At 69.1% G+C, this 57,070-nt stretch carries 45 protein-coding genes (2 of these 45 running past the window's edge); 29 read left to right on the top strand and 16 right to left on the bottom strand.

What is annotated here, in order from left to right; all coding sequences use genetic code 11:
• Positions 1-684, bottom strand: partial view of an ABC transporter ATP-binding protein gene (locus tag ABTV91_RS02360; protein ID WP_433853043.1) — the 5' portion only. It extends 141 nt beyond the left edge of the window; only the first 684 of its 825 coding nucleotides appear in the window; it begins with the start codon at positions 682-684; its stop codon lies beyond the left edge, outside the window.
• 140 nt (positions 685-824) lie between these two features.
• Here ABTV91_RS02360 and ABTV91_RS02355 point away from each other — a divergent pair, with 140 nt between their 5' ends.
• The 6 genes from ABTV91_RS02355 (at position 825) to ABTV91_RS02330 (ending at position 9,727) form a co-directional block, all read left to right on the top strand.
• A complete protein-coding gene (locus tag ABTV91_RS02355; protein WP_433853042.1) occupies positions 825-2,027 on the top strand; it encodes a DesA family fatty acid desaturase in 1,203 nt (400 codons plus the stop codon).
• A gap of 20 nt (positions 2,028-2,047) precedes the next feature.
• A complete protein-coding gene (locus tag ABTV91_RS02350; protein WP_433853041.1) occupies positions 2,048-2,395 on the top strand; it encodes an EF-hand domain-containing protein in 348 nt (115 codons plus the stop codon).
• 258 nt (positions 2,396-2,653) lie between these two features.
• The gene (mutM, locus tag ABTV91_RS02345) at positions 2,654-3,466 is read left to right on the top strand and encodes a bifunctional DNA-formamidopyrimidine glycosylase/DNA-(apurinic or apyrimidinic site) lyase (protein WP_433853040.1); all 813 of its coding nucleotides are present in this window, start codon (positions 2,654-2,656) and stop codon (positions 3,464-3,466) included.
• 182 nt (positions 3,467-3,648) lie between these two features.
• The gene (locus ABTV91_RS02340; protein WP_433853039.1) at positions 3,649-5,244 is read left to right on the top strand and encodes a glucan biosynthesis protein; all 1,596 of its coding nucleotides are present in this window, start codon (positions 3,649-3,651) and stop codon (positions 5,242-5,244) included.
• Positions 5,245-5,498: 254 nt separating this feature from the next.
• Positions 5,499-8,156, top strand: coding sequence for a TonB-dependent receptor (locus ABTV91_RS02335; protein WP_433853038.1), 2,658 nt, complete (start codon positions 5,499-5,501; stop codon positions 8,154-8,156).
• A 110-nt stretch (positions 8,157-8,266) separates the two neighbouring features.
• On the top strand, positions 8,267-9,727 hold the full coding sequence (locus tag ABTV91_RS02330; RefSeq protein ID WP_433853037.1) for an MFS transporter: 1,461 nt from the start codon (positions 8,267-8,269) through the stop codon (positions 9,725-9,727).
• A 63-nt stretch (positions 9,728-9,790) separates the two neighbouring features.
• On the opposite strand, the gene ABTV91_RS02325 is transcribed toward ABTV91_RS02330, so the two are convergent.
• The 4 genes from ABTV91_RS02325 to ABTV91_RS02310 all read right to left on the bottom strand — a co-directional run bounded on the left by ABTV91_RS02325 (position 9,791) and on the right by ABTV91_RS02310 (position 16,009).
• Positions 9,791-10,801 carry a cupin-like domain-containing protein gene (locus ABTV91_RS02325; protein WP_433853036.1) on the bottom strand — a complete coding sequence of 337 codons (1,011 nt, stop codon included), beginning with the start codon at positions 10,799-10,801 and terminating at the stop codon, positions 9,791-9,793.
• Complete coding sequence (locus tag ABTV91_RS02320) at positions 10,794-11,495, bottom strand: SapC family protein (RefSeq protein WP_433853035.1); 702 nt, start codon at positions 11,493-11,495, stop codon at positions 10,794-10,796. Before ABTV91_RS02320 ends, ABTV91_RS02325 begins: the two co-directional genes overlap by 8 nt.
• 121 nt (positions 11,496-11,616) lie before the next feature.
• Positions 11,617-14,634, bottom strand: a complete 3,018-nt coding sequence (locus ABTV91_RS02315; protein ID WP_433853034.1) for a TonB-dependent receptor — start codon at positions 14,632-14,634, stop codon at positions 11,617-11,619.
• A 310-nt stretch (positions 14,635-14,944) separates the two neighbouring features.
• Positions 14,945-16,009: a LacI family DNA-binding transcriptional regulator gene (locus ABTV91_RS02310; protein WP_433853033.1), complete on the bottom strand. Its 1,065-nt coding sequence runs from the start codon at positions 16,007-16,009 to the stop codon at positions 14,945-14,947.
• 195 nt (positions 16,010-16,204) lie between these two features.
• Here ABTV91_RS02310 and ABTV91_RS02305 point away from each other — a divergent pair, with 195 nt between their 5' ends.
• Together ABTV91_RS02305 and ABTV91_RS02300 are read left to right on the top strand one after the other, a co-directional pair.
• A complete protein-coding gene (locus ABTV91_RS02305; RefSeq protein WP_433853032.1) occupies positions 16,205-18,784 on the top strand; it encodes a glycoside hydrolase family 3 N-terminal domain-containing protein in 2,580 nt (859 codons plus the stop codon).
• The gene (locus ABTV91_RS02300) at positions 18,769-19,788 is read left to right on the top strand and encodes a glycoside hydrolase family 16 protein (protein ID WP_433853031.1); all 1,020 of its coding nucleotides are present in this window, start codon (positions 18,769-18,771) and stop codon (positions 19,786-19,788) included. The genes ABTV91_RS02305 and ABTV91_RS02300 overlap by 16 nt, the downstream gene beginning before the upstream one ends.
• A 79-nt stretch (positions 19,789-19,867) precedes the next feature.
• On the opposite strand, the gene ABTV91_RS02295 is transcribed toward ABTV91_RS02300, so the two are convergent.
• Positions 19,868-20,488 (bottom strand): thymidine kinase, encoded by a 621-nt coding sequence (locus tag ABTV91_RS02295; RefSeq protein WP_433853030.1) that lies wholly within the window; start codon positions 20,486-20,488, stop codon positions 19,868-19,870.
• 74 nt (positions 20,489-20,562) lie between these two features.
• On the opposite strand from ABTV91_RS02295, the gene ABTV91_RS02290 reads away from it, so the two are divergent.
• A complete protein-coding gene (locus ABTV91_RS02290; RefSeq protein ID WP_433854100.1) occupies positions 20,563-22,545 on the top strand; it encodes a UvrD-helicase domain-containing protein in 1,983 nt (660 codons plus the stop codon).
• A gap of 10 nt (positions 22,546-22,555) precedes the next feature.
• Positions 22,556-23,131, top strand: a complete 576-nt coding sequence (locus tag ABTV91_RS02285; RefSeq protein WP_433853029.1) for a GNAT family N-acetyltransferase — start codon at positions 22,556-22,558, stop codon at positions 23,129-23,131.
• Positions 23,132-23,352: 221 nt separating this feature from the next.
• On the opposite strand, the gene ABTV91_RS02280 is transcribed toward ABTV91_RS02285, so the two are convergent.
• A complete protein-coding gene (locus ABTV91_RS02280; protein WP_433853028.1) occupies positions 23,353-24,012 on the bottom strand; it encodes a YceH family protein in 660 nt (219 codons plus the stop codon).
• A 159-nt stretch (positions 24,013-24,171) separates the two neighbouring features.
• Between ABTV91_RS02280 and ABTV91_RS02275 the strand changes: the two genes are divergently transcribed.
• The 4 genes from ABTV91_RS02275 to plsB all read left to right on the top strand — a co-directional run bounded on the left by ABTV91_RS02275 (position 24,172) and on the right by plsB (position 29,711).
• Positions 24,172-25,086: a 5'-nucleotidase, lipoprotein e(P4) family gene (locus ABTV91_RS02275; RefSeq protein WP_433853027.1), complete on the top strand. Its 915-nt coding sequence runs from the start codon at positions 24,172-24,174 to the stop codon at positions 25,084-25,086.
• Entirely contained in the window at positions 25,083-25,802 is a 720-nt protein-coding gene (pyrF, locus tag ABTV91_RS02270; protein ID WP_433853026.1) for an orotidine-5'-phosphate decarboxylase, read from the top strand. The genes ABTV91_RS02275 and pyrF overlap by 4 nt, the downstream gene beginning before the upstream one ends.
• A gap of 325 nt (positions 25,803-26,127) precedes the next feature.
• A complete protein-coding gene (locus tag ABTV91_RS02265) occupies positions 26,128-27,093 on the top strand; it encodes a hypothetical protein (RefSeq protein ID WP_433853025.1) in 966 nt (321 codons plus the stop codon).
• Complete coding sequence (plsB, locus tag ABTV91_RS02260; RefSeq protein ID WP_433853024.1) at positions 27,093-29,711, top strand: glycerol-3-phosphate 1-O-acyltransferase PlsB; 2,619 nt, start codon at positions 27,093-27,095, stop codon at positions 29,709-29,711. The genes ABTV91_RS02265 and plsB overlap by 1 nt, the downstream gene beginning before the upstream one ends.
• A gap of 646 nt (positions 29,712-30,357) precedes the next feature.
• Here plsB and ABTV91_RS02255 read toward each other — a convergent pair.
• On the bottom strand, positions 30,358-30,648 hold the full coding sequence (locus ABTV91_RS02255) for a hypothetical protein (RefSeq protein ID WP_433853023.1): 291 nt from the start codon (positions 30,646-30,648) through the stop codon (positions 30,358-30,360).
• Positions 30,649-30,936: 288 nt separating this feature from the next.
• A complete protein-coding gene (locus ABTV91_RS02250; protein WP_433853022.1) occupies positions 30,937-31,479 on the bottom strand; it encodes a hypothetical protein in 543 nt (180 codons plus the stop codon).
• Between the two features lie 322 nt (positions 31,480-31,801).
• On the opposite strand from ABTV91_RS02250, the gene ABTV91_RS02245 reads away from it, so the two are divergent.
• Positions 31,802-32,926, top strand: a complete 1,125-nt coding sequence (locus ABTV91_RS02245) for a helix-turn-helix transcriptional regulator (protein ID WP_433853021.1) — start codon at positions 31,802-31,804, stop codon at positions 32,924-32,926.
• 62 nt (positions 32,927-32,988) lie between these two features.
• Here the strand turns inward: ABTV91_RS02245 and ABTV91_RS02240 are convergent, their stop codons facing one another.
• Positions 32,989-33,192, bottom strand: a complete 204-nt coding sequence (locus ABTV91_RS02240; protein WP_433854099.1) for a YdcH family protein — start codon at positions 33,190-33,192, stop codon at positions 32,989-32,991.
• Between the two features lie 68 nt (positions 33,193-33,260).
• On the opposite strand from ABTV91_RS02240, the gene ttcA reads away from it, so the two are divergent.
• The 3 genes from ttcA (at position 33,261) to ABTV91_RS02225 (ending at position 36,066) form a co-directional block, all read left to right on the top strand.
• On the top strand, positions 33,261-34,190 hold the full coding sequence (gene ttcA / locus ABTV91_RS02235; RefSeq protein WP_433853020.1) for a tRNA 2-thiocytidine(32) synthetase TtcA: 930 nt from the start codon (positions 33,261-33,263) through the stop codon (positions 34,188-34,190).
• A 126-nt stretch (positions 34,191-34,316) separates the two neighbouring features.
• Positions 34,317-35,225 (top strand): recombination-associated protein RdgC, encoded by a 909-nt coding sequence (locus ABTV91_RS02230; RefSeq protein WP_433853019.1) that lies wholly within the window; start codon positions 34,317-34,319, stop codon positions 35,223-35,225.
• Between the two features lie 52 nt (positions 35,226-35,277).
• Positions 35,278-36,066 (top strand): M48 family metallopeptidase, encoded by a 789-nt coding sequence (locus ABTV91_RS02225; protein WP_433853018.1) that lies wholly within the window; start codon positions 35,278-35,280, stop codon positions 36,064-36,066.
• Positions 36,067-36,408: 342 nt separating this feature from the next.
• Here the strand turns inward: ABTV91_RS02225 and ABTV91_RS02220 are convergent, their stop codons facing one another.
• Together ABTV91_RS02220 and hemH are read right to left on the bottom strand one after the other, a co-directional pair.
• On the bottom strand, positions 36,409-37,257 hold the full coding sequence (locus tag ABTV91_RS02220) for an alpha/beta fold hydrolase (RefSeq protein ID WP_433853017.1): 849 nt from the start codon (positions 37,255-37,257) through the stop codon (positions 36,409-36,411).
• A complete protein-coding gene (hemH, locus tag ABTV91_RS02215; RefSeq protein ID WP_433853016.1) occupies positions 37,254-38,216 on the bottom strand; it encodes a ferrochelatase in 963 nt (320 codons plus the stop codon). The genes ABTV91_RS02220 and hemH overlap by 4 nt, the downstream gene beginning before the upstream one ends.
• Before the next feature lie 401 nt (positions 38,217-38,617).
• Here hemH and ABTV91_RS02210 point away from each other — a divergent pair, with 401 nt between their 5' ends.
• The 8 genes from ABTV91_RS02210 (at position 38,618) to ABTV91_RS02175 (ending at position 47,104) form a co-directional block, all read left to right on the top strand.
• A complete protein-coding gene (locus ABTV91_RS02210; protein ID WP_433853015.1) occupies positions 38,618-39,517 on the top strand; it encodes a lipid-binding SYLF domain-containing protein in 900 nt (299 codons plus the stop codon).
• A 75-nt stretch (positions 39,518-39,592) separates the two neighbouring features.
• A complete protein-coding gene (gene tatA / locus ABTV91_RS02205; RefSeq protein WP_433853014.1) occupies positions 39,593-39,820 on the top strand; it encodes a Sec-independent protein translocase subunit TatA in 228 nt (75 codons plus the stop codon).
• Between the two features lie 16 nt (positions 39,821-39,836).
• Positions 39,837-40,277 (top strand): Sec-independent protein translocase protein TatB, encoded by a 441-nt coding sequence (gene tatB / locus ABTV91_RS02200; RefSeq protein WP_433853013.1) that lies wholly within the window; start codon positions 39,837-39,839, stop codon positions 40,275-40,277.
• Positions 40,274-41,020, top strand: coding sequence for a twin-arginine translocase subunit TatC (gene tatC / locus ABTV91_RS02195; RefSeq protein WP_433853012.1), 747 nt, complete (start codon positions 40,274-40,276; stop codon positions 41,018-41,020). Before tatB ends, tatC begins: the two co-directional genes overlap by 4 nt.
• Positions 41,021-41,107: 87 nt before the next feature.
• Positions 41,108-44,710: a response regulator gene (locus tag ABTV91_RS02190; protein ID WP_433853011.1), complete on the top strand. Its 3,603-nt coding sequence runs from the start codon at positions 41,108-41,110 to the stop codon at positions 44,708-44,710.
• A complete protein-coding gene (locus ABTV91_RS02185; RefSeq protein ID WP_433853010.1) occupies positions 44,695-45,552 on the top strand; it encodes a CheR family methyltransferase in 858 nt (285 codons plus the stop codon). Before ABTV91_RS02190 ends, ABTV91_RS02185 begins: the two co-directional genes overlap by 16 nt.
• A complete protein-coding gene (locus ABTV91_RS02180; protein WP_433853009.1) occupies positions 45,549-46,118 on the top strand; it encodes a chemotaxis protein CheB in 570 nt (189 codons plus the stop codon). Before ABTV91_RS02185 ends, ABTV91_RS02180 begins: the two co-directional genes overlap by 4 nt.
• The gene (locus ABTV91_RS02175) at positions 46,115-47,104 is read left to right on the top strand and encodes a diguanylate cyclase domain-containing protein (RefSeq protein ID WP_433853008.1); all 990 of its coding nucleotides are present in this window, start codon (positions 46,115-46,117) and stop codon (positions 47,102-47,104) included. Before ABTV91_RS02180 ends, ABTV91_RS02175 begins: the two co-directional genes overlap by 4 nt.
• 21 nt (positions 47,105-47,125) lie before the next feature.
• Here the strand turns inward: ABTV91_RS02175 and ABTV91_RS02170 are convergent, their stop codons facing one another.
• From ABTV91_RS02170 to ABTV91_RS02160, 3 genes are all read right to left on the bottom strand, one after another.
• Entirely contained in the window at positions 47,126-48,019 is an 894-nt protein-coding gene (locus ABTV91_RS02170; protein ID WP_433853007.1) for a BPSS1780 family membrane protein, read from the bottom strand.
• Between the two features lie 664 nt (positions 48,020-48,683).
• Positions 48,684-49,409 (bottom strand): glutamine amidotransferase, encoded by a 726-nt coding sequence (locus ABTV91_RS02165; RefSeq protein ID WP_433853006.1) that lies wholly within the window; start codon positions 49,407-49,409, stop codon positions 48,684-48,686.
• Entirely contained in the window at positions 49,406-51,175 is a 1,770-nt protein-coding gene (locus ABTV91_RS02160) for a GspE/PulE family protein (protein WP_433854098.1), read from the bottom strand. The genes ABTV91_RS02165 and ABTV91_RS02160 overlap by 4 nt, the downstream gene beginning before the upstream one ends.
• A 121-nt stretch (positions 51,176-51,296) precedes the next feature.
• Between ABTV91_RS02160 and glyQ the strand changes: the two genes are divergently transcribed.
• From glyQ to ABTV91_RS02145, 3 genes are read left to right on the top strand one after another with little or no spacing between them, the layout of a single operon-like run.
• On the top strand, positions 51,297-52,208 hold the full coding sequence (glyQ, locus tag ABTV91_RS02155) for a glycine--tRNA ligase subunit alpha (RefSeq protein WP_433853005.1): 912 nt from the start codon (positions 51,297-51,299) through the stop codon (positions 52,206-52,208).
• Positions 52,205-54,277 carry a glycine--tRNA ligase subunit beta gene (gene glyS, locus ABTV91_RS02150; RefSeq protein ID WP_433853004.1) on the top strand — a complete coding sequence of 691 codons (2,073 nt, stop codon included), beginning with the start codon at positions 52,205-52,207 and terminating at the stop codon, positions 54,275-54,277. Before glyQ ends, glyS begins: the two co-directional genes overlap by 4 nt.
• Positions 54,278-54,280: 3 nt before the next feature.
• Positions 54,281-55,843, top strand: coding sequence for a tetratricopeptide repeat-containing sulfotransferase family protein (locus tag ABTV91_RS02145; RefSeq protein WP_433853003.1), 1,563 nt, complete (start codon positions 54,281-54,283; stop codon positions 55,841-55,843).
• Between the two features lie 48 nt (positions 55,844-55,891).
• Here ABTV91_RS02145 and ABTV91_RS02140 read toward each other — a convergent pair whose 3' ends face one another.
• Positions 55,892-57,070, bottom strand: partial view of a TonB-dependent receptor gene (locus ABTV91_RS02140; protein ID WP_433853002.1) — the end only. Its footprint extends 1,596 nt past the window's final position; the window shows 1,179 of its 2,775 coding nt (coding positions 1,597-2,775); the start codon falls outside the window, past its right edge; the stop codon is at positions 55,892-55,894.

Here is a 57,070-nt window from a genome sequence, read left to right as displayed (position 1 = left end):
CACCACGCGCTGGATCTCCGGGATCACTTCCTCGATGTGGTGGGTGACCAGCACCAGGGTGATGCCCTGGGCGGCGAGGTGGCGCATGGTGTCGATCAGGTGCTGGCGAGAGACCAGGTCCAGCCCGGTGGAGGGTTCGTCCAGCAGCAGCGCGCGCGGCTGGTTGACCAGCGCGCGGGCGATCAGCACGCGGCGGGTCTCGCCGGCGGACAGTTCGGCATAGCTGCGGCCCAGCAGCGACGAGGCGCGGGCCAGTTCAAGCGCGTGGCGTGCCCGCTCGCGCATGCTGTCGGTGACGTCGCGGTGCGCCGGCACCACGTAGCTGGCGAAGAAACCGGAGATCACCGCCTCCTCCACGCCCAGCCCGGGCATGTCGCACAGGTTGCTGGACAGGTCGCCGGTGACGATGCCCAGCTGCGAGCGCAGCCGGTCCACCTGCCAGCGGGTCTGCCCCATCACCCGCACCGGCACGTGGCCGTCGGCGCGCGCCAGCGGGTACAGCTCGCGCGTGATCAGTTTTATGAACGAGGACTTGCCGCAGCCGTTGGGCCCCAGGATCGCGGTGTGCTGGCCCTGTTCGATGCGCAGGTTCAGTTCGTGCAGGACCCGCACCTGGCCGCGGATGACGCAGGCATGGTCCAGTTCGATCAGGGGGGCCGCGATGGCGGCGGGTGCGGTGGACATCATTCAGGCGGGGTCGGCGGTGGCGGGCAGCTGAAGGATTGGACCAAAGTCGGGGCCCGGGTGGATGAAGTTTGCCGCGGCAGGCCCCATCATGTGTATCCACGGTTTCATCCGTCACCGAAACAGCCTGGAGTTCCGCGATGTCCGACACCCTCCTCGACTTCCTCACCGGCGGCGTCGCCGGCCTGGGCTGGTGGGGCATGCTGGCGGTGCTGCTGGTGTTCACCCAGCTCACCATCTTCGCGGTGACCCTGTACCTGCACCGCAGCCAGGCCCATCGCGGCGTGGACTTCCACCCGCTGGTCTCGCACTTCTTCCGTTTCTGGACGTGGCTGACCACCTCGATGATCACCCGCGAGTGGGTGGCCATCCACCGCAAGCACCACGCCAAGGTGGAAACCGACGAAGACCCGCACAGCCCGGTGACCAAGGGCATCGGCCGCGTGTTCTGGCGCGGCGTGGAGCTGTACCGCGAGGCGCGCACGATGCGCGCGGACATCGAGCAGTACGGCCGCGGTGCGCCGGAGGACTGGATCGAGCGCCACCTCTACACCCCGCACGCCAACCTCGGCCCGGTGTTGCTGTTCGCGCTGAACTTCGCGCTGTTCGGCCTGCCGGGCATCGCCCTGTGGGCGATCCAGATGGCGTGGATTCCGTTCTGGGCCGCCGGCGTGGTCAACGGCCTGGGCCACTGGTGGGGCTACCGCAACTTCGAATCGGCCGACACCTCGACCAACCTGACGCCGTGGGCGTTCTGGATCGGCGGCGAGGAGCTGCACAACAACCACCATGCCTTCCCAAGCTCGGCGCGGTTCTCGATGCGCCGCTGGGAGTTCGACATCGGCTGGCAGGCGATCCGCCTGCTGCAGGCGCTGGGCCTGGCCAAGGTGCTGCGCGTGGCGCCGACCATGGACATACGCCCGAACATCGCCGTGCCCGACGCCGACACGCTCAAGGCGCTGCTCTCGCACCGTTTCCAGGCGATGACCGACTACCAGCGCAACGTGTTCGCCCCGGCCCTGCGCGAGGAAGCCGCCGCTGCCGGCGCCAAGCTGCGCAAGCTGCTGCCGCGGCGCATGCGCAAGGGCTTGGTCAACGACGGCCGCTGGCTCAAGCCGGCCTGCCGCGAACAGCTGCAGCAGTGGGTGAGCCAGCGCCCGAACATCCAGGTGCTGGTCGAACACCGCGCGCGCCTGGCCGCGCTGCTGGAGGCGCGTACCCATGACGCCGCCGAGCGGCTCCGGCACCTGCAGCAGTGGTGCCACGAAGCCGAAGCCAGCGGCGTGGCCGCCCTGCAGGCCTACGCGGCGCGGCTGAAGGGTTACTCGCTCAGCGCGGCGTGACCGGCCGCGCATCCGGTTCCATGCATGGACGCCGCCTCGCGCGGCGTCTGTCGTTCCTGCTGGCGGCGATGCTGCCGTGGGCCGCGGCGGCGCAGGTGCAGGACACCGCCGACTACCTGCGCCGCATGGACCTGGACGGCGATGGCCGGGTAAGCCCGGACGAATACCTGCAGTGGATGCTGTATGCCTTCGATCGCATGGACCGCAACGGCAACGGCGTGCTGGAGCCGGAAGAACAGCCCGGCAATCGCGCCAGGCCGATCGCCCGCGAGCAGCACAGGCAGGTGATCCTCGAGCGCTTCCACAGGCAGGACGCCGATGGCGACGGCTACCTCAGCGCGCGCGAGCTGATGGCGCCGCCGCGCTGAACCCCTGCGGGGAAACGTCCAGGAAACTGTTCACGATCTTCTCCCGCCGTGGATGCGGCGTTTGCCCGGCATGGGGCCGTTGCGGGAAAGCCCATGAGCGGGGCAAGCCCCGCACCTGCGATGCCTGGAGCGGCTTCCGCCGTAAATGCGGGGCTCGCCCCGCCTGAAGCCTTCCCGGTGAAACCCAAGCCAGGTGGGTCCCTGTCGGGGTGGAGCGCAGCCCGTGTGCGGGGCAGGCCCCGCACCTACAATCGCCGCATGCCCGAACTTCCCGAAGTAGAAACCACCCGCCGCGGTCTGGAACCCCACCTGCAGGGGCGCCGCATCCACGGCGTGATCCTGCGCCGGCCGGACCTGCGCTGGCCGATCCCGCCGGAGATCGAGCGCGCGCTGCCCGGCGAGCGCATCGCCGCGATCCGCCGCCGCGCCAAATACCTGCTGCTGGATACCGATGCCGGCAGCGCGCTGCTGCACCTGGGCATGTCCGGCAGCCTGCGCGTGCTGCCCGGCGATACGCCCGTGCGCGCGCACGACCACGTCGACATCAGCCTGGAGGACGGGCGCCTGCTGCGCTTCAACGACCCGCGCCGCTTCGGCTGCCTGCTGTGGCAGGCGCCGGGCGAGACCCACGAACTGCTGCGCGGGCTCGGCCCCGAGCCGCTGGACGCGGCGTTCGACGGCGGCTACCTGTTCGCGCGCAGCCGCGGCCGCAGCGCGCCGGTCAAGACCTTCCTGATGGACCAGCGCATCGTCGTCGGCGTCGGCAACATCTACGCCGCCGAAAGCCTGTTCATGGCCGGCATCAATCCGCTGCGCGAGGCCGGCAAGGTGTCGCGCGAGCGCTACCAGCGCCTGGTCACGGCGGTGAAGGACATCCTCGGCCACGCCATCACCCGTGGCGGCACCACCCTGCGCGACTTCATCAGCCCCGACGGCGCGCCCGGCTATTTCGAGCAGGAACTGTCGGTGTACGGCCGCGAAGGCGAGGCCTGCGTGCGCTGCGGGCGCGCGCTGCGCCACGCCAGCATCGGCCAGCGCGCCACGGTGTGGTGCGGGCACTGCCAGCGGTGATGGGGCGAGGAACGAGTGGAGAGGAACGAGGAACGAGGAACGAGAGAAGGCAACAGCTGGAGCAGCGGCGGAGGCAGGGGCCGTCATTCCCGCGCAGGCGGGAATCGCGCCGGCTTCACTCGTTCCTCGCTCCATTCACCCGCGCCTGCCTATCATCCGCCCACCCCTTACCGGACGACCGCATGGATCGACGCGACTTCCTCCGCCGCGCCTCGCTGGCCCTGGCCGCCTTCGGACTGCCCGCGCTGCCGGCCTGCGCCGCCGCCGACCGGCAGATGGGCCTGCGCCGTACCGGCCAGCCGCAGCCGTTCGACTTCGCCACGCTGAAGGGCCAGGCGCGCGCGCTGGCGCAGGCGCCGTACCGCAGCCACAAGCGCAGCCTGCCGCCGGAAGTGGAAGCGCTGGACTGGGACCAGTACCAGTCCATCCGCTACCGCCAGGACCATGCGCTGTGGGCTGACCAGCCCGGGAAATTCCAGGCCAAATTCTTCCACCTGGGCCTGTATTTCCATTCGCCGGTACGCATGTTCGACGTGGTCGACGGCAAGGCGCAGGAACTGGCCTACGACGGCGCCGCGTTCGACTACGGCAGGAGCGGCATCCAGGGCGGGCGACTGCCGGCGGACCTGGGCTTCGCCGGCTTCCGCCTCAATTCCCGCACCGATACCGAGCGCGACTTCGCCGCCTTCCTGGGCGCCAGCTACTTCCGCGCGGTGGGCCGGGAAGGCCAGTACGGCCAGTCCGCGCGTGGACTGGCGATCGACACCGGCATGGGCAGGCCGGAGGAGTTTCCGGACTTCATCGCCTATTACCTGGAGCAGCCGGCGCGCGACTCGGACACCGTCGTGGTCTACGGCCTGCTCGATTCGCCGAGCGTGGCCGGCGCCTACCGCTTCGCCATCACCAACGGCGATGTGCTGCTGATGGACATCGACAGCGCGCTGTACCCGCGCAGGGAAATCGAGCGGCTGGGCATCGCCCCGTGCACCAGCATGTACCAGGTCGGCGAGAACGACCGCCGCATGGCCTGGGACTGGCGCCCGGAAATCCACGACACCGACGGCCTGTCGATGTGGAACGGCGCCGGCGAGTGGATCTGGCGCCCGCTGTGCAACCCGGCGCAGCTGCGCTTCAACATGTTCGTGGACAACAACCCGCGCGGCTTCGGCCTGCTGCAGCGCGACCGCGATTTCGACCATTACCAGGACGACGGCGTGTTCTACGAGAAGCGCCCGTGCCTGTGGGTGGAGCCGAAGGGGCAGTGGGGCGAAGGCTCGGTGCAGCTGGTGGAGATCCCCACGGTCGACGAGACCTTCGACAACATCGTCGCGTTCTGGAACCCGAAGCAGAAACCGCAGCCGGGCCAGGAACTGCTGGTCGGCTACCGGCTGTACTGGGGCGCGCAACCGCCGGCGCGGCCGCCGCTGGCGCACTGCGTGGCCAGCCGCACCGGGCTGGGCGGGGTGATCGGCAAGAAGCGCGAGTATTTCTCCTGGCGCTTCGCGGTGGATTTCGAAGGCGGCGAACTGGCCGGCCTGATCGACAAGGCCGAGGTCGAGGCGGTGGTGGAAACCAGCCGCGGCCGCGTGGAAGTCGTCTCCGCCCGCCCGCTGCGCGAGATCAAGGGCTACCGCGCCATGTTCGACCTGGTGCCGCCCGACGGCGGCACCCAGCAGATCGACATCCGCCTGTACCTGCGCAGCGGCGGCAGGACCCTCACCGAAACGTGGCTATACCAGTACAGCCCGCCGCCGGCGGAGCAGCGCACGCTGTACTGATCCGCGCCGGCGCCGATCCGCGGCCGCCCCATCGGGGCGCCGCACGGCACATCGCCGCGCGCCGTCCGTTGCTGTTTTCATGCTGCATTGCAGCGAGAAATCCCTTCCCGTTCCGCGGCTTGCAGCGGCATGAGGCCTTGCGCGGGCTGTGCCCGCCCGGCGGATTGACAGCGTTGTCAGGTGGCGCGTAAAACGACCGTCGCCGGCCACGACGCCGTCATGAACATTCCGAAAGTCTTTGGGAGAGAGACCAGATGGCCAGCCACTGCCGGCAACACGCGCTTGCACGCGCGATCTTCGCTGCACTGATCACCACCGCCACCGCATTGCCCGCCGCCGCGCAGTCGGCGCAGGAGGAGGGCAAGACCGAAGCACGCGACGCCTCCACGCTCGACGCGGTCATCGTCACCGTCGAGCGGCGCGAACAGGACCTGCAGAAGTACGCCGGCACCGCGCAGGCGATCTCCGCCGAGGACACCCGCGCGCTGGGCATCAACAACGAGCTGCGCAACATCCAGGCGCTGGTGCCGGGCATGAGCATGGCCAACCAGGAAGGCAACCTGGAGATCTTCATCCGTGGCGTGGGCTCGTCCAACAACACCGAACTGGGCGATCCGGGCGCCGCGCCGCACATCAACGGCGCCTACATCCCGCGCCCGCGCGGCCTGGGCGGAATGTTCTACGACGTCGAGCGCGTGGAGATCAACAAGGGGCCGCAGGGCACGCTGCGCGGCCGCAACGCGCTGGCCGGCACGCTGAACATCATCACCAAGCGCCCGGACCTGGAATCGTCCGGCGGCTACGTGCAGGCCGAGGCCGGCAACCGCGACCACCGCGGCGGCGAGTTCGCGCTGAACATGCCGCTGGGCGGCTGGGCCGCGATCCGCGTGGCCGGCTACAAGGTCGAGAAGGGTTCGTCGTTCGAGAACGCCGGCAGGATGCAGGCGCTCGACCCGGCCGGCATCCAGGACGAACACGGCGCGCGCGTGTCCTTCCTGTACCAGCCCGACGACAAGCTGTCGGTGTTCGCCATGGCCGACATGGGCAAGGAAGGCGGCACCGGCTATCCGGGCGCCACGGTCTACACCGCTGCCAGGGCCGGCTACCTGCCCGACGACGTGGACCTGCGCAAGGTCGTCTACCGCGGCGCGCAGGGCACGCTGGACAGCACCAACTGGGGCGCGCAGACCAACGTCAGCTACGACTTCGGCCCGGTGGCGCTGGAGTACAACGCCAGCTACCGCGACGTCGACTACCGCCAGACCAACGCGCAGAGCGAAGGCATCCTGTGGCCGGACCGCAACATCGATCCGGTCTCGCCCACCAACCCGGGCGGCATCGATTACGACAACTATTCCACCCAGTACTGGATGACCCAGTCGCAGTCCTATATCCATGAGCTGCGCCTGTCCTCGGCCGACGACGCGCGCCTGCGCTGGACCACCGGCCTGTTCCACTTCAACGAGGACCAGCAGGTCGGCTACCTGTCGCTGGTGGACAAGGGAAGCTGGTACTCAGGTACCGAGTTCACCATGCCCAAGGTCAACGGCCGTTCCTCGGCCGCGTTCGCCGACGGCACCTTCGACATCAACGACCGCCTGCGCCTGAAGGGCGGCCTGCGTTACACGCAGGAAGAAAAGTCGCGCTACGGCATCGGCGGCAACTGGGCGCTGGGCCTGCCGGGCGAAGGCGGCGATTTCGCCACCCGCCTCGGCACACCGGGTTTCGTGCCGGCCTTCATGAAGCGCCCCAACTTCGACGTCAGCAACATCACCTCGCAGGCGGACATGGCCCGCTTCCTGCTGCAGGGCATCCTGGCCCATGGCCGCAACGACACCCTCCTGCAGCAGATCGGCAACGTGCCCAACGGCGGCGCCTTCGGCTGCGTGGACCGCCCGGACATCGGCGGCGACACCATCGACTGCCCGTACAAGGACTGGGTGCAGGTGAGCGGCATCCCGGCGCAGCAGTTCGGCCGGAGCAAGTTCAACTTCACCGACTGGCGCGTGGGCTTCGAATACGACGTGTCCGACGACAGCCTGCTCTACGGCCTGATCTCCAGCGGCCACAAGGCCGGCGGCTTCAACGACACCTTCGATCCGCAGGAGATCCCGGAGACGTTCAAGCCCGAGTCCATCGTCGCCTACGAGATCGGCAGCAAGAATTCGTTCCAGATGCTGGGCCGCAGCTCCACCTTCAACGCCAGCGGTTTCTACTACGACTACAGCGACCAGGTGTTCCAGGACCTGGCGGTGATCGCCACCAACCCCACCACCGGCGAAGCCACCGGTTACTCGCTGGTCAACCGCAACGTCGGCAAGTCCGCCGTGTACGGCGTGGAGCTGGAGAGCGTGCTGCGCTTCCCCGGCAACGTGATGCTGAACCTCAACGCCCTGTGGATGGACAGCGAGATCAAGGAAGGCGTCGTGGCCGACGTGCGCAGCCAGAACTACGACGCCGGCGGCGCCACCTCGCTGATCGACCTTTCCGGCAACGAACTGCCGCTGGCCTCGAAGCTGACCTTCAACGCGCGCCTGCAGCACACCGTGGAACTGCCGTTCGGCACCCTGGACTGGCAGGTGCTGGCCTCGTACCGCTCGGCCTACTACCTGACCCAGTACAACAACCGCGACGTGCAGTTCATCAGGAAGGACGCCGCCTCCGGCGAGATCGTGTCCGACCGCGTCGAAACCGCGCAGCAGGCCGGCTTCCCCGACCGCCAGCGCGCCCGCACCACGGTCAACGCCGGCATCGGCCTGACCTCGCTGGACGGGCACTGGCGCGTGGAGGCGTGGGGCAACAACCTGCTGGACAACGACATCTCGCAGAAGGCGCTGGTCGGGTCGGGCATCAACGTGCGTTTCCTCAACGACCCGCGCAGCTACGGCGTGCGCCTGCGCTACCAGTTCTGATGTGACAGGATGGACCGCCCGTGGCGGCCGGCCGTTGCCGGCCGCCGCGTGGCGGATGCGCGTGGGCAACGCCACGCATGACGCCAACGTTCCGCCATGACGGAAAAGCCATGAGCCAAAAAACCCGCTGGTCGCAGTTCGGTGTACTCATCACGGTGTTCTTCTTCTGGGGCTTCGTCGCCGCCAGCAACGGCATCCTGATCCCGGTGTTCAAGAAAGCCTTCGACCTGACCCAGGCGCAGAGCATGTACGTGGCGATCGCGTTCTACGTCGCCTACACGGTCGGCTCGCTGATCTACGCGGGCGTCTCCAAGGCGATGGGCGTGGATGTGCTCAACCGCATCGGCTACAAGAACGGCATCTGCGTCGGCCTGCTGATCTCGGCGCTGGGCGCGCTGCTGTTCTACCCGGCGGCCAACCTGGGCTCGTTCAACCTGATGCTGTCAGGACTGTTCATCGTCGGCCTGGGCTTCTCGCTGCAGCAGATCGCCGCCAACACGCTGGCCATCATCATGGGCGACCCGGCCACCGGCTCGCAGCGCCTGACCATGGCCGGCGGCGTCAACAACCTGGGTACCACCGTCGGCCCGCTGCTGGTGAGCATCGCCATCTTCGGCAGCGTCGCCACCGGCAATACCGAAGCCAGCATCGAAAGCGTCAAGACGCCCTACCTGGTGCTGGGCGCGGCCTTCGTGCTGGTGGCGCTGTTCCTGAAGTTCTCCTCGGTGCCCAACCACATCGACCTGGAAAAACTGTCCGCGACCGAGGCGCAGGACAGCAGCAAGCTGATCCACCGCAAGTCGGCGCTGGCCTATCCGCAGCTGGTCATGGGCATGATCGGCATCTTCCTCTACGTCGGCGTGGAGGTTTCCACCATCGACAACCTGCCGGCCTACCTGGAGCTGCCGGTGGAGAAGGGCGGGCTGGGCATCGAGACCGCGCTGATCGCGCCGTTCGTGTCGCTGTACTGGGCGAGCCTGATGATCGGCCGCTGGGGCGGCGCGGTGGGCGCGTTCGACGTGAGCGCCAGCGCCAAGAAGGTGCTGATGCTGGTGCTGCCGTTCGTCGCCTTCGGCGTGTACCTGGCGGTCAACGCGATCTCCGGCCACGACGCCTCGCAGTTCTACCACTACGCGCCGGTGATCGTGCTGATGATCCTGGCCACGCTGGCGAGCAGGGGCAACCCGTCGCGCATGCTGCTGTACTTCGCCCTGTGCGGCATCGCCGCGCAGCTGGTCGGCATGTTCACCACCGGCATGACCAGCGTGATCGCCTTCATCAGCGTCGGCCTGTTCTGCAGCACGATGTGGCCGTGCATCTTCACCCTGGCCATCACCGGCCTGGGCAACACCACCAACCAGGGCAGCAGCCTGCTGATCATGATGATCATGGGCGGCGGGCTGGTCAGCTGGGCGCAGGGCGCGCTCGCCGACAAGGTCGGCGTGCATTACAGCTTCGTCGTCGGCGTGCTGTGCTTCGCCTACCTGGCGTTCTACGCCATCGCCGCCGCCCGCACCCTGCGCCGGCAGGGCATCGACCTGGACAAGCTGGCGGCCGAAGGCGGGCATTGAGGCGGTCTGCCCGTCGTGGAGTCCGGTGCCCGGCACCAGGCTCCACGATCCGCGCGATGCCGATCAGCGGTTGAGCCGTTGCAGCAGGCGGGCGCGCAGTGCGCGGGCGGAGGCTTGGTCCAGCGGCGCCAGCGCGCCCCGTGCACTTTCAGGAATATGCGCGACGGTGTCTTCGCCGGCCTCGAACACGTAGTGCCGGAAGGTCTCCTGCCAGGCCGCGCGCTGGTGCGGCGGCAGATCGCGCAGCGTCATCAGCGCGTACATCAGGGTATTCATCGGCGTGTCCATCCATGCCGGCTGGTCGCGCCACCAGTAATTCACCAGCACGTTGAACGGCTCGAGCGCCTGCATGTGGTGCCACCACATCGACGGTATGAACACCGCGTCGCCCGGCTCGAGTTCCGCTACCTGCGCATGCCGCATCGCGTCGGCGAAACGCGGGAAGCGCTCCAGATCGGGCGCCGTCGGGTCCACCAGGCTCACCGGCTGCCCGGCCGGGGTGAAATCCAGCGGTCCGACGTACAGGTTGCCCAGCTGTTCGGGCGGAAACAGCGTTACCCGCCGGCGCCCGGCGGCGACGCAGGCCAGGTTGTCGGGCAGGTCCTGGTGCGGGGCGATGCGTGTGCGGTTGCCGATCCAGATGCTGGCCAGGGGCGTGCGCCCGTCGAGGGCGAGGGGGTTTTCGGCGGCGAAACCCGGCAGCCAGGTGTCCAGCGTGGTGGAGGCTACGTAGATCGTCGGCGGCCGTGGTTCGTCGGCATACCGCAGCAGGGTTTCCAGCGCGACACCGAGCGGTATCTTCTCGCGGCGGAAATTGAAGCCGTCCATGCCGGCGTCGTAGAAGATGCGCCCGTCGGCCTCGGGCGGAGCGACCGTGGCCACCACCGGCGGCGCCTGCGGGCGCTCGAAGCGCCGCAGATAGTCCACCGCGGCGCGCGCGGAGCCGCATGCGGCCCGCACCATTGGCCAGTGGCCGGCCAGGCCGCGCAGCACCACCGGCTGCGCCCCATGCAGGATCCCCTCAAGCGCGGTGGTATCCGTGGCAAGGCGGCGTTCGGCGATGGGCTCAGCCACGGCCGCGCTCCAGCCGGTCCACCAGCTTGCGCAGGTTGCCCAGCGAGGCGACCGCCATGAATACCGGTTCCAGCAATCCCGCCTGGTGGAGCGCGCCGAGCGCCGTCGCATCCAGCGCGCGCAGCCGCTCCTCTGCGATGGCGTGGAACCCGGAAACCTGCAGCGCGGGCCGGTCGGGCAGGGCGACGTCGAGCGTGAAAGGTTCCAGCAGGCGGTGCCGCAACAGGGCATCGACGAAGGCGGGTGTCGCCTGCAGGCCTTCGTGCAGCGCCGAGAGCACCGCGCGCATGCGCTCCAGATATGCGCTGTTGCCGCCATGTTCGAGGAACAGCGGCTCCCCGCGTTCGCGGCCGACGCGGGGGCTGTCCATGTCCAGGTGCATCAGGGCGGCGCCATCGTGCCCTGGACCGATCAGGAAAGGCTGGCGCTGGATCGACAACGGTACGTAGGCCGCGTCCCAGGTTCCGTCTTCGACGAACAGGTTCTGGCCTTCGCCGAATCCGAACAGCGCCAGCGGCTGGAGCCCGGTATCACCCGCACGGCCGAAGACGATGGGGTAATACGACTGCACGTTGCGGAACTCGGCCGGAAACGTGGGCGCGGCCATCACCCCGTCGCCCAGCGACATGCCGCGCCGGGCGTCGATGCGCAGGTCGCGGTGATCGACGTTGTTGAGCAGGACAGGACGAGCCATCGTTCCTTCTCCAGCAGCTGCAGGGGCCCACGGCATGATGCCGCACCCGGCCCGGAGGGAAAACGCAACGGCCGCCGGAGAGAGGGCGGCCGTTGCGGGTTGCCGGCGTCGGCCGGGTGGATCAGAACTTGTAGCGCACACCGAACATGTAGCGCGGACCGGTCTGCGAGGCGAAGCGCAGCATGTTCTTGTGCCGCGCGTACACGCGCTGGGTCTGGTCGGTGAGGTTGATGCCCTCCGCGAAGAACGACAGGTGGTCGTTCAGCGCGTAGGTCACGTTCATGTCCAGCTGGCCGTAGGCCTCGACATAGTTCGGGTTCGGGCCGGCGCCACCGATGCCGGACAGGAAGCTGTCGCGCCAGTTGTAGGCCGCGCGCACCTGCCAGTCGTACTTGTCGTAGAACAGCACCAGGTTGGCCGAATCGCTCAGGCCTACCATCGGGTACTGGTCGCCCAGGCTGGCGTTGTCGAAGCGCAGGCCCGAATCGACCTTGGTGTAGTTGGCCGACACGCCGAAACCGCTCTGGCCGAACATGTGCTGCAGGTTGAACTCCCAGCCGTAGAGTTTGTCCGAGCGCTGGTTGGCCGGCGTGGAGATCTCGAACTCGGCGACCGGATCGGTCGGCAGGCCGACGATGCTGCCGGTCTGCTGGCCGGCCGAGTTCTGCCCGGTGTGGATCACGCCCGGGTCGCCGGCGTGGTTGAGGAAGATGTAGTCGCGGATGCACACCAGGTCCGTCTGGCCGCAGCCGTTGGCCAGCGCCTCGTTCCAGTAGGCGCCGCCCACTGGCGTGTGCACGTCGTAGGGCTTGTCCTTGATGATCGTGCTGCTGATGAAGTTGGTGATGTTCTTGCGGAAGTAGCCCAGCGACGCGTAGCTGCCCTCGCCGTAGTACCACTCGAACGAGAGGTCGAAGTTCCTCGACTCCAGCGGCAGCAGGCCGGGGTTGCCGAGATTGCCGAAACCGCCCTGCGTACGCAGCAGGGTGGAGATCGACAAGCCGCCCTGGATGTCCTGCCAGCCCGCGCGGCCGATGCTTTCGCTGTAGCTGCCGCGCAGCACCATGTGGTCGTTGAGGTCGGCGCGGATGTCCAGGCTGGGCAGCCAGTAGTCGTACTCGCCGGTGAAGTCGGTGACGACCGGCTCCGTTCCCAGGGTCACGTACATCTCGTTGGCCGCGTCCCAGGAGACGTTGCTTGCTGGCGGCAGCACCTGCGCCGGCGAGCTGACCTCGGTCTTCTCGTAGCGTATGCCGGCGGCGACGTTCACCGGCACCGCCCAGTCGAAGGTGTTGCGCCACTGCAGGTAGGCGCTGCGCGACTTCTCGGTAGTGCGCAGGTCGGTGGTGAACTCGGTCGGCGCGCGGTACCACTCTTCATGACCGGTCACCTCGACCGCCCGGTCACGCAGGCGGCGGAAGTCGAACATCAGGAAACGATCGGTGAAGCGCGGGTCGTTGTGGCCGCCGAAGCTGTCGAAGTAGCGGCCCATGTTGTCCGCGTACCAGATGCTGTCGTCGTAGTCCGCCGGCGAGCCGACGCCACCCCAGGTATCGCGCTGCATCACCGCCGCGGCGGTGCGATTGTAGACCTCGGTGGAGGCCACGCCGAAATCCAGCGCCTGGTACTCGGCGAACCGGAAGCGACCGCTGGCCTGGAACTGCTCGACATCGGAATGGTTGAAGCTGTTCTGGAACACCGAGCCTGTGAGCATCGCGTGCGAGGGCTCGACCTGGGTGACGCCGGGCGCCAGGTCCACGTGCAGGATCGGGAACGCGCCGCTGAAATCCACCGAGGTATTGCCGCGGATCCAGGCGGCCGCGCCCAGCACGCCGGCCGAGCCGTACGGGCTGTCCGGGCTCGATTCGGCGCTGGAGTCGTGATAGTCGAACGCCAGGTCCAGGTTGTCGTTGACCTGCCATTCGACGTTGAAGCCCAGCGACTTCAACTCGTTGCGCGTGGCGAGTTCGACGCCGCCCATCGCCAGGTCGGCGTTGCCGGCCGGGATGTACTCCGAATACTCCAGCGGCCCGGCGATCGGTCCCTTGGTCCAGGAACTGGCGCCGGGCGCGAAGTTGAACCACACCGAAAGTTCGTTGCGCTGCTGCTGCACCTTGTTCTCGGCGTAGGTGTAATCCAGCGTGGTAGTGATGTTGTCGGCCGGCGCGAACTGCAGGGTCAGCTGGCCGTTGGTGCGCTGGCGCTGCACGCCGTTGACGCTGAGGTTGAAGTTCTGCGGACGGCCATAGATGTCGTCCGGGCCCGGCTGGTTGGTGATGTCGTAGTTCTCGTGGCCCGGTTCGCCCGGCAGCGGCAGCCGGTTCCAGCTGCCATCGTTGCCGCGGAAGGTGGGCCAGCCCGCGTCGACCGCAGCCTGGCTGTAGCCCGAGTCGCGCTCCTGGTAGCTGGCGCTCAGCGCGATGCCGAAGCGGCCATCGGCCGAGGTGTTGCTGAAGATGCCCGAGACCTCGGGCGTCAGCGACGAACCGGGATAGCTGCCCGGAAGATTGTCGGCCGAGGTATCCCACACGCCCTTCAGGCCGGCGTTGGCGTGGAAGCCGGGGTTGTCGAGCGGACGGGTGGTCTTGATGTTGATCGTGGCGCCGATGCCGCCGGTCGGCGTATCGGCGCGTGCGGTCTTGTAGACCTCCAGCGCCGACACCGCCTCGGACGCGAGATTGGCGAAATCGAACGCACGCGAGTTGGATACGCCGCCGCCGCCGGGACCGAGGTTGGACGCCGGCATCTGCCGGCCGTTGAGCAGCACCAGATTGAAGTCCGGGCCGACGCCGCGGACGGTGACCTTGGAGCCTTCGCCGCTGGCGGTACGGTCGATCGACACGCCGGAAATGCGCTGCAGCGATTCGGCCAGGTTGGTGTCCGGGAACTTGCCGATGTCCTCGGCGACGATGCCGTCGACGATGCCCGAGGCGTCGCGCTTGAGGTTCATCGACGACAGCAGGCTGCCGCGGATGCCGGTGACGGTGACGGTGTCCAGGTCGGTGGCCTGGAGGGTTTCCTGCTTGGGTGCATCAGCCTGGCCGCTGCCGGCGTCCTGGGCCAGGACGGGCGAAGCGAGCGCGAGCATCAGCGCGGAGGTCAACAGGCGCCGTTCCGGCGCAACACGAGACTGCCTCATGAATCTTCCCTCCCCGGGGATTCAGATGGGTTCTGGATGGTCGTGCGTTCGAGTGGAATCCAGCCGACAGGCTGGCGATTGGATTGGAAGTGAATTTGACAGCGTTGTCAAACAGGCGCCACAAAGGGCGGCCGATTGGCGTCAAGTGGTTGATAAAAAAGGGAAACGGAAATTTTGCGCCGCGACAAAACTCCTGCTGGCGGCAGCCGGAACGGGTGACAGCGGAAGCAATGCAGGTGATGCCGGGCAGGCCGGAGCCGCGTGTCGCGCCAGTGCGGGGCAGCGGCTCAGAGTGCCGCGTTGCTGCGCTTCAGGCCGGCGCCGGGCCAGTGGAGCGCCGCACCTGCAGCGTGTAGGCCACGTCCACCACGCCGCCGCTGCCCATCTCGCGGATCTCCTTGAGCAGTTCCTGCGCGGCCACCCGGCCCATGTCGCGGGTGGGCTGGCGCACGGTGGTCAGCGCCGGATAGATCTGGCGGGAGATCGGCGTGTCGTCGAAGCCGCAGACCGAGATATCGCCCGGCACCGACAGCCCGCGCTCGCAGACCGCGCAGATGACGCCGGCGGCCATGTCGTCGTTGGCCGCGAAGATCGCGGTCGGCCGCTCGGGCAGGTCGAGCAGTGCATTGGCGCCGGCATAGCCCGACTCATAGGAAAACTCGCCATCCACCACTAGCGCCGCCTCGTAGCGCAGCCCGGCGCGGCGCAGGCCTTCGCGGTAGCCCGCCAGGCGCCACATGGCGGCGCCGTGCGCGGCGTGGCCCTTGATGTGCGCGATGCGGGTGTGCCCGAGCGCGGCCAGGTGCGCCATCAGCGCGCAGACCGCGCCGATCTCGTCGACCACCACGCCGACGTGCCGGTTCTGTTCCTTGGCCGAGATGCTGGAATACGGAATGCCCAGGTCGACCAGCCGTTCCAGCAGCGCGGTGTCGTCGGTGAGCGGCGGGGTGAGCACGATGCCGTCCAGCTGCGACTGCATGATCAGCGATTCGACCTTGCCGACGATGTCCGCCGCGTCGTACACCAGCGGCGCCAGCATCAGGTTGTAGTGCTGCGCCTGGCAGGCGTCGAGCACGCCCAGCTCGATCTCCATCAGGTAGTTCGAGGACGGGTTGTCGAACAGCATGGCCACCAGGTACGAGCGCCGCCCCGCGAGCACGCGCGCCGACGGCAGCGGCCGGTAGCGCAGCTTCTCCACCGCCGCCTCGACCAGCGTGCGGGTGCGCTCGGATACGTTCGGTTCGTTGTTGAGCACGCGCGAGACGGTCTTCATCGACACGCCCGCCGTCGCCGCCACGTCCTCGATGCGCACGCGCCCGGGCTTGCCGGCGGTCGCCTGCGTGGATTCGGCCGCCGCCCGTTTCTTGCCAGTCATATGGTTCCCGGTTCCCGCCAGGCAGGTGCCAACGCACATGGATACAGGTGCAACTTTATCCGCAATGCGGCGTGCCGCTATGCAGCAAGCCATCATCGCGCACTGGCGCTATTCTGCATTTGCCTGACAACGCTGTCATGGTGTCCTGCACAATCGTGCGTTCCTCCAGCCCTCCGTCCAGGAAGACCCTCGCCCATGAAGCCCAGCCTTCCACACTCCCGCCCCCGCGCAGATCGCCGACGGCTGCGCCCGCTCCTGCTTGGCGCCGTGCTGGCGCTGGCCTGCGCGCCCGCCGTCGCCGCGCCGGCATCGAAGGACGCCGCCGCAGCGGTCCGCATCGACCCCGCGCACTGGCCGCAGCCGGCGTGGCCGCTGGCGCTGGACCCGGCGATGGAAAAACGCATCGACGCGCTCATGGCGGCGATGACGCTGGAGGAGAAGGTCGGCCAGGTAGTGCAGGGCGACATCGCCAGCGTCACCCCCGAGGACGTGCGCAGGTACCGGCTCGGCTCGATCCTGGCCGGCGGCGGCTCCGATCCGGGCGGCCGCTACAACGCCAGCCCGGCCGAATGGCTGGCGCTGGCCGATGCCTTCTGGGAGGCATCGATGGATACCCGTGGCGGCGGCAAGGCGATCCCGATCATCTGGGGCATCGACGCCATGCACGGCCAGAGCAACGTGGTCGGCGCCACGCTGTTCCCGCACAACGTCGGCCTCGGCGCCACGCGCAATCCGGAACTGCTGCGCGAGATCGCCCGCATCACCGCCGCCGAGACCCGCACCACCGGCATGGAATGGACCTTCGCGCCGACCGTGGCGGTGCCGCAGGACGACCGCTGGGGCCGCGCCTACGAAGGCTATTCGGAAGATCCGGCGCTGGTGGCCAGCTATGCCGGGGTGTTCGTCGAGGGCCTGCAGGGCAAGGCCGGCGCGCCGGACTTCCTCGACGACCACCACGTGATGACCACGGTCAAGCACTTCCTCGGCGACGGCGGCACCGACAACGGCAAGGACCAGGGCGACACCACGGTCGATGAAGCGCAGCTGCGCGACATCCATGCCGCCGGCTACGTGCCGGCGATCGCCGCCGGCGCGCAGTCGGTGATGGCTTCGTTCAACAGCTTCCACGGCGAGAAGATGCACGGCCACAAGCCGCTGCTGACCGACGTGCTGAAGCAGCGCATGCAGTTCGGCGGTTTCGTCGTCGGCGACTGGAACGGCCACGGCCAGGTCAAGGGCTGCAGCAACACCGATTGCGCGCAGACCTATATTGCCGGGCTGGACATGGCGATGGCGCCGGACAGCTGGAAGGGCATGTACGAAAGCACCCTGGCGCATGCGAAGGACGGCACCCTGCCGATGGCGCGGCTGGACGACGCGGTGCGGCGCATCCTGCGCGCCAAGTTCCGCATGGGCCTGTTCGAGAAACCGAAACCCTCGGCGCGCGCGCTGGGCGGCAGGTTCGAGCTGCTGGGCGCCCCGGAACACCGCGCCGTCGCGCGCCGGGCGGTGCGTGAATCGCTGGTGCTGCTGAAGAACCAGGGCGGCCTGCTGCCGCTGGCGCCGAAGCAGCGTGTGCTGGTCGCTGGCGACGGTGCCGACAACATGGCCAAGCAGGCCGGCGGCTGGACCCTGACCTGGCAGGGCGACGGCACCAGGCGCGCCGACTTCCCCAACGCCGACACCCTCTGGGACGGGCTGAAAGCGCAGGTGGAAGCGGCCGGCGGCAAGGCCGAGCTGGCCGTCGATGGCCGCTACCAGGCCAGGCCCGACGTGGCGGTGGTGGTGTTCGGCGAGGAGCCGTACGCCGAGTTCCAGGGCGACCTGCCCGACCTGATGTTCAAGGGCGGCAAGTCCGGCGACCTGGAAATGATCAGGAAATTGAAGGCCGACGGCATCCCGGTGGTGGCGGTGTTCCTCAGCGGCCGTCCGCTGTGGATGAACCGCGAGATCAACGCCGCCGACGCCTTTGTCGCCGCCTGGCTGCCGGGTTCGGAAGGCGCGGGTGTCGCCGACGTGCTGCTGCGCCGGCCCGACGGCGGCGTGCAGTACGACTTCCACGGCAAGCTGAGCTTCTCCTGGCCGCGCCGCGCCGACCAGTACGCCAACAACGTCGGCCAGAAGGACTACGACCCGCAGTTCGCCTACGGCTACGGCCTGACCTACGCCGACAACGGCGACCTGGCGGTGTTGTCCGAGGACCCGGGTGTGGACCCGGACGCTTCGCGTACCAGCGTCTGGTTCGACCGCGGCGTGGCGACCACCGGCCTGACCCTGCGCCTGACCGGCGCCGACGGCGAAGCGATGGACATCGTGCATCCCAACGCGGCGACCGCCGACGGGTCGGTGCTGATGACCGCGGTCAACACCGAGGTGCAGGAAGGCGCGCGCCAGTTCGCGTTCAAGGGCCCCGGCCGCGTCGAGCTGCGCGCGAACATGCCGCTGGACCTGGTGCGGGAAACCAACGGCGACGTACTGGCGATCGCCAGCGTGCGGGTCGATGCGCTGCCGGCCGGCGGCAAGGTGGATTACCTCGCCACCTGCGGCGCCGGCTGCAGCGGCGGGCTCGCCATCGGCGATGCGCTGGCGAAGCTGCCGCAGGGCCAGTGGGCGCGCCTTGGCGTGCCGCTCAAGTGCCTGCGCGGTGCCGGTGCCGACACCGCCAGGCTGGACATGCCGTTCGCCCTGCGCGGCAGCGCCGGCCTGCGCCTGTCGCTGGCCAGGGTGAGCATCGGCACCGACTACGACCGGAAGGTCGAATGCCCGGCGCCGTGAAGCTGCTGCTGGCGGCGGCGCTCCTGTCCGGCGGCGACGCGCAGGCCGCGCCGCCGGGCTGGGAGCTGGTGTGGCAGGACGAGTTCGACGGCCCGGCCATCGACCTGTCGAAATGGGAGCTGGAAGACAACTGCTGGGGCGGCGGCAACCACGAGCAGCAGTGCTACACCCCGCGCCGCGACCGCCAGCCGGGCGCCAACGCCTGGCTGGCCGATGGCCTGCTGCACATCGTCGCCCGCCGCGAAACCTGGACCGGCCCGGCGTCGCCGGAAGGTCGCGACGGTGCCACCGCCACGCTGCCGTACACCTCGGCGCGGCTGCGCACCAAGGGGCGGCAGGAGTGGACGTTCGGCCGTTTCGAGATCCGCGCCAAGCTGCCGGCCGGGCAGGGCAGCTGGCCGGCGATCTGGATGCTGCCCAGCGGTTCGCCGCATGGGCGCTGGGCCGCTTCCGGCGAGATCGACATCATGGAGGCGGTGAACCTGGGCACGCCCTCGGACATGCCCGGCGCCGCGCCCGGCACCCCGGAAACGCGCGTGCACGGCACCCTGCACTACGGCCGCCCGCCGCCCGGCAACGTGCATGCCGGCACCTGGCACGTGCTGCCCGGCGGCGCGAACCCGGCCGACGGCTTCCACGTCTACGCGCTGGAATGGGAACAGGACGAGATCCGCTGGTACGTCGATGGCGTGCACTACGCCAGCCAGCGCGCCGAAAACTGGTACTCGCAGCGGCAGGACGCGCGCGGCGGCTGGATCGACGCGCCGCCCGGCGCCCCGTTCGATGCCGCCTCGAAATTCCACCTGCTGCTCAACCTTGCCGTCGGCGGCGACTGGGCGGGCAAAGTCAACGCCACCGGCATCGATCCGGCCGCCTACCCGCAGGCGATGCAGGTGGACTACGTGCGGGTCTACCGCTGCGGCGCCGGCCACGCCGACGGCAGCGGCTGCGCCACGCGCGACCCGGCGGCGCAGCAGGTCGTCCCCGAGAGGCCAAAACCGTAGGAGCACACCTTGGTGCGCGATGGGCTCTACCGGGCAAGCCTCATCGCGCACCAAGGTGCGCTCCTGCGAGGATCGCCCGTTACAGCGGCAGCGGCGCCTGCATCGGCTCGATGCGGCCCTCGCCGCGGGTGATCTTCTTGAACTCGGCACGGCTGACCGACACGTAGCGGTCGTTGCCGCCGATCTCCACCTGCGGGCCGTCCTGCACCGCGAAGCCGTTTTCGTCCACGCGCACGGTCATCGTCGCCTTCTTGCCGCTGTGGCAGATGGTCTTGATCTCCTGCATCTCGTCGGCCCAGGCCAGCAGGTACTGGCTGCCCTCGAACAGTTCGCCGCGGAAATCGGTACGCAGGCCGTAGCACAGCACCGGGATGCGCAGCTGGTCGACCACCTCGCTCAGCTGCCACACCTGCGCCTTGCTCAGGAACTGCGCCTCGTCCACCAGCACGCAGCCCAGGCGCCCGTGCGTGGTCATGTCGCGTTCGACCAGCTGCTGCAGGTCGGTGTCGTGGTCGAAGGCGGTGGCCTCGGCCTGCAGCCCGATCCGCGAGGCGACCACGCCGCTGCCGGCGCGGTGGTCCAGGCGCGGGGTCAGGATCGCCACGCGCATGCCGCGCTCGCGGTAGTTGTGCGCCGACTGCAGCAGGGTGGTGGTCTTCCCGGCGTTCATCGCCGAGTAGTAGAAGTAGAGCTTGGCCATGGCGCATTTTAGCGTGCGTCGACCGCAACGGCCGATGGCTTACACTGCCGCCCTGCGACAGACCCGACCCCATGCTGGACTCCCTCAACCCCCCCCAACGCGCGGCGGTGCTGCACACCGAAGGCCCCCTGCTGGTGCTGGCTGGCGCCGGCAGCGGCAAGACCCGCGTGATCGTGGAGAAGATCGCCCATCTGATCGGCAGCGGCCGCTACAGCGCCCGCCGCATCGCCGCGATCACCTTCACCAACAAATCGGCCAAGGAAATGCGCGAGCGCGTGGCCAAGCGCCTGCGCGGCGGCCAGGCCGAGGAGGTGACCATCTGCACCTTCCACGCGCTGGGGCTGAAGTTCCTGCAGATCGAGCACGCCGCGGTGGGGCTGAAGCGCGGCTTCTCGATCTTCGACGCCGACGACGCGGCGGCGCAGGTCAAGGACCTGCTCGGCGGCAGCAACGCCAAGCCCGACGACATCGAGGACATGAAGAACCTGATCTCGCGGGCCAAGAACGCCGGCCTGTCGCCGGAGCAGGCGATGGCGGCCGCGCGCAGCAACCGCGAGAAGGACGCGGCGATGGTCTATGCGCTGTACCAGGCGCGGCTGACGGCCTTCAACGCGGTCGACTTCGACGACCTGATCCGCCTGCCGGTGCAGGTGCTGGAGGAAAACCCCGACATCGCGCTGGCCTGGCGCGAGCGCATCGGCTACCTGCTGGTGGACGAATGCCAGGACACCAACGACGCGCAGTACCGGCTGCTCAAGCAGCTGGCCGGGCCGGCCGGCAACTTCACCTGCGTGGGCGACGACGACCAGTCGATCTATGCCTGGCGCGGCGCCAATCCCGAGAACCTGCAGAACATGGCGGTGGAATATCCGTCGCTGCAGATCGTCAAGCTGGAGCAGAACTACCGCTGCTCCAACCGCGTGCTGCGCGCGGCCAACGCGCTGATCGCGCACAACCCGCACGAGCACCTGAAGACGCTGTGGTCCGACCAGGCCGACGGCGAGCGCATCCGCGTATGGGAGTGCCGCAACAGCGAGCACGAGGCGGAGAAGGTGGCCGCCGAGATCCAGTTCATCGCCACCAGCCGGCGCGTGCCGTGGAGCGATTTCTGCATCCTGTTCCGCGGCAACTTCCAGAGCCGGCCGCTGGAGAAGGCGATGCAGCTGGTCGGCGTGCCCTACCACCTGACCGGCGGCACGGTGTTCCTGGAACGGCAGGAAGTGAAGGACACCCTGGCCTGGCTGCGGCTGCTGGTGAACCCGGACGACGACACCGCGTTCATGCGCGCGGTGCAGGCGCCCAAGCGCGACGTCGGCGCCGGCACCCTGGCCAAGCTGGCCGAGCTGGCTTCGGAGAAGGGCATGTCGATGGCCCAGGCCGCCGAGGCGATGGGCGCGCTGGCGCAGCTGCCGCCGCGCGCGGCCAACAGCCTGAGCCGCTTCACCGACATCCTGCGCGCGCTGCGCATGGACATGCGGCAGATGTCCTCCGGCGACTTGGTGCGGCGCGTGTCCAAGGATTCGGGCCTGCTGGCCGAACTGCGCCACCAGGCCAAGGACACCGCCGGCTACGAACGCCGCGCCGGCAACCTGGAGGAACTGGCCTCGTGGTTCGAGAACGGCCCGCGCGGCGCCAGCGCCGCCGACATGGCCGCGCAGCTGGCGCTGATCTCGCGCAGCGACAAGGACGACGGCGGCAACCAGGTGCGGATGATGACCCTGCACGCCTCCAAGGGCCTGGAATTCCCGTACGTGTTCATCGTCGGCTGCGAAGACGGCGTGCTGCCGCACCAGGTCAGCCTCGACGAGGGCAACCTGCAGGAAGAGCGGCGCCTGCTGTATGTCGGCATCACCCGCGCCAAGATCCAGCTGTGGATGAGCTACAGCCGCCTGACCCGCAAGTTCGGCGAGCACGTGCGGCTCAAGCCCAGCCGCTTCTTCGACGAGCTGCCGGCGGCCGAAATCCAGCGCGACGGCGCCGACCCGGTGGCCGACGCCGCGCACAAGAAGGAGCGCGCGCAGGCCGGGCTGGCGGCGATCCAGGCGCTGTTCGACTAGGCGCTTGCGCATGTCCGCGGCCGGAGCGACGCTGCACGGCAACGACCGGGGACAGGGGCAGGCGATGCTGATCGAAACCGAACGACTGCGGTTGCGCCCGCTGCGCGACGACGACGGCGATACCGCGGCGATGCTGGAGCTGCTCAACGAGCCGGGCTTCCATCGCTACATCGGCGATCGCGGCGTGCGCACGCTGGAACAGGCGCGCGACTGCATCCGCGCCGGTCCGATGGCGAGCTACGAACGGCACGGCTACGGCATGTACGCGGTGGAGCGGCGCAGCGATGGCGCGTGGCTGGGCAACGCCGGGCTGGTGCACCGCGCCGCGCTGCCGCATGCCGACGTCGGCTACGCGCTGCTGGAACGCCACACCGGCCACGGGTATGCGCTGGAGGCCGTGCGGGCGGTGCTGGCGCATGCGCGGACCGCGCTGGGACTGAGTGCGCTGTGCGCGATCGTGGCGCCGGGCAACGCGCGTTCGGTCGGGCTGCTGGAAAAGCTCGGCTTCCAGGCCGATGGCACCGTGCGCCTGCCGGGCAAGGACGAGGACCTGCTGCTCTTCCTCAACAAGCCGGCAATCCGGTAGCCCGGGTTGCAGCTCCGATGCGCGGGGCGCCGGGACGGAGGTGCAGCCTCGACATGCATCGCTCCGCAGGCGAGGGCTCTGCCCCTCGCGCGGCACTCCGGGCGATGCCCCTGCGGGACAAGCCCCGCAGCTACGCCGGACGAGCCTGCAATCGAATAGCCCCCTCGCGGGGCATTCCGGGCGATGCCCCCTGCGGGGCAAGCCCCGCAGCTGCGTCTGGATCAACCGTCCAGCCGGGACTGCAGCTGCGCCAGCTGCTCCTGCAGCGCCGCCACGGTGGCTTCCAGCTGCTGCACGCGTTCTTCCAGCGCGCCGCCGTCCGCCGCGCCGGAGGAGGGCGCGCGGTACTGCACCGCCAAGGCGTCCACGTCCACCGGGCCGCCGAGCAGGTGCATGTAGCGGTCCTCGCGCTGGCCGGCGGCGCGCGGCAGCTGCACCACCAGCGCGCGCTGGATCAGGCGCCCGAGCTGGTGGCGCAGGTCCTCGGCGTCGGCGAACTTCGCCATCCGCTCGCTGCGCGTGGCCAGTTCGCCGGCGGTCTGCGGGCCGCGCAGCAGCAAAAGGCCGAGCAGCGCGACCTGCTGGCGCGGCAGGTCCAGCCTGCCGCCGAGCAGGTGTTCGTAGCGTTCGGCGCGCGCGGAGAAATGCTGGCGGGCCAGGCCCATCGTCTCCAGCTGGCGCAGCGCGTGCTGCACGTTGCCGGCGTCCAGGGCCATCACCGGGTCGCGCGCGGTCTTCTGGTTGGCCGCGGTCTGGGTGGCGTTGACGGTCAGCGGATAGGCTTCCGGCGTGGTCGATTCCTTCTCGATCAGGCAGCCGAGCACCCGCATCTGCGTGGCGTCGAGCACGGGAACGGGCGAAGGGGTGGTGGCGTCGGTCATCGTCGGCATCCGCGGGGGCGAGGGGGCGCAAGCATAGCCGAGGGCAAAACCGGGGTCCGGGCCGAACCGCGTTCGCGGCCCGCGCTCCGCCGCGCCGGGGCGGGCGGGACGGGGAGCCGGTAAACTTGCCGGGTTTTCGTTCTATCCGGTAGCCGCGCCATGTCCCGAACCCCGACCTCCCTCCTGCTCGCCGGCGCGCTGCTGTCGCTGGCCGCCTGCAGCACGCCCCGGCCGCTGGTCCACGGCGCACCTGCCGCGCCCGGTATGGTGGTCGCGGCGCCGGGCGCCGAGGCCGTGCCCGCCGACGACAACCTCAACGCGGTGCTGTGGGTGCAGAAGGCGCAGGAGTACCGCGCCCTGACCCTGCAGACATGGCGCATGGCCGCGGCCACGCTGGATCGCGCCCTGGCCGACCCGCAGTGGACCGCGCTGCTGCCCGGCGAAGGCGCCGAACTGCAGAAGCCCGGCCTGAAGCCGGCGGTGATCGTCGACATCGACGAGACCGTGCTCGACAACTCGCCGTTCCAGGCGCGCGGTGTGCTCGACGGCACGTCGTACAAGGAAGAGGACTGGGCCGCATGGGTGGCCGAGAAGCAGGCCCGGCCGGTGCCCGGCGCCCTGGAGTTCGCCCGCGCGGCCAGCGCGCGCGGCGTCACCCTACTCTACATTTCCAACCGCACCGAGCAGATGAAGGCGGACACGCTGGAAAACCTGCGCGCGGTGGGTTTCCCGGTCGCCGACGACGGCGTCTACCTGGGCAAGGGCATGGACGTGCCCGGCTGCACCCGGACCGGCGACGACAAGGGCTGCCGCCGCATCAAGGTCGCCAGCCACTACCGCGTGCTGATGCAGGTAGGCGACCAGATCACCGATTTCGGCCAGCCGCGCAGCAACGACAACGCCGACCGCGATGCGCTGCTGTCCGGGCATGACGGCTGGATCGGCGAACGCTGGTTCATGCTGCCCGGCCCGACATACGGCGGCTACGAGTCGGCGGCGGTCGGCAACGCCCATGGCCTGTCCGGGGAGCAGCGCCGGGCCCGCAAGCGCGCCGCGCTGGAGCCGGCGCGATGAGCCGCGGCCCGCTGCCGCTGCGTGCCGACGAGCGCCTGATCTTCGCGCTGGACGTGCCGGGACGCGCCGAGGCCATCGACTGGGTCGAGCGGCTGGGCGATGCCGTGTCCTTCTACAAGATCGGCATGGAGCTGCTGGCCTCGGGCGAGTACTTCGCGGTGCTCGACGAGCTCGCCAGGCGCGACAAGCGCGTGTTCGTCGACCTGAAGTTCTTCGACATTCCTGCCACGATCGCCGGCGTTGTCCGCCGCCTTTCGCAGTGGCCGGTGAGTTACTGCACGATCCACGGCTGGCACCCGGCGATGATGGAAGCCGCCGCCGCGGCCAACACCTCGGACATGCGCCTGCTGGCGGTCACCGTGCTGACCTCGATGGGCCGCGGCGACCTGGCGCAGATGGGCATCGACCGCGAGCCGGTGGACGTGGTGGTCGAGCGCGCGGTGGCCGCGCAGCGCGCCGGCATCGACGGCGTGATCGCCTCGGGCCAGGAGGCCGCGCCGATCCGCGCCGCCACCGGCGCCGGCTTCTCCATCGTCTGCCCGGGCATTCGCCCCGGCGGCCCGGCGGGCGACGACCAACAGCGCACGGTCGGCGTGGCGCAGGCGTTTGCTGACGGCGCCGACGCCATCGTCGTCGGCCGCCCGATCCGGCTGGCGCCGGACCCGCGTGCGGCGGCGCAGGGCATGCAGCATGAAATCGCGGATTTCTTTTTTTAAAAATCAACGGCTTGAGCGTTGATTCATGAAGTGTTGCATTAACTGAAGAGGGCGCGTAGGCTGTGCCCGTCCCGGCCATGCCGGCGATGTGTCACATGTCCCCGGCCCAGCCGGTTTGAGGAGGTTCGCCACCGGCAACGGGGCGGCCTCTTTTTTTATGCGCGGCTTTCTCCGCCCCCTCGTAGGAGCGACTTCAGTCGCGACGGGCTTTACCGGTGAAGCCCCATCGCGACTGAAGTCGCTCCTACAGTCCTGCAAGCACGCTTGCCGCTGTCACCGGAGAGGCCGCAAGATGCGACGGCCCCGGGGGAGGACCAACGACGCCATGCCACGCCGTTCATCTCGCAGCCGCTCGCATCTGGTGTTCCTGTCCCTGTGCGCGGTGGCGGTGCTTGCCGCCAGCTGCCGGCGGTCGCCCGAACCCCTGCCCGGCGCCGCCACCGAACCGGCCGCCGCCGTGCGCCAGCTGGTCCAGCACCTGCACGACAACGACCTGGCCGGTTACGCGCGCGCGGCGGTGCCGCCGGCGCAGTACGCCGAGCTGGAAGCGGCCTGGGCCCGGGGCCACAGCCGCTGGCCGCTGGACGAACTGCCCCTGCACGACAAGCTGCCAACCCTGCTGGCCACGCTGGCCGCGCCCGATGCCGAAACCCGGCTGCAGCGCGCATTCAAGGCTCAGATCGCCGGGCAGGCCGCCAGCGTGCGCCAGGCCGCGCATTCGCTGGGCCTGTTCGGCGAGCAGTACATCAGCCACCAGGGCGACTACAGCGACGACGAGCGCGCGCATTACGTGCAGCTGGTCAGGGCGCTCGGCGACTGGGCGCAGTCCGCCCCGCTGTCCGATCCCAAGCTGGCCGGCTCGACCATCGCCACCCTGACCGCCGCCGCGCGCGCCACCGGGCTGGACAGCGACGCCGCGCTGCAGGAAGCGGGCATGACCGGCAGCCTGCAGCGGCTGGCGCCGTTCGCCCGCGCCGTCAAGCAGGTGCTGGCCGGTTACGGGTTGTCGCTGGACGACAGCATCGCCCAGCTGCGCACCGGTCTGGTCAGCCAGCAGGGCGACCACGCCACCGTGCACGTGCAGTACCCGCTGGCCGGCAAGGACATCGACCTGCAGGTGGCGCTGGAACGCCGCCAGGGGCATTGGTACCTGGCGCGTACCCTGGCCGAGGTGGACGCGGTGCTGGCCGCCGCGCGCGCTGCCGCACTGGTGCCGGGAGAGGGCGACGCCCCGCCGCCCGGTACCGGCGATGACAGTGGGGACAGCCCGGCGGCGGCGGCTAAGCCATAATGTCGCCGATGTCGAAACAGAATTCCCGGCCCGAACAGGGCGAACTCCTGCCGTCGGGCGAGGCCAGCGCCCCGGCCTCGTCTCCCCTGCCGCCGCCCCCGGGCGGGCGGCCGCCCGTGCGCCAGGGCCGGCGTCCCCTGTGGTCGCGCCTGCTCGGCCGGCTGATCGAGCCCTGGCTGGGGCTGAAGATCGAGCCCGAGCAGCTGCAGCACGACCCGGCGCAGCCGGTGGTCTACGTGCTGGAGGACTACGGCCTGTCCAACGCGCTGATCCTGGACAAGGCCTGCCGCGACGCCGGCCTGCCGTCGCCGCTGGTGCCGCTGGCCGGCGACCCGACCGGGCGCAAGCGCGCCTACGTCGCGCTGTCGCGGCGCTCCAGCAACAACGCGCTGATCCCCGAGCAGCGCGGCGCCCGCACCCATTCCGATTCGCTGGCCCGGCTGCTGCAGGCGCACCGCGCCAACCCGGCGCTGGATGTGCAGCTGGTGCCGGTGTCGATCTTCGTCGGCCGCGCCCCGGACAAGCAGAGCGGCTGGTTCGCCGTGCTGTTCTCGGAAAACTGGGCGCTGGTCGGCCGCTTCCGCCGCCTGCTGGCGGTGCTGCTCAACGGCCGCGACAGCATCGTGCGTTTCGCCGCGCCGATTTCGCTGCGCCAGACCGTGGAGGAGGGGCTGGAGCCCGAGCGCACCGTGCGCAAGCTGCAGCGCGTGCTGCGCGCGCACTTCCGCCGCATCCGCGAATCGATCATCGGCCCGGATCTTTCCACCCGCCGCCTGCTGGTGGACAAGGTGCTGGAAGCGGACACGGTGCGCGAGGCCATCGCCGCGCAGGCCAAGCGCGACAACTCCAAGCCGACCGACGCCTGGAAGAAGGCGCAGGCCTATGCCTGGGAGATCGCCGCCGACTACTCCACCCCGGTGGTGCGTTCGGCCAGCTTCCTGCTCAGCCACGTCTGGAACCGCATCTACGCCGGCGTGCTGGTCCACCACCTGGACAAGTTCAAGGAAGCCGCGCCCGGGCATGAAGTCGTCTACGTGCCCAGCCACCGCAGCCACATGGACTACCTGCTGCTGAGCTACCTGCTGTACGACCGCGGCATCGTGCCGCCGCACATCTTCGCTGGCATCAACCTCAACCTGCCGGTGGTCGGCACCCTGCTGCGCAAGGGCGGCGCGTTCTTCGCGCGGCGCAGCTTCCGCGGCAATCCGCTGTACTCGGCGGTGTTCTCTGAATACATGGCGCAGCTGGTCTCCGGTGGCTATTCCATCGAGTACTTCGTCGAGGGCGGGCGCTCGCGCACCGGCCGCCTGCTGCAGCCCAAGGGCGGCGTGATCTCGATGACGCTGCGTGCGTTCCTGCGCCAGCCGCGCAAGCCGGTGCTGTTCCAGCCCATCTACATCGGCTACGAGAAGCTGATGGAGGGCAACAGCTACCTGGACGAACTGTCCGGCCGGCCGAAGGAGAAGGAATCGATCTGGGCGCTGCTGTGGGGCATCCCCAAGGTGCTCAAGCAGAACTACGGCCAGGTGGTGGTGAACTTCGGCGAGCCGATCGCGCTCAACGACGTGCTGGCCGAGCATGCCCCCGAGTGGGATGGCCAGCCGGTGCCCGAGGACGAGAAGCCGGCGTGGCTGATGAAGACCGTCGATACGCTGGCGCAGAACATCAACGTGCATGTCAATGCCGCCGCCGACGTCAACCCGATCAACCTGCTGGCGCTGGCGCTGCTGTCCACGCCCAAGCACGCCATGGGCGAGGCCGACCTGATCGCGCAGATCGAGCTGTGCAAGAAGCTGCTGGTGGAGATGCCGTACTCGGACCGGGTGACGGTCACCCCGCACTCGCCGGAGCGCATCATCGCCCACGCCGAGGAAATCAACGTCCTCACCCGCGTCAAGCATCCGCTGGGCGACGTGCTCAGCGTCAGCGGCGACACCGCGGTGCTGCTGAGCTACTTCCGCAACAACGTGCTGCACCTGTTCACCGCGTCCTCGTGGGTGGCGTGCTGCTTCCAGAACAACCGCCGCATGAGCCGCGCCGGCCTGCTGCGGCTGGGCCGCGGCCTGTACCCGTTCCTGCAGCAGGAACTGTTCCTGCCGTGGACCGAGGACGAGTTCGCCGCGCGCATCGAGCAGACCATCAACGTGTTCGTGCGCGAAGGCCTGCTGCAGCAGGTGGGCGAGGACGAAGGCGGCATGCTCGCGCGCAGCACTGGCCAGACCGACGAGGTGTTCCGCCTGCGCGCCATCGGCCATTCGCTGCAGCAGGCGTTCGAGCGTTACTACATCGCCATCTCGGTGCTGGTGAAGAACGGCCCGGGCGTGCTTGGCGCGGCGGAACTGGAGAGCCTGTGCCAACAGGCCGCGCAGCGCCTGAGCCTGCTCTACGCCCCGGCGGCGCCGGAGTTCTTCGACAAGACCCTGTTCCGCGGCTTCATCCAGAAGATGCGCGAACTGCGCCTGGTCTGGCCGGACGAGAACAGCAAGCTGCTGTTCGACGACCGCCTCGACGCCTGGGCCAAGGACGCCAAGTTCATCCTCGGCCGCGAACTGCGCCACACCATCGAGCGCGTGAGCCCGGAAGCGGTGAAGCCGGAGGAGCCGGTTTCGCAGGTATAGGTCCTGGGACGCCCGCTTCGGATTGGATCAGCAGGGTGGGCATTGCCCACTCCTCCGGCCGCTGACTCGATATTGATATCCGCTGCTTGCCGCGGGATGAATCGAACCGGCCTCAGCCGCGTACTCCCACGCTTCTGGGTTTAGGTGGTGGCGGGCAGTTGTTCTGTTTCGGGTCGCAGGCCATCCGTTCGTGCATCTGTCGCCTGACGGTTTCCATCAGGCCACGCAGCTTCATTGGCATTTCCTTTGTCCTAGTTTCCGGAAACAACCCGCGTTGGACTCCCGCCGCCGCGATACGGGTCGTAGGTAGGCATGCGCAGATCGCCCACTTTCAGCTTTCGGCCACAGTTGAAACCGCTGCCGCCGTGTTCCGGCGTCGGCGCCTAGCCCTCGCCACCGGGACAGCCGGCCATGCCCAGCGGCGCGTCGAGCGTGGGATACCAGAACAGCAGGTTCTGCAGTGGCCCCATGCACTGGTATTCGGTCTGCCTGGCCATCTCGTTGCGACGCGCGCGGCACCATGCCTTGGCTGAGCCGTGATCCACCGATGCGGCAGCCGCTTTCGGCGTGGAAGAAACTGCGGCAGTACCGGCCGAGCTTGGGGACAAGGCCTGCTGTCTGTTCGATGCTTCGACGAAAGGCCGCATCACCCGCTCACGTTCTGCCGCTGCGGCGCGCTCGCGTTCCGTCGCCAAACGTTGGCGCGCAGGGCTTCTTCGCGCGCCTTCGCGGCCTGCTGCTGGGTGGTCATCGTGCTGCTGGCAGCAGCACCCGCTGCGGCGATGCCATTGGTCGCGCGCGCACCGCCACCGCTTGCCCCCGCCTGCCGTTGCTGCGCAGCGGCCAGGTGGCGTTGCTGTTCCGCCTGCCGTTCCAGCCGGGCGCTTTCTCCCACCAAACCGCTGCCGTTCCAAATCACGTTGGCGTTGCTGGTCAACGGGCTTCGGCTTCGCGGCGCACGCTGTCCAAGAATCGCTGCCGCTGCGCGTCCTCCTGCTGCTTCTTCGCCATTTCCCCGCCAAACGTGTTGACGAGTACATCGAATGCATTGGTAGCGACGTTCTGCTATGGCACGTCCTCTCCCGCATAGTCGTCATCATTGCCATGGGCAAATGCTTCCTCTTGCATGCGTAGTTCTTTCTGCTGCCGTTGTGCTGCAGCTTTCTGTTCGCTTTTGGCCCTTCGAGTGTCTCTCTTGGGGCGCATAGATTTCATCGATTTCAGTTCAGAAGGAGAACGAAGCCATGACAACAATGCCTCCTCTGCTTCTGGTCTTGTAGCGGACACCACTCTCCCCTTGGGGAAGCGGATGATTGGCAATGATTCCGTCGCCGAGCGTTCGCGACGACGGATCGACCATGTATCCGACGCCGATGTTGAAGCTGTTGTCTTTATCCTTCGAGCGCCGAAAGCCCAGCATTGCGCCAATGCCGGCGGCCTCGATGAGTCGATCGTTGCCTGACATGACGCCCACGAAGGGCCCTATCCCCCAGGTCCCAGGCTCCTGTACTCCTAGAAGCCGCTTGTTGGGAGTGAACAGGTAATGACTTTCCAAGAGAATGCGGGCGACCGCGTTCTTTTCGCTGTCTACTCGAACGATGCCATTGACAACGCTGGCGGATTCGATTCGCTTTTCCCAGTCAAAAGTCACGGAAAGGCCAACACCCATCTTTATTCCACTCAGCTCCGGACCGTCATCCTGAGCGGCGGCATGTCCGTTGAACGGCAGAACGCTAAGCAACAAGAACAACATCAGGTTGTGCTTCATAGCTCCTCCTTTAAGCGCCAAATGGAAGACGGGTAACGGCACCCCCGCTTCTGCAAGAATCAATAGCCGATGGCTAGGTTCTGTGTAGTTCCCCCTCATAGCGCTGGGTAGCCCTGGCTGCCCCATGGCTCGTTACCGGCGCGCTGTCCTCCACAGTTGACCGCACCCACAAAACCCAAAGACACTCCCAGTCGGGGCTTGACAACAGGGGGAATGCCTTGGATAGGGGGTGTCAGTTGGCGGCGGTAGCACGGGGGGGGAATGACGTACCCGCGATCACAGATGACGCCGCCCACGGCCGGACATGCCGGGGAGGCGCCGCATGTTTGACAGGCGCGTGCTGAGCGAGCTGCTGGAGCCGCTGTATGCCTCGGTGCTGGATTTCTCCGCGCTGGATACTTTCAACCAGCGGTTGGCGGAGGCGACCGACAGCCACATCACCGGCGTGCTGATCCACGACGTCGCCGCTGGTCGCGCGGGCATCAGCTGCATCCATGGCGTCGATATCGCATTGATGGATGCGCTGCTGCCCGATCTGGATCTGAACGACGATCCGATGATGCGGCGTGTAACGCCGCAGCTGGATACCGGCAAGGTGCTCGACAGCGAGGATTTCATGACCCGCACCGAGTTCCAGCGCAGCGATTTCTACAATGCCTACTACCGCAGGCTCGGCATCGTGCAGCAGGTGGCGTCGGTGGGGCTGTTCGATGGCGCAAGTTCGGTAACGCTGTCGCTGTGCCACGGCGACCAGAAACGGAAATACGGCGAGGCCGAGCTCGGCCTGCTGCGGGCGCTGACCCCGCACTGGATCAATGCCTACGCGATGCTGCGGCGCATGCACGGGCTGGAGCGGCAGGTGGAGACGCTCGAGCAGGCCCTGGCGTTCTCGCCGGTGGCGATGTTCGTGCTGGGCGAGGATCTGCGCATCGTGCGCGGCAACGCCGCGGGCGAGGCGCTGCTGCAGGGTGGCCTGCTGAGGCGCGAGGCGGGCGTGCTGGCGGCCAGGGGCGCACCCGGGCTTGAGCTGCATGGCCTGCTGCAGCGGGCGCTGCGCGGCGCCAGCCGATTGCCGGGCGGGGACGTGGAGCGGCTGGTCCTGCGCGACGCCGGTGAGCATCCCGCGCTGGCGCTGACTGCCCACCGCCTGGTGGAGTGGTCGCCGCGCGAGCAGGGGGCCCTGCTGGTATTCGTGCGCGAGGTCAGGCGGGCGCCTCCCTCGCTGAAGTCGGCCTTGCAGGCACTGTTCAATCTGACCGAGGCCGAGGCGCGCCTGGCGATGTCGCTCTACCGCACCGCCGATGCCGCGATGGCGGCCAGGGAGTGCGGCATCACGCCGGGAACGGCGCACGGCCGGCTGAAAATGATCTACGACAAGACCGGCGAACGCGGGCAGGCGAGCCTGGTGCGGCTGGTGGCGGCGGTGGCTGGCACCTGCGGCGGATGATCAGGGGCGTTCAGGTGTGGCCCGCACTGGATGAGTCGTAGGTGCGCCGCAACGGCGCCGGCTCAGGCCGGCTCGTCCGGAATCAGCATGCTTTCCAGGCGGGCGATGCAGTCCTTGAGCTGCAGCTTGCGCCGCTTCAGGCGCTTGGCTTCCAGGTCGTCGTCCGGGTTGGCCGCCAGCTTGGCGATGCGCTCGTCCAGGCTGCGGTGCTCGGCCCGCAGTTCGGCGGTGCGCTGGCTGATCTCGGCGGGCGTCATGGTCTCCATGGCCATCGAGCATACAGGCTGTCGCGGCGGTCGCGAGGGAGCGCCGCCAAGCCGGTAGAATGCGTGCGATGAGTGCCGTCATTCCCCTTCCCGATCCCGCGCCGCGCGCCCGCGATCCGCGCGTGGCCGAACGCGAACACCACAAACTCGCCAAGCGCCTGCGCCGCCAGGTCGGCCAGGCCATCGCCGACTTCGGCATGATCGAGGCCGGCGACAAGGTCATGGTCTGCCTGTCCGGCGGCAAGGACAGCTACACCCTGCTGGACATCCTGCTGCAGCTGCAGAAGAAGGCGCCGGTGCCGTTCGAGCTGGTGGCGGTGAACCTGGACCAGAAGCAGCCGGGTTTCCCCGAGCACGTGCTGCCGGAATACCTGGCCGGCATCGGCGTGCCGTACCACGTCATCGAGCAGGACACCTATTCGGTGGTCAGCCGGGTGATCCCGGAAGGCAAGACCATGTGTTCGCTGTGCTCGCGCATGCGCCGCGGTTCGCTGTACAGCTATGCCGAGGCCAACGGCTTCACCAAGATCGCGCTGGGGCACCACCGCGACGACATGGTGGCCACGTTCTTCATGAACCTGTTCCACCACGCCAAGATCTCCGGCATGCCGCCGAAGCTGCGCAGCGATGACGGCAGGCACGTGGTGATCCGTCCGCTGGCCTACGTGCGCGAGAGCGACATCATCGACTACGCGGCGGCGCGCCAGTTCCCGATCATCCCGTGCAACCTGTGCGGCAGCCAGGAAAACCTGCAGCGCAAGCAGGTCGGGCTGATGATGAAGCAGTGGGAAAAGGAGCACCCCGGCCGCATCGAGCAGATCTCGCGCGCCATGGGCGACATCCGCCCCTCGCAGATGGCCGACCCGAACCTGTTCGACTTCCTGGCGCTCGGCCGCCGCGACGACGCGCCGCTGCCGGACGCGCATGCCTGGCTCGCCGGCGGCGAAAAACAGGAAGAACCAGAAGCCCCTCTCCCATCGGGAGAGCGGTTGGGGTGAGGACGATGGCGTCCTGATGCCTCCGGCATCCATGGCTTCGTCCGCCCCTCATCCGCCCTTCGGGCACCTTCTCCCGGCGGGAGAAGGGAAAAACCCGCATCCCCTTTCCCAGTTCCCGGATCCCCGATGTTCTTCAAGAATCTCACCCTGTTCCGCTTTCCCACCTCCGTCGACTTCTCCGAGGTCGATACCCTGCTGCCGCACGTCGCGCTCAAGCCGGTCGGCGCGCTGGAAATGAGCTCGCGCGGCTTCATCTCGCCGTTCGGGCGCGAGGAGAAGGAGCAGTTTTCGCACCGCATCGGCGATGCGCTGTGGCTCACCGTCGGCGGCGAGGAAAAGATCCTGCCCGGCGCGGTGGTCAACGACCTGCTGGCGCGCAAGCTGGAGGAAATCGAGGAGAAGGAAGGCCGCAAGCCCGGCGGCCGCGAGCGCAAGCGGCTGAAGGACGACCTGCTGCACGAGCTGCTGCCGCGCGCCTTCGTCAAGAGCTCGCGCACCGACGCCTTCCTCGACCTGCAGCACGGTTACGTCGCGGTGGACAGTTCCAGCCGCAAGACCGGCGAGAACGTGATGAGCGACATCCGCGGCATGCTCGGCAGCTTCCCGGCGATGCCGCTGAACGCCGAAGTGGCGCCGCGCGCGATCCTGACCGCCTGGATCGCCGGCGAGCCGCTGCCCGAAGGCCTGAGCCTGGGCGAAGAGTGCGAGATGAAGGACCCGGTCGAGGGCGGCGCGGTGGTCAAGTGCCAGCACCAGGAACTGCGCTGCGACGAGATCGACAAGCACCTGGACGCCGGCAAGCAGGTCACCAAGCTGGCGCTGGTGTTCGAGGACAATCTGTCCTTCGTGCTCGGCGACGACCTGATCGTGCGCAAGCTAAAGTTCCTCGACGGCGCGCTGGACCAGCTCGAGCACATCGACGAGGAAGGCCGCCGAGCCGAACTCGATGCGCGTTTCGCCCTGCAGAGCGGCGAGATCCGACGCCTGTTCCTGCTGCTGGAGCAGGCGTTCAAGCTGAGCAAGGCCGACAGCTGAACAGGCCATCCACCGACCTGCCCGGCGAACGGGCAGGGACTATGCTGGGCGCATGGCCAACCTGTTCCGCCGCCTGATCGCCCCCGCCGCGCCAAGCATCCAGCGCGACACCGTGCGGCTGCGCCTGGACGATGCCGAGATCGACGTGCTGCGCGTGCGCGACCCGCGTGCGCGCCGGATCAAGCTCAGCGTGGACGAGCGCGGCGCGCGGCTGACGATGCCGATGCGGGCCAGCCTGGTGTCCGGAGAACGTTTCCTGCACGAGAACCGGCAGTGGCTGCAGCAGCAGCTGGCGCGCCTGGACGGCGACGGGCTGCTGGCGCCGCCGCTGGCGCTGCGCGAACCCGGTGCCCTGCCGCTGCGTGGCGCGCTGCTGCCGGTACGCTGGCAGGACGGCCGTTTCACCCGGATCGAGGTGGATGCCGCGGGCGCCTGCATCCAGTTGCCGGCACGGGCCGGCGAGGCATCGCTGCGTCGCGTGCTGCGCGAGTTCTATGAAGCGCAGATGCGCGCCGATGTCGGGCGCTGGCTGCCGGCCTACCTGCCGGGGCTGCCGCGCGCGCCGGCGCGGCTGCGGCTGAAGGTGATGTCCTCGCAGTGGGGCTCGCTGGCGCCGGACGGCTCGCTGGCACTGGACCTGGCGCTGGCATTGGCGCGTCCCTCGGCCTGCGAATACGTGCTGGTCCATGAGCTGTGCCACCTGATGCAGGCCAATCATTCGCCGGCCTTCTGGGCCGAGGTGGAGGCGCGCTTCCCGCACTGGCGGCAGGAGCGCGACTACCTGCGCGAGGAAGGGCGCCGGCTCAAGGCGACCATGCGGCAACTGTTCGCCAACCCGTAGGAGCGGCTTCAGCCGCGATGGGGCGCTACCGGCAAAGTCCCATCGCGGCTGAAGCCGCTCCTACACAAAAGAGTGGCATCGACGTGGTGCTGCCCTGTGCTGCACGGAGAGGGCGTAAGCTGCGGATCACCGCCGCCACCGCATCGGGCTGGTCCACGTACAGGGCAGCCATGGCGCGGCAGCGTTGCGCGCTCGCGGAGGATGGCCGGTGAGGCGGCCCTGCGGCAACTCGTTCGCAAGCGGTAGGAGCGGCTTCAGCCGCGATGAAGCCTTCCCGGGGAAGCCCCATCGCGGCTGAAGCCGCTCCTGCAAAAGTGGCGTTACGTGGATGCCTGCCCAGTGCTAAAGGCCGCGGATGAAGTCGCGGACCACCGCCGCCACTGCTTCGGGCTGGTCCATGTGCAGGTGATGGTGGCCGGGCAGGATGTGAAGGCGGCCCTGCGTCAGCAGCGCCGCGCGTTCGCTGCGTTCCGGTTCCGGGAAATACGCCTGCGCCGGCGTGGCGTAGATCACCTGTGCCGGGCACGGGATGGCGGCCAGCACGTCGCGCACCTGCTCCTCGGTCATGCGTACCGCCGTGGGCAGCATCAACCGTGGATCGCTGCGCCAGCTCCAGCCGCCGGCGACGGCCCGCACGCCGCGCTCGACCAGCAGCCGCGCCGAATCCTCGCCCAGTTGGTTGGCCAGCATGCGCGCGCGTACCGGCGCGGCGAGGTCGGCGAACACGCGCAGCTGCTTGTCGCTGAACGCGGCCAGCGCCGCCACGTGCGCGCGCAGCCGGGCGACGGTTTCCCCGGCCGGGGCGGCAAGTCCGCCGAGCGCCTCGATGGCGACCAGCGCGCGTGCCCGCTGCGGCGCCACCGCCGCCACCAGGCTGGCGATGGCCGCGCCCATCGAATGGCCCAGCAGCACGCAGCGCTCCCAGCCCAGCGCATCCATGATCGCCAGCACCTGCACGATCGCCTGCGGCGTGGTGTAGGCCGCATCGGCGGGCAGGTGGTCGCTCAGGCCATGGCCGGGCAGGTCGACCATCGCCCAGTCCAGTTCCGGCAGCCGGGCCGCCAGCGGGATGAAGCTGGCGGCGTTGTCGAGCCAGCCATGCAGGGCCAGCACCGGCATTCCCCCGCGGGTGCCGGTGCGCAGCCCGGCGACCCGCAGCCCGCCGGCGTCCAGTTCGAAGGATGTGGTCATGCCGCCTGCGCGGTCGCCAGCGCCGCCAGCGCGCGGGCGTGGGCCGGCGTGTCGTTCAGGCAGGGGATGTAGCGCATGGCGGCGCCGCGTTCGGCGACGGTGGCGGTGAAACCCATCGCCACTTCCTCCAGCGTTTCCAGGCAGTCGGTGGCGAAACCGGGGCAGACCACGTCGAGCGTCTTCGCTCCGCCTTCGGCCAGCGCCCACAGCGTGGGCTCGGCATAGGGCTGCAGCCAGCGCTCGCGGCCGAAGCGCGACTGGTAGGCCAGCTGCCAGTCGCCGTCGTCCAGTTCGAGCGCGGCGGCGATCGCGCGCGCGCTGGCCTCGCAGCGCTGCGGGTACGGATCGCCGGCGTCGGCCACCCGCTGTGGGATGCCGTGGAAGGAGAACACCAGCCGGTCGCCGCGGCCGTGCCGCTGCCAGTAGTCGCGGATCGAATCGGCCACTGCCGCCACCCACCGCGGGTCGTCGGCGTAATCGCGGACCAGGCGCACGTCCACGCCGCGGTGGCGCGCCTGCCACTGCCGCACCTGGTCCTCGACCGAGGCGGTGGTGGTGGTCGAATACTGCGGGTACAGCGGCAGCACCACGATGCGCGCGGCGCCGGCCGCGGCCAGCGCGTCCAGCGCCGGCAGCAGCGCCGGCTGGCCGTAGCGCATGGCCTCGCGCACCCGCCAGTGCGGCAGCTCGACGGCCAGGTTCGCGGCCAGGCGGCGGGTGTACACCGCCAGCGGCGAGCCCTCCGGCAGCCAGACCTGCGCGTACTTGTGCGCCGAGCGGCCGCCGCGCAGCGGCAGGATCAGCCCGTAAAGCAGCGGCTTCCACAACAGCGGGGGAATCGAGACCACGCGCGGGTCGCCGAGGAACTCGGCCAGATAGCGGCGTACCGCCGGGGCGGTGGGTGTCTCGGGCGTGCCTAGGTTGACCGCGAGCAGTGCGGTGGTGGGTGCGTCGGACATGCGCGCATTGTGGCTGAAAGCCGGGAACGAGTGGGGAGGAACGAGAGGGCGGAGTGAGTGAAGGGGAGTGGGGAGGCAGGAGTGAGGAGTGAGAGAGAAGCAACGGCAAAGCCCAAAGCCAAGGCTGTCATCCCCGCCAAAAGTATAGAGTCGTCACTCCCCGCGCAGGCGCTCCTGTCCCTGCTTTTTCTTACGCCTCACTCCCTTCGCCCACTCCTGAAGTAGAGCGATCCCCGCCCGGGCGGGGATGACGGCCTCTGCCAGGAATGCGGCTTCTGCCGTTGCTTTCGCCTCCCTCTCGTTTCTCGTTCCTCCCCACTCGTTCCTCGCCCATTCATCGCCCCGCTTCCAATCTCGACACCTTGCCGTATCTTTCCGTGCATCGACCTGTGGAGTCCGCCATGCGCCGCCTGCCGTATCTCGCCCTGCTGCTGTCCGCCAGCCTGTTGTCCGCCACTGCCGTGGCCGGGCCGCAGGAGGACCAGCGCGCCCGCAATGCCGTGCGCGTGCTGAGCGAAATCCAGGAAATTCCCGAACAGGCCATCCCCGACAAGCTGCTCGACGAGGGCCGCGCGATCATCGTCATCCCCGACACGATCAAGGCCGGGCTGGTGATCGGCGGCCGCCGCGGCCATGGCCTGATGTCGGTCAAGACCGCGGATGGCAGCTGGTCCAACCCGGTGTTCGTCAAGCTCACCGGTGGCAGCATCGGCTTCCAGGCCGGCGTGCAGTCCTCCGACGTGATCCTGGTGTTCCGCAACAACCGCAGCCTGGACAACATCGTCAACGGCAAGTTCACCCTGGGCGCCGACGCCGGCGTGGCCGCCGGCCCGGTAGGGCGCAGCGCCGCCGCCGCCACCGACGGCCAGCTCAAGGCCGAGATCTGGTCGTGGTCGCGCGCGCGCGGCCTGTTCGCCGGCGTGGCGCTGGACGGCGCGGTGCTGTCCATCGACGATGCCGCCAATCTCGACGCCTACGGCCAGGGCACCACGCCGCGCATGATCCTGGAGGGCCGCCTGAATGCGGCGCCTTCCAGCGACGTGGTCGCGTTCCGCGATCGCCTGGAGGAATCCACCTATGCCGCGCGCGAGAAGCGCGGCACCCAGGGCACCGCCGCGCCGGTGGCCTCCTCGGCGCCGCGCGCGCAGCCGGTCGCCGTGTCGGGCAACGCGCCGCAGCAGGGCAGCGAGGCCACCACCCAGCCGCTGCAGCCGGCCACCGCCGAGCCCGCGCCGCAGCAGGGTTTCCAGCCGGTGTCCGAAGGCGAGATCCGCACCGAGTCGCTGGACGGCGGCAACTGACCTTCGGCAGGGGCGTCCGGTGGGGCCGGGTGCGTTATGCTCACCGGCCTCCACACCGAATAACGCGAGCGGATCATGGGCAGTTTCAGCATCTGGCATTGGTTGATCGTGCTGGTCATCGTCGTGCTGGTGTTCGGCACCAAGCGGCTGACGAGCGGCGCCAAGGATCTGGGCAGCGCGGTCAAGGAATTCAAGAAGGGCATGCGCGAGGAAGATTCGCCGCCGGCGCGCCTGAACGACGAGTCGCGCGGACGCGAATCCAGCCGCGACACGCAGGCCGAGCGCGACCGCGAGACGCGCTGAACCGAAGGTTCCAGGCGTGTTCGATATCGGCTTCAGCGAACTGCTGCTGATCGCGGTGGTGGCGCTGGTGGTGCTGGGCCCGGAACGGTTGCCCAAGGCGGCGCGTTTTGCCGGGCTGTGGGTGCGCCGTGCGCGCAACCAGTGGGATTCGGTCAAGCAGGAACTGGAGCGCGAGCTGCAGGCCGAGGAGCTCCAGCGCAACCTGCGCAGCGTGCGCGAGTCGGTGCAGCAGGCCGAGCGCGGGCTGCAGGAAGGCGCGACCCAGCTGCATGGCGAAGTCGACGCGCTGCGCCGCGAGGTCGATGCGCCCGCCGCGGCCGCGCCGCCCGCCGCCGATGTCCCTGATGTCGCCGGGGATGTCCAGGCCGATGCCCTGCCGGCACCCGCCGCCGAGGCGCCCGCACCGGAAATGACGGAAACGGCGCAATCGCCGGAACAGCCGGAGCGCGCGCCATGAGCGACGAATTCTCCGAGAGCCCGCTGATCGAGCACCTGGTCGAACTGCGCGCGCGGTTGGTGCGCGGCCTGCTCGGGCTGGGCGTGGTGCTGCTGGCGCTGCTACCGTTCTCGCGCACGCTGTACAGCCACCTGGCGACGCCGCTGATCTCGCAGCTGCCCGCCGGGCAGTCGATGATCGCCACCAATCCGGCCGGGGCGTTCTTCGCGCCGCTCAAGCTGACTTTCTTCACCGCCGTGTTCATCGCCGTGCCGTGGCTGCTGTACCAGGCGTGGGCGTTCGTGGCGCCGGGCCTGTACGCGCGCGAGAAGCGGCTGGCGCTGCCGCTGCTCGGCTCGGCCGTGGCGCTGTTCTACATCGGCTGCGCGTTCGCCTATTTCCTGGTGCTGCCGGCGGTGTTCCACTTCCTGACCACCTTCCGTCCGGAGGTGATCGCCATCACCCCCGACGCCAGCGCCTACCTGGATTTCGTGCTGGCGATCTTCTTCGCCTTCGGCGCCAGCTTCGAGCTGCCGGTGGCGATGGTGATCCTGGTGCTGCTGGGCTGGGTCACGCCGCAGCAGCTGCGCGAAGGGCGCGGCTACGCCATCGTCGGCATCTTCGTGCTGGCGGCGGTGCTGACCCCGCCGGACGTGGTCTCGCAGCTGATGCTGGCCATCCCGATGTGCGTGCTCTATGAGCTGGGCATCCACGCCGCGCGCTGGCTGTCGCCGCGCGATCGTGAAAGGAACGTCACGTCCTGACCGGCATCATGAGCCGGTATCTTTGACGTCCATTGAAATTCGAAACGCCACCGGGGGCGGTGGCCAGGCTGCACCGGGGGGAGCCGCGTGAGCGACAGGAAGGAAAGCTGGATCAACAATGTGCCCTTGCTGAGCAAGATGCTGGCGGCATTCGGGCTGGTGTTCCTGTGTTTCCTGGCCACCAGCGTGGTCAGTTACCGCACCTCCGGGCAGGACGACGCCGCGCGTCGGCGCGAGGGCCGGCAGATCGAGGTGGTCCGCCACGTCGAGGAAGCCATCCAGGCGGTGCGCCTGCAGCAGTTGGCGATCCGCGACTACCTGCTCGGCGAAGGCGAACAGGCCCTGCAGACCCTGCGCGAGCAGCGCGGACGCCGCGACGAAGCGCTGGCCGCGGCACTGAAGGCGGGCAGCGGCATCCAGAACGAGCGCATCCGCCGCGCCACGGTGCAGGCCGCCAACTGGGACGCGCAGGTGCAGGCCGGCCTGGCGCCGGGTGCGGCGTCGCAGGACGTTACCGGCAACCTGTTGGCCGCGCGGCAGCAGTTCCACCGGGTCAGCACCGGCCAGGGCGATGCGCTGGCGGCAACGCTGTCCGAGATCTACGACATCGAGGTCAACACGCTGCTTGGCGAGCGCGGCGCGATGAGCGAATGGATCGCCCGCGCGCATGGCATCTCGCTGGTCCTGCTGGTGGTCGGGCTGCTGATCATCGTCGGCGCGCTGTGGATGCTCTCGCGACTGGTGGTGTCGCCGATCAACCGCCTCACCGCCAAGATGACCCGCCTGGCCGACGGCGATCTCGAGGTGGACATCAACGGCTTGCGGCGCGGCGACGAGATCGGCGCCATCGCCCGCGCGCTGGAGGTGTTCCGCCGCAATTCGCTGGCCTCGCGCGACGCCAACTGGGTCAAGCTCAGCGTCGGCGAGGTCGGTGCCGCGCTGCAGCCGGCACAGAATGCCGGCGACTACGCGCAGGCGCTGGTATCGGAGATCGCGCCACGCATCGGCGCCGGCATCGGCGTGCTGTTCCTGTGGGACGAGGACGCCGGGGAGCTGCGCCTGCATGGCAGCTACGGGTTCCAGCGGCGCAAGCACCTGGGCCTGCGCTACGGCCTGGGCGACGGACTGATCGGGCAGGCGGCGCTGGAACGCAAGCGCATCGCCGTGCAGCAGGTGCCGGACGAGTTCTTCGGTATTCACTCGGCGCTGGGCGAGGCGCAGCCGCGGCACCTGGTCGCGGTGCCGCTGCTGCTCAAGGACCGCCTGCTGGGCGTGTTCGAGTTCGGCACGTTCCAGCATTTCACCCCGAGCCAGGAAGCCTTCATCGACGCCGCGCTGCCGACCGTGGCGCTGGGCCTGGACAACATCCGCCGTGCCGAGGAGACGCAGCTGTTGCTGGAGCGCACCCGCGCCCAGGCCGAGGAGCTGCAGCGCTCGCAGGTGGCGCTGCAGGCGCAGGAAGAAGAGCTGCGCGCCACCAACGAGGAACTGCAGGGCAAGACGGTCGAACTGGAGGAGCAGGCGCAGCGCCTGTCCGCCTCGGAAGAAGAACTGCGCGTGCAGGCCGAGGAACTGCAGGCCTCCAACGAGGAACTGCGGCAGAAGACCGAAGTGCTCAACGAGCAGAAGGACGTGCTGCAGGTGCTGCAGCGCGAGACAGAGTTCAAGGCGCAGGAACTGGCGCGCGCCAGCCAGTACAAGACTGATTTCCTGGCCAACATGTCGCACGAGCTGCGCACGCCGCTCAACAGCCTGCTGATCCTGTCCAAGGAGCTGGCCGAGAACGAGAGCGGCCACCTCGACGCCGAGGAGGTGGAAGCGGCGGCGGTGATCCACGACTCCGGCTCCAACCTGCTGCGCCTGATCAACGACATCCTCGACCTGTCCAAGATCGAGGCCGGCAAGATGGACGTGCACCGCGAGGAAGTGCGCGTGGACGCCATCGCCCGCGAAGTGACGCGCCACTTCCGCCACATGGCGATGGAAAGCCGGCTCGAATTCGCCATCGACGTCGATCCGCAGGTGCCCGAAGCGCTGGTGACCGACCGCTCCAAGCTGCAGCAGATCCTCAATAATCTGCTCGGCAATGCGTTCAAGTTCACCCGTGAAGGCAAGGTCACCCTGCGCCTGTCCATGGCCGACGAGGCGCTGCTGGCCCGCGTCGGTGCTTCCGCCGGCCGTGCGCACGTGGCGCTGGCGGTGCTGGACACCGGCATCGGCATTCCCGCCGAACGCCTGGACTCCATCTTCGAGGCATTCGAACAGGTCGATTCCAGCACCAGCCGCCATTACGGCGGCAGCGGGCTGGGCCTGGCCATCGCGCGCCGCCTGGCGCAGTTGCTGGACGGCCACCTGGTGGTGGACAGCGAACCGGGCAAGGGCAGCATGTTCGCGCTGGTGCTGCCGTTGCTGCCATTGCCGGCAAGCGGTGGCGGCCAGGCTGCGGCGCAGGCGGAACGGGCGCTGCAGGCGCCGCCGGCACGCACGGTCACCGCGCCGCTGATCGACTGGATACCCGATGACCGCCACGCCATCGCCGCCGGCGACACGGTCATCCTCACCATCGAGGACGATCCCGCGTTCGCGCGCATCCTGGTCGACCTGATCCGCCGCAAGGGCCACCGCGCGCTGGCGGCAGCCGACGGCGAGAGCGGCCTGGAGCTGGCGCGCCGCTACCGTCCCACCGGCATCCTGCTCGACGTGATGCTGCCGGGCATGGACGGCTGGTCGGTGATGCAGCACCTCAAGCACGACCCGGTGACCGCGGCGATCCCGGTGCACTTCATCTCCGCGGTGGACGAAGCGGCCAAAGGCGTGGCGCTGGGCGCGGTCGGCTACCTGACCAAGCCGGTGGACCGCAAGGCGCTGATCGCCGCGTTCGACCACCTGCTGGAAGTCGCCGGCAAGATCGTGCGCAAGCTGCTGCTGGTCGACGACGACGACGATTCGCGCCTGGCCCTGACCCGGCTGCTGCAGGCCGACAACGTCGAGATCGACCAGGTCGCCTCCGGCGAGGAAGCCCTGCAGCGCATCGCCACACACAGCTACGACTGCATCGTGCTCGACCTGAACCTGGGCGGTATTTCCGGTATCGAGTTCCTGGAGCGCGCGGTCAACCTGGTGGCGGTGCCGCCGGTGGTGATCTATTCGGCGCAGGAGCTCAGCCGCGAGGAAAGCCTGAAGCTGCGCCAGTACACCGACAGCATCGTGATCAAGGGCAAGCGTTCGCCCGAGCGCCTGCTCGACGAGGTCAGCCTGTTCCTGCACAGCATCGGTTCGCGCGGCGCCAACGCCGTGCCGTCGGACGACACCCAGCTGGCCGGGCGCAAGCTGCTGCTGGTCGACGACGACATGCGCAACCTGTTCGCGCTGTCCAAGTCGCTGCGCGCGCGCGGCATGAACGTGGTCCTGGCGCAGGACGGATACAAGGCGCTGCAGCAGCTGCAGGAGAACGGCGACATCGAACTGGTGCTGATGGACATCATGATGCCCGGCATGGACGGCTACGAAACCACCCGCGAGATCCGCCGCCAGCCGCAATGGGCGGAACTGCCGATCATCGCGGTGACCGCCAAGGCCATGCACGGCGACCGCGACAAATGCCTGGAGGCCGGCGCCAACGACTACCTGACCAAGCCGGTGGACCTGGACAAGCTGTTGTCGATGATCCGCGTATGGCTGCAGAAATAGGACCCGGCACTGGCCGCGAGGACATCGACGACATCGAGGTGGATGCCTTCGTCCAGGCGATGGCGCGGCGCCACGGCTACGATTTCAGCGGTTATGCGCCGTCCTCGCTGAAGCGGCGCGTGCTGCAGCTGGTGCAGGCCATGGATGTGGCGCACGTCGGCGACCTGACCGCGCGCATGCTGCGCGACGACGCGATGGTGCCGCAGGTGATCGCGCGGCTGTCGGTGCCGGTGTCGGAGATGTTCCGCAACCCTGCGGTGTTCCGCAAGCTGCGCGACGAAATATTCCCGGTGCTGGCCTCCTACCCGCACATCAACATCTGGCAGGCCGGCTGCGCGCACGGACAGGAGGTGTACTCGCTGGCGATCCTGCTCAAGGAAGCCGGCCTGTACGAGCGCTGCCAGATCTACGCCACCGACTTCAGCGACGAGGCGCTGGCGCGTGCGCAGGAAGGCATCTTCCCGATCCGCGAGGCGCGCCTGTACTCGGAAAACTACCTGGCCGCCGGCGGCCGCCACACGCTGTCGGACTACTACCACGCCCGCTACGACTTCATGAAGCTCGATGAGCGGCTGAAGGAGCGGGTGACCTTCGCCAACCACAACCTGGTCTGCGACGGGGTGTTCTGCGAGGCGCAGCTGATCCTGTGCCGCAACGTGCTGATCTATTTCTCCGACGCGCTGCAGGACCGCGTGCTCGGCCTGTTCCGCGACAGCCTGTCGCGCGGTGGCTTCCTGTGCCTGGGCAACCGCGAGTCGATCCGCTTCGCGCCGAGCGCGCGCGGCTTCGTGCCGCTCGACGCCGAGCTGCGTCTGTATCGCAGTTCGGGAGCGCTGCCGTGAGTGCGCCGCCGCTGGCGGTCGTGGTCGGTTGTTCGGCCGGCGGCCTGGCGGCGCTGCATCTGCTGCTCGGCGGGCTGACGCGGCCGCTGCCGGTGCCCATGGTGCTGGTCTGTCACAGCGGTTCGGAGGACATGCGGCTGTTCTGCGAACTGCTGGCCGGACGCAGCGGCCTGCCGGTGCGCGAGGCCGAGGAACGGCAGCTGCCGCAGCCGGGGCAGGTGTACGTGGCGCCGTCTGGCTACCACCTGCTGGTGGAGCGTGACGGCCGCTTCGCGCTGAGCGTCGATCCGCGCGTGGCATTCTCGCGTCCCTCGATCGACGTGCTGTTCGAGTCGGCGGCCGAGGCCTGGCGCGAGAACCTGCTCGCGGTGCTGCTCACCGGCGCCAATGCCGATGGCGCGCACGGCTGCCGGCGGGTGCGCGGACTGGGTGGCCGCGTGATCGTGGAAGATCCGCGTACCGCGCACGTGGCGACCATGCCCGCAGCCGCGCTTGAACTGGCCGGCGCCGACCATTGCCTGCCGCTGGCCGACATCCCTCCCTTGCTGGAAACCCTATGCCCATGACCAAGCCGGTTGCCCCGCAGCGCCCGAAAATCCTGGCGGTCGACGACAATCCCGCCAACCTGCTGGTGATCCGCCGTGTGCTGGCCAGGCTCGACGTCGAGGTGGTCGAGGCCGCGTCGGGCAACGACGCGCTCAAGGCCACGCTGGACTCGGAGTTCGCGTTGGTCCTGCTGGATGTGTACATGCCCGACATCAACGGCTTCGAAGTCGCGGAAATCCTGTCGCAGGAGGAAAGCACGCGGCAGACGCCGATCATCTTCGTCACCGCCACCTACGCCGACGACGTGCACCGGCTCAAGGGCTATGGCTTCGGCGCGGTGGACTACATGGCCAAGCCGCTGGACGCGACCATCCTGCTGTCCAAGGTGCAGGTGTTCCTGGAGCTGTATCGGCACCGGGTCGCCCTGCGCGACGCGCTGCGTGAACTGTCCGAGCGCAACCGCCAGCTGGAGCTCGAGGTCGAGCAGCGCCGGCAGATGGAGCAGGAAATGCGCCACCTGGCGATGCACGACATGCTGACCGGCCTGCCCAACCGCGCGCTGTTCATGGACCGCCTGGAGAGCGCGCACCATCGCGCGGTCCGCAACGAGGGCATGTTCGCGCTGGTCTACGTCGATGTGGACGGCTTCAAGGGCGTGAACGATACCTGGGGCCACGCCGCGGGCGACGCCCTGCTTGTGGAGCTGGCGCGCCGGCTGCGCGGCTCGCTGCGCGAGAACGATACCGTCGCGCGGCTGGGCGGCGACGAGTTCGCGCTGGTGCTGGAAGACCTGGAAGACGTGGACGCGGCCAGGCGCCGGCTGGAGGACGTACGGCTCTGCCTGCAGGCGCCGATGGCCTACACCGGCGATGGCGGCGAAGTGAACCTGTCCATCGCCGCCAGCATCGGCCTGGCGACCTACCCGGCCGACGGCGCGGAAGTGGGGGCGCTGCTGCATGCCGCCGACCAGGCGATGTACCTGGTCAAGCGCGCCCGCGATCGCTGAGCCGCGGCAGGTGGAAGCCGGTCAGGCTTCCAGCACGTGGCCGCCGCCGACCGGCGGTGGCACGGCCTCCACCGGGCCGAGCATCTGCTTCCAGGCCGCGTACACCGCGCCGGCGAACACCGGCATCAGCACGGCCATCAGCAGCAGCTGCGCCACCGCCATGGCCACGGTCTGGCCGGCGATCAGGCCGATGACCAGCGACACGATCAGCACCGCGAAGTAGATCGCGAAGATGGCGATGAAGGCCAGCACGAAGAACACCAGCATCGCCGGCAGGTTGCGCAGGCTCGAACGCAGGCTGCGGCGCAGCGCGTGCCAGCCGCCGACGCGCTGGAACATCACCTGCGGCGGCATCACGAACAGCGCCAGGGTGAGCGCGGCGAAGGCCGCCAGCATCAGCAGCAGCCACAGCAGGATGCGGCCGGCCGGCAGCGTCGCCACCAGCGCCTCGATCTGCGCCGGATCCGGCTGCGCGCCGGACTGGCTCAGTTCGTTGAGGCGCAGCATCACGTCGGACAACCGCTGCAGGCCATCGGTGCCGACCAGCACCAGCAGCAGCGTGCCCAGCACCAGCGCGGCCACCAGCTGCGGCAGCAGGGCCACCAGCAGGTGCGGGGCGCGGCCTTCGCGCACGCCTTCGAGCAGGTGCGCCGGGCGCGCCTGGCGGTTCTGGTCGACTTCGCGCACGGCCCACAGCAGGCCGCCCATGAACAGCGGGCCGGCCAGCAGCAGCAGGAACTGCACCAGCGTGCCCAGCGCCGGCACCAGCAGGGACAGCGACAGCACCAGCGAGGTGCCTACGCCCCAGAGGATGCCCAGCGAACCCAGCGCCAGCGGCGCGCGCTTGAGCAGGCCGAAGCCGGCCAGCAGCCATTCCGCGCCGGCGGAGGCCGGCACCTTGCGAATATCGCCCATTGCAGTTCCGAAAAGGGGAGGGCGCCAGCGACAGGCCGACGCTGGGCGGATTATCGCCCGAAACCCTGTCCGGGTTTATGAGGAACAAGTAACGGTGTGATGGCCGTGCGCGGCGGGGATCGGGCGGAGAGGCCGCGCCGGAGGCGGAAGCGCAGGCGGTCGCGTTCCGGCCGTTACTGCTCTGGACACGGCGACGGCCTTCGACCCACCAACGGCACCAGGCGGATCACCGACAGTAGCCGGTCCGAAGCCGTGGGCAGGCCAGGAACAGTCGCCGCCCGACGTTGCCATGCCAGGTGACCTCCGGGCTGGTACGTCGCGCCCGCCATGCCGTCATGGCGAATGTCGCGTGGTGCCGCCTGGAGCGCGGTCTGGAACGGCCAGGCCCCGTGGCAAAAGGCGCATCCCGGCAGACCGCGGACCGATCGGCGGGGATATTGGGTGGTATAGAGCAGGTAGCGACGCGCACGGGTGTGCGACCCCGTCGGTCGGCTCCGCGGTTGCCCCGCCGTCGGTGGTTCCGATACGGACGTTTCCGCCAAAGGCGAATCCGACCAGATGACCGGCCATGTGGAGCGCAGCGGCGATCGCGCCGGCGCCGACGGATCAGGGCGGCGTCAGCGCCCCGCCAGCGCCCCGCCAGCGGGAGGCCCCGATACCGGCCTCAATGCACCCCGCGCCGCACGTGCCGCACGAAGCGGCGCAGCAGCTGGCGGGCCAGCGGCGCGGCGCTGACCTCGCGCGCCACGCTGCGCGCGCAGCCGCCATGGCGGGCGATGCAGTCGGCGCGGGCGCGCACGTAGCCGCGCATGTGATGGGTGGCGAACTCGGGATGGAACTGCAGGCCCCAGGCCTGTTCCCCCCAGCGGAAGGCGTGGCAGTTGTCCTGCACCGAGCGCGCCAGCACGGTGGCGCCTTCCGGCGCGCGCAGCACGGTCTGCAGGTGGGTGGCATGGGCCGGGAAACTGGCCGGCAGGCCGGCGAACAGCGGATCGGCGGCGGCCGGTTCGGCCAGCTCCAGGCGGATCGTGCCGGATTCGCGGCCGGCCGGGTTGTAGTCGACCTGGCCGCCCAGCGCGTGGGCCAGCAGCTGGTGGCCGTAGCAGATGCCCAGCAGCGGCATGCCGCCGTGGGCGGCCTCGCGCAGCCAGTCGGCGCTGCGCTCGCTCCAGTCGGCGCGGTCGGTGACGAAGGCGGCCGAGCCGGTGACGATGGTGGCGGCGAAGCCGTGGCGTTCGGGCAGGCGTTCGCCGTGCTCGACGTTGACCACCACGGTCTCGGCTTCCTCCAGGCCCGCGGCGACGCGGATCCAGTGCGGAAAGCGGCCGTAACGGCGCAGGGTCGGGAACGGCTGCCCGGTTTCGACGATCAGGAACGGCTGGGACTTCATTCCGCGGGAGGCAGCACTGACAGGACTTCCTCGATTGTAGTCAGCCCCTGCGCCACCTTTTCAAGCCCGGTGCGGCGCAGGGTACGCAGCCCTTCGGCGCGCGCGGCGCGGCTGAAACCGGCCAGGTCCATGTCGCGGGTGATCAGGGCGCGCAGCCGCGGAGCCAATGGCAGCAGCTCGTACAGGCCGATCCGGCCCATGTAGCCGGTGCGGCGGCACTCCAGGCAGCCGACCGGCGCACAGGCGTGGATGGCATCAGGTAATGCCTCATCGCCATCACGCAGCGGCGCCCAGTCGGCGTCGTCGAGCACGTCGGCGCGCCTGCAGTGCGGGCACAGGGTGCGCACCAGCCGCTGCGCCAGCACGCCGTTGACGGTGGAGGCGATCAGGTAGTGCGGGATGCCCAGGTCGAGCAGGCGGGTGATGGCCGAGGGCGCGTCGTTGGTGTGCAGGGTGGACAGCACCAGGTGGCCGGTCAGCGCCGCCTGCACCGCCATCTGCGCGGTCTCCAGGTCGCGGATCTCGCCGATCATGATGATGTCCGGGTCCTGGCGCAGCAGGGTGCGCACCCCGGCCGCGAAGTCCAGGTCGATGTTGGCCTGCACCTGCATCTGGTTGAATTCCGGCGCGATCATCTCGATCGGGTCCTCCACCGTGCATACGTTCACGTCCGGCGTGGCCAGCCGCTTGAGCGTGGAATACAGGGTGGTGGTCTTGCCCGAGCCGGTGGGGCCGGTGACCAGCACGATGCCGTGCGGGCGCGACACCAGCTCGTTCCAGCCGGCCGCTTCCTCCGGGCTGAAGCCCAGCTGCTCGATGCTCTTGAACGCCGCGTCCGGGTCGAAGATGCGCATCACGCACTTCTCGCCGAACGCGGTGGGCATGGTCGACAGGCGCATTTCCACCTCGCGCCCGCCCGGCGAACGGGTCTTGATGCGGCCGTCCTGCGGCCGCCGGCGTTCGGCCAGGTCCATGCGCCCGAGCACCTTGATGCGGCTGACCACGGCGGTCATCACCGCCGGCGGCAGCTCGAACACCTTGTGCAGCACGCCGTCGATGCGGAACCGCACCCGGCCCATGTCGCGGCGCGGTTCCAGGTGGATGTCGCTGGCGCGCTGCTCGTAGGCGTACTGCAGCAGCCAGTCGACGATGCTGACCACGTGGTGGTCGTCGGCGTTGACGTCGCCGGCGCGGCCCAGCTCCACCAGCTGCTCGAAGCTGGGCAGGCTGCCGCCGTCGCTGCGCGCGTCGCCGCGGGCGCCCCGCACCGAGCGGGTGACGCCGAAGAACTCCATCGAATAGCGGTGCAGGTCCAGCGGGTTGACCAGCACGATCTCGACCCGGCGCCGGGTCAGGTGCTGCAGGTCGGGTATCCAGTCGCGCGCCATCGGCTCGCTGGTGGCCACCAGCACGCGTTCGCCGTCGATCGCCAGCGGCAGGATGCGGTGGCGCCGCGCATAGGCGTGCGAGACCACGGCGGTGGCGTTGGCCACGTCCACGCGGGTGGGGTCGATGCGCAGGTGGCGGACCCCGGTGCGCGCGGCCAGCCATTCGGTCAGCCGCTCCAGCCCCAGCTCGCCGGATGCGGGCGCCGCCGCGGCCAGCTTGAGGTTGGCCAACAGCACCAGCGGGTGCACCTCGCTGGCGTTGCGCGCGCCCTGCGCCGAGAAACGGATGCGCTCCTGGTCGTGCGCCGCCACCAGGCCGTCGCCGAGCAGGGCGGCGGCGATGTTGGAGAACTGCAGCCGGCCGGGGGCGATGGCCACCGGCGGTGGCGGGGTCGGGGGGCTCTGCGCGGCCTGCTGTTCCACCTGAAACTCCTTGCTGGCGCGGCCGCCGCGCGGTCGCTCGCTATACTAGCGCACCCATCCGTACGGCCCAGGCAGCATGTCCGCGACTCCCACCGTTCCCATCACTTTCCAGGGCCTGATCCAGACCCTCAACGACTACTGGGCGAAGCAGGGCTGCGTGCTGATCCAGCCGCTGGACCTGGAAGTGGGCGCCGGCACCTTCCACCCGGCCACCTTCCTGCGCTCGATCGGCCCGGAAAGCTGGAACGCCGCCTACGTGCAGCCCAGCCGCCGTCCCACCGACGGCCGCTACGGCGAGAACCCCAACCGCCTGCAGCGCTACTACCAGTACCAGGTGGCGATGAAGCCGAGCCCGGACAACATCCAGCAGCTGTACCTGGATTCGCTCAAGGCGCTGGGCATCGACCCGCTGGTGCACGACCTGCGCTTCGTCGAGGACAACTGGGAATCGCCGACCCTCGGCGCCTGGGGCCTGGGCTGGGAAGTGTGGCTCAACGGCATGGAAGTCACCCAGTTCACCTACTTCCAGCAGGCCGGCGGCCTGGAATGCCGCCCGGTGCTGGGCGAGATCACCTACGGCCTGGAGCGGCTGTGCATGTACCTGCAGAACTGCGACAACGTCTACGACCTGGTGTGGACCTACGGCCCGGACGGCACGCCGGTCAGCTACGGCGACGTCTACCACCAGAACGAGGTGGAGCAGAGCACCTACAACTTCGAGCATGCCGACGTGGAAGAAATGTTCCACCGCTTCGACGCCTGCGAGAAGGAAGCGCAGAAGCTGGTCGAGGCCGGCCTGCCGCTGCCGGCCTATGAACAGGTCTGCAAGGCCTCGCATTCGTTCAACCTGCTCGATGCACGCCGCGCGATCTCGGTGACCGAGCGCCAGCGCTACATCCTGCGCGTGCGCGCGCTGGCCCAGGCCGTGGCCAAGCTGTACGAGGCCAAGCGCCTGGAAGCGGTGGCCGCCAAGGAGGTGCAGGCATGAGCATGCAGCCGCTGCTGATCGAACTGGGCGTGGAGGAGCTGCCGGTCAAGGCGCTGCCGGGCCTGGCGCAGGCCTTCTTCGACGGCGTGATCGACGGGTTGGCCAAGCGCGGCATCGCCTTCGAGCGCGGTGACGCCAAGCCGCTGTCCACCCCGCGCCGCCTGGCGGTGCTGCTGCCGGGCGTGGAAACCGAACAGCCTGAGCAGCACTCGGAAGTGTTCGGCCCGTACCTCAACATCGCGCTGGACGCCAACGGCGAGCCGACCAAGGCGCTGCAGGGCTTCGCCGCCAAGGCCGGCATCGACTGGACCGCGCTGGAGCGCACCACCGACGCCAAGGGCGAGCGCTTCGTGCTGCGTTCGGTGACCCCGGGCGCGAGGACCGCCGCGCTGCTGCCGGAGATCGTGCGCGAGGCCATCGCCGCGATGCCGATCCCCAAGCCGATGCGCTGGGGCGCGCACGAATATGCCTTCGCCCGGCCGGTGCACTGGCTGGTGCTGCTGCACGGCAATGACGTGGTCGACGCCGAACTGCTCGGCTTGACGTCCGACCGCTTCAGCCGCGGCCACCGCTTCATGGCCGACAAGCAGGTGTGGCTGAGCCACCCGTCCGACTACGTCGAATCGCTGAAGGCCGCCAACGTGCTGGTCGACGCCGACGCGCGCCGCGAGCGCATCGTGCACGAGGTCAACGCCGCCGCCGCGCAGGCCGGCGGCGTGGCGCGCATCACCGACGACAACCTGGAACAGGTGGTCAACCTGGTCGAATGGCCGTCGGCGGTGCTGTGCAGCTTCGAGCGCGAGTTCCTGGCCGTGCCGCAGGAAGCGCTGATCGAGACGATGGAGATCAACCAGAAGTTCTTCCCGGTGCTCGATGCCGGCGGCAAACTGACCGAGAAGTTCATCGGCATCGCCAACATCGAATCGAAGGACGTGGCCGAAGTGGCCAAGGGCTACGAGCGCGTGATCCGCCCGCGTTTCAGTGACGCCAAGTTCTTCTTCGACGAGGACCTCAAGCAGGGCCTGGTGTCGATGGGCGACGGGCTATCGAGCGTCACCTACCAGGCCAAGCTGGGCACGGTGGCGGACAAGGTGCAGCGCGTATCGGCGCTGGCCCAGCACATCGCCGCGCAGGTGGGCGTGGACGTGGCGCAGGCGCGCCGTGCCGCCGAGCTCGCCAAGAACGACCTGCAGTCGCGCATGGTGGGCGAGTTCCCGGAACTGCAGGGCATCGCCGGCCGCCACTACGCCGTGGCCGGCGGCGAATCGCCCGCCGTCGCGCTGGCCATCGACGAGGCCTACCAGCCGCGCTTCGCGGCCGACGACATCGCGCTGTCGCCGCTGGGCAAGGTGCTGGCCATCGCCGAGCGCCTGGACACGCTGGCCGGCGGTTTCGCCGCGGGCCTCAAGCCGACCGGCAACAAGGACCCGTTCGCGCTGCGGCGCAATGCGCTGGGCCTGGCGCGCACGATCATCGAGTCGGGCTTCGATCTGGATCTGCCGGCACTGCTGGTCGCCGCCAATGCCGGTCTGGCAACACGCAACGTGCAGGCGGATGCGGGCGAACTGCATGACTTCATCATCGACCGCCTGAAGGGCTACTACAGCGACAAGGGCGTGCCCGCCACGCACTTCAACGCCGTCGCCGAACTCAAGCCGGCCTCGCTGTACGACTTCGACCGCCGCATCGACGCCATCGGCACCTTCGCCCAGCTGCCCGAGGCCGAGGCGCTGGCCGCGGCCAACAAGCGCATCCGCAACATCCTGCGCAAGGCCGAGGGCGACATCCCGGGCACCATTGATCCGGCGCTGCTGCGCGAACCGGCCGAGAGCGAACTGGCCGAAGCCGTGGCCGCGGCCATCGACGACACCGGCGCCGCGCTGGCGCAGAAGGACTACGTCAGCGTGCTCGGCCGCCTGGCGCGCCTGCGCCCGCAGGTCGATGCGTTCTTCGACGGCGTCATGGTCAACGCCGACGACCCGGCCCTGCGCGGCAACCGCCTCGCGCTGCTGCGCACCCTGGGCGACCGCCTGGGCAGCGTGGCGGCGATCGAGCACCTGTCCGGCTGAGGCATGGACCCGGCCGCCTCCTGGCAGTCCGCGCAGGCCGCCCTGGCCCGGCGCAACATGCCGGAGGCACGCCGGCACCTGCTGGCGGTGCTGGAACGGCAGCCCACGCACGCCTACGCGCGGGTGATGCTGGCCGGCACGGTGCTGGCCCAGGGCCGCCTGCGCGAAGCCGTGCAGCAGCTGCAACTGGCGGCCAGGCAGGAATACGACGATCCGGCGCTGCTGCTGCGGGTGGCGCAGGCGCTGCTGCGGGTCGGCGACAGCGAAGGCGTGGCGACGCTGATGCGGCAGGCCTGCGTGGCGCGCTGCGACGATGCGCCTACGCTGGCGGCGCTGGCCCACGTGCTGCAGTCGCTGGGCCTGCACGCCGATGCGCTGCGCCTGATGCGGCGCGCCGCCGCGGCCGGTTTCGACAACGCCGATTTCCACTACTTCCTCGGTGTGCAGCTGCAGTTCAACGGCGAGCTGGACGCGGCCGGGCAGGCGCTGGCGCGCTGCCTGCAGTTGCGCCCCGGCCACGGCCGCGCCGCGCTGACGCGCGCGCGCCTGCGCCGCTGGCACGCCGGCGACCACCATGTCGACGCGCTGCGCAGGCAGTTGCAGGCCGTCAACGCCGACAGCGAGGACGGCGCGGCGCTGTGGTTCGCGTTGTACAAGGAACTGGAGGACCTTGGCGACCTGGACGGCGCCTGGGACGCGCTGCGCCACGGCAATGCGGTGATGTGGCGGCGGCTGCGCCACGACCGGCTCGCCGACGGCACCCAGCACGACGCCATGGCGCGGCTGGCGGCCGACGGCGTTTTCGCCGCGGCCGATGGCGTGGAGGACGACGGCGGCGCCCAGCCGATCTTCATCGTCGGCATGCCGCGCTCGGGCACCACGGTGCTGGAGCGCATGCTCGGCAATCATTCGCAGGTGGCATCGGCCGGCGAACTGGGCGATTTCGCCCAGCAGCTGCGCTGGGCCGCCGACCAGGCCGGGCGCGCGTTGCTGGACCCGCCGCTGCTGCAGGCCTTGGCGTCGCTGGATTACCGGGGCATCGGCCAGGGCTACCTGCGGCAGGTGCGTTGGCGGCTGCAGGGCCAGCGCCGCTTCATCGACAAGCTGCCGCCCAATTACCTGCTGGCCGGGCCCATCGCCCGGGCGCTGCCGCAGGCGCTGATCGTGCATGTCCGGCGCGACCCGATGGCGGTGTGCTTCTCCAATTACCGGGCGATGTTCGGCGACTCCTACGGCTACAGCTACGACTTCGATGCCCTGGCCGCGCACCACCACGCCTACGCGGAACTGATGCGCGCCTGGCAGCGGCACCTGCCCGGGCGGGTGCTCGAGATCGACTACGAGGCGATGGTGCGCGACCCCGAGGCGGCGCTGGCGCAGGTGCTGCGCCAATGCGGTCTGGTGCCGGAGCAGGGCGCCAGCGACCTGACCCGCAACGCCGCGGCCACCGCCACGCTGAGCAGCGTGCAGGTGCGCGAGCCGGTGCACGCGCGCAATGTCGAGGAATGGCGGCGTTATGCCGGGCCGCTCGCGCCGCTGCGCGAACGTCTGCAGGCGGCCGGATGAAACGGGGGCGGCCGTGGCCGCCCCCGTTCCGTCCCCTGACCGCGCGGGTTACTGGCTGCGCCCGAAACGCCAGTTCACTTCCAGCATGTAGGAGCGGCCGTAGCCGTTGTAGTTGAAGATGTTGTAGTACGGGTAGCTGGTGTAGGTACGGTCGCGCGGCGGCCGTTCGCCGGTCAGGTTGTTGGCGGTCAGGCTCAGCGACACGTCGTCGGTCACCGCGTAGTCCAGGGTCAGGTTGAAGGTGGTCCACGCCTTGACCTTGCCGGCGTCGTCGGCGGCGTAGCCCTCGGTGCTGTCCTGCGCGGCGAAGTTCGGCGTGCGCCCGTAGCGGATGCCGTACAGGGTGGTGGTCCAGTCGCCCATCTGCCAGCCCAGGGTGGCGCTGAAGATGTTCTTGAACTCCGAGGAGTAGTACGGATCGCGCAGCAGGTCGATCACCGGGTCCTCCGGGTACTGCTGGCTTTCATGCTTGAGCGTGACGTTGTAGCGCGCGCCCAGCATGAAACTGCCCCACGCATCGGTGGCCCAGCGGTAGTCCATGTTGGCGGTGATGCCGCTGACGTCTTCCTTGGCCACGTTGATCGGGTTCACCGCCACCGTGTTGATCTGGTTCGGCTGCGGCGCGTTGGCGCCGGCGCGGCCGATGCGCTGCAGGGCATCGACGCAGGTGGGTGAGCCGGCATCCAGCTGGCCCTGGCGGCAGGCCGCCTCGTTGCGCAGCAGCATGTCCAGGTCGAGGTCGGCGACCTTGTTGTCGATCTTGATGCGGTAGTAGTCGGCGCTGACGGTGAACTGCGCGTTGGGCGACCACACCACGCCGCCGCCCCACGACTTGGCGGTGATCGACTTCAGGTCGGGGTTGCCCGCGCGCGAGCCGCGCACCTGCTCGTCGTTGTAGGAGCACTGGCTGATCGGCACGCCGGGTTCCTCGGTGGCGCAGCGGTAGTAGTCGGGCACGAAGGTGTAGAAACCGCTGTCGCCGGCGAACACGTAGGCCATGTCCGGCGACTTGAACGCGGTGGCGTAGTTGGCGCGCAGCAGCAGCGAATCCAGCGGACGGAACTCCAGCGCCGCCTTCCATGTCGCGCGCGAGTCGCTGCCGCCGCCCTTGTTCTTGTAATCGTCGTAGCGCCCGGACAGGCTGGCGGTGAGCCGGCTGAAGATCGGCACGCGCAGTTCCACCGCGGCGGCCCAGTTGTCGCGCTTGCCCGAACCCTGGGTGCCGCT

Origin of the sequence: Stenotrophomonas nitritireducens (assembly GCF_050984405.1) — a bacterium.
Lineage (GTDB): Bacteria > Pseudomonadota > Gammaproteobacteria > Xanthomonadales > Xanthomonadaceae > Stenotrophomonas > Stenotrophomonas nitritireducens_B.
This window is presented reverse-complemented; position numbering and strand designations above follow the sequence as displayed.

Excerpts from the sequence above, each read along its gene's own strand:
- ABTV91_RS02165 (WP_433853006.1), bottom strand. The coding sequence starts at position 49,409 with ATGAAGTCCCAGCCGTTCCTGATCGTCGAAACCGGGCAGCCGTTCCCG.
- ABTV91_RS02315 (WP_433853034.1), bottom strand. The coding sequence starts at position 14,634 with ATGAGGCAGTCTCGTGTTGCGCCGGAACGGCGCCTGTTGACCTCCGCG.
- ABTV91_RS02145 (WP_433853003.1), top strand. The coding sequence starts at position 54,281 with ATGGACCCGGCCGCCTCCTGGCAGTCCGCGCAGGCCGCCCTGGCCCGG.
- mutM (WP_433853040.1), top strand. The coding sequence starts at position 2,654 with ATGCCCGAACTTCCCGAAGTAGAAACCACCCGCCGCGGTCTGGAACCC.
- pyrF (WP_433853026.1), top strand. The coding sequence starts at position 25,083 with ATGAGCCGCGGCCCGCTGCCGCTGCGTGCCGACGAGCGCCTGATCTTC.
- ABTV91_RS02225 (WP_433853018.1), top strand. The coding sequence starts at position 35,278 with ATGGCCAACCTGTTCCGCCGCCTGATCGCCCCCGCCGCGCCAAGCATC.
- ABTV91_RS02230 (WP_433853019.1), top strand. The coding sequence starts at position 34,317 with ATGTTCTTCAAGAATCTCACCCTGTTCCGCTTTCCCACCTCCGTCGAC.
- ABTV91_RS02295 (WP_433853030.1), bottom strand. The coding sequence starts at position 20,488 with ATGGCCAAGCTCTACTTCTACTACTCGGCGATGAACGCCGGGAAGACC.
- ABTV91_RS02320 (WP_433853035.1), bottom strand. The coding sequence starts at position 11,495 with ATGGCTCGTCCTGTCCTGCTCAACAACGTCGATCACCGCGACCTGCGC.
- ABTV91_RS02170 (WP_433853007.1), bottom strand. The coding sequence starts at position 48,019 with ATGGGCGATATTCGCAAGGTGCCGGCCTCCGCCGGCGCGGAATGGCTG.
- ABTV91_RS02240 (WP_433854099.1), bottom strand. The coding sequence starts at position 33,192 with ATGGAGACCATGACGCCCGCCGAGATCAGCCAGCGCACCGCCGAACTG.
- ABTV91_RS02305 (WP_433853032.1), top strand. The coding sequence starts at position 16,205 with ATGAAGCCCAGCCTTCCACACTCCCGCCCCCGCGCAGATCGCCGACGG.
- ABTV91_RS02280 (WP_433853028.1), bottom strand. The coding sequence starts at position 24,012 with ATGACCGACGCCACCACCCCTTCGCCCGTTCCCGTGCTCGACGCCACG.
- ABTV91_RS02185 (WP_433853010.1), top strand. The coding sequence starts at position 44,695 with ATGGCTGCAGAAATAGGACCCGGCACTGGCCGCGAGGACATCGACGAC.
- ABTV91_RS02310 (WP_433853033.1), bottom strand. The coding sequence starts at position 16,009 with ATGACTGGCAAGAAACGGGCGGCGGCCGAATCCACGCAGGCGACCGCC.
- ABTV91_RS02350 (WP_433853041.1), top strand. The coding sequence starts at position 2,048 with ATGCATGGACGCCGCCTCGCGCGGCGTCTGTCGTTCCTGCTGGCGGCG.
- ABTV91_RS02300 (WP_433853031.1), top strand. The coding sequence starts at position 18,769 with ATGCCCGGCGCCGTGAAGCTGCTGCTGGCGGCGGCGCTCCTGTCCGGC.
- plsB (WP_433853024.1), top strand. The coding sequence starts at position 27,093 with ATGTCGCCGATGTCGAAACAGAATTCCCGGCCCGAACAGGGCGAACTC.
- glyS (WP_433853004.1), top strand. The coding sequence starts at position 52,205 with ATGAGCATGCAGCCGCTGCTGATCGAACTGGGCGTGGAGGAGCTGCCG.
- ABTV91_RS02355 (WP_433853042.1), top strand. The coding sequence starts at position 825 with ATGTCCGACACCCTCCTCGACTTCCTCACCGGCGGCGTCGCCGGCCTG.
- ABTV91_RS02220 (WP_433853017.1), bottom strand. The coding sequence starts at position 37,257 with ATGACCACATCCTTCGAACTGGACGCCGGCGGGCTGCGGGTCGCCGGG.
- glyQ (WP_433853005.1), top strand. The coding sequence starts at position 51,297 with ATGTCCGCGACTCCCACCGTTCCCATCACTTTCCAGGGCCTGATCCAG.
- ttcA (WP_433853020.1), top strand. The coding sequence starts at position 33,261 with ATGAGTGCCGTCATTCCCCTTCCCGATCCCGCGCCGCGCGCCCGCGAT.
- tatA (WP_433853014.1), top strand. The coding sequence starts at position 39,593 with ATGGGCAGTTTCAGCATCTGGCATTGGTTGATCGTGCTGGTCATCGTC.
- ABTV91_RS02335 (WP_433853038.1), top strand. The coding sequence starts at position 5,499 with ATGGCCAGCCACTGCCGGCAACACGCGCTTGCACGCGCGATCTTCGCT.
- ABTV91_RS02340 (WP_433853039.1), top strand. The coding sequence starts at position 3,649 with ATGGATCGACGCGACTTCCTCCGCCGCGCCTCGCTGGCCCTGGCCGCC.
- ABTV91_RS02210 (WP_433853015.1), top strand. The coding sequence starts at position 38,618 with ATGCGCCGCCTGCCGTATCTCGCCCTGCTGCTGTCCGCCAGCCTGTTG.
- ABTV91_RS02250 (WP_433853022.1), bottom strand. The coding sequence starts at position 31,479 with ATGAAGCACAACCTGATGTTGTTCTTGTTGCTTAGCGTTCTGCCGTTC.
- ABTV91_RS02330 (WP_433853037.1), top strand. The coding sequence starts at position 8,267 with ATGAGCCAAAAAACCCGCTGGTCGCAGTTCGGTGTACTCATCACGGTG.
- tatC (WP_433853012.1), top strand. The coding sequence starts at position 40,274 with ATGAGCGACGAATTCTCCGAGAGCCCGCTGATCGAGCACCTGGTCGAA.
- ABTV91_RS02245 (WP_433853021.1), top strand. The coding sequence starts at position 31,802 with ATGTTTGACAGGCGCGTGCTGAGCGAGCTGCTGGAGCCGCTGTATGCC.
- ABTV91_RS02285 (WP_433853029.1), top strand. The coding sequence starts at position 22,556 with ATGTCCGCGGCCGGAGCGACGCTGCACGGCAACGACCGGGGACAGGGG.
- ABTV91_RS02175 (WP_433853008.1), top strand. The coding sequence starts at position 46,115 with ATGACCAAGCCGGTTGCCCCGCAGCGCCCGAAAATCCTGGCGGTCGAC.
- ABTV91_RS02265 (WP_433853025.1), top strand. The coding sequence starts at position 26,128 with ATGCCACGCCGTTCATCTCGCAGCCGCTCGCATCTGGTGTTCCTGTCC.
- hemH (WP_433853016.1), bottom strand. The coding sequence starts at position 38,216 with ATGTCCGACGCACCCACCACCGCACTGCTCGCGGTCAACCTAGGCACG.
- ABTV91_RS02275 (WP_433853027.1), top strand. The coding sequence starts at position 24,172 with ATGTCCCGAACCCCGACCTCCCTCCTGCTCGCCGGCGCGCTGCTGTCG.